The sequence below is a fragment of the Arthrobacter sp. B0316-1-20 genome (genome assembly GCF_059091865.1).
This window is the reverse complement of the sequence record NZ_JBNHHC010000022.1, coordinates 57183-113651: the sequence shown is the minus strand read 5'-3', so window position 1 is coordinate 113651 and position 56469 is coordinate 57183. Positions and strand designations below refer to the sequence as shown.

At 66.3% G+C, this 56469-nt stretch carries 54 protein-coding genes and 1 tRNA gene (2 of these 55 running past the window's edge); 24 read left to right on the top strand and 31 right to left on the bottom strand.

Going from position 1 to position 56469, the window contains the following annotated elements; translation table 11 throughout:
* The 3 genes from ahcY to AC5RW2_RS28085 form a co-directional block, all read right to left on the bottom strand.
* Nucleotides 1-711, bottom strand: partial view of an adenosylhomocysteinase gene (gene ahcY / locus AC5RW2_RS28095; protein ID WP_493951198.1) — the 5' portion only. 783 nt of this gene lie to the left of the window's left edge; the window shows 711 of its 1494 coding nt (coding positions 1-711); the start codon lies at nt 709-711; its stop codon lies off the left edge, out of view.
* A 10-nt stretch (nt 712-721) separates the two neighbouring features.
* Nucleotides 722-943 carry a Trm112 family protein gene (locus AC5RW2_RS28090; protein WP_493950788.1) on the bottom strand — a complete coding sequence of 74 codons (222 nt, stop codon included), beginning with the start codon at nt 941-943 and terminating at the stop codon, nt 722-724.
* 131 nt (nt 944-1074) lie between these two features.
* The gene (locus tag AC5RW2_RS28085) at nt 1075-1464 is read right to left on the bottom strand and encodes a DUF3499 domain-containing protein (RefSeq protein ID WP_493950789.1); all 390 of its coding nucleotides are present in this window, start codon (nt 1462-1464) and stop codon (nt 1075-1077) included.
* Between the two features lie 166 nt (nt 1465-1630).
* Between AC5RW2_RS28085 and AC5RW2_RS28080 the strand changes: the two genes are divergently transcribed.
* Nucleotides 1631-2116, top strand: a complete 486-nt coding sequence (locus AC5RW2_RS28080; RefSeq protein ID WP_493950790.1) for a metallopeptidase family protein — start codon at nt 1631-1633, stop codon at nt 2114-2116.
* Nucleotides 2117-2131: 15 nt separating this feature from the next.
* Here AC5RW2_RS28080 and AC5RW2_RS28075 read toward each other — a convergent pair whose 3' ends face one another.
* From AC5RW2_RS28075 to AC5RW2_RS28065, 3 genes are all read right to left on the bottom strand, one after another.
* Entirely contained in the window at nt 2132-4180 is a 2049-nt protein-coding gene (locus AC5RW2_RS28075) for a DUF5719 family protein (protein ID WP_493963410.1), read from the bottom strand.
* Entirely contained in the window at nt 4177-7518 is a 3342-nt protein-coding gene (locus AC5RW2_RS28070) for a glycosyltransferase family 2 protein (RefSeq protein ID WP_493963498.1), read from the bottom strand. Before AC5RW2_RS28070 ends, AC5RW2_RS28075 begins: the two co-directional genes overlap by 4 nt.
* A gap of 68 nt (nt 7519-7586) precedes the next feature.
* A complete protein-coding gene (locus AC5RW2_RS28065; protein ID WP_493963409.1) occupies nt 7587-8132 on the bottom strand; it encodes a WhiB family transcriptional regulator in 546 nt (181 codons plus the stop codon).
* Nucleotides 8133-8419: 287 nt separating this feature from the next.
* Between AC5RW2_RS28065 and AC5RW2_RS28060 the strand changes: the two genes are divergently transcribed.
* Nucleotides 8420-9112: a TIGR03089 family protein gene (locus AC5RW2_RS28060; protein WP_493950793.1), complete on the top strand. Its 693-nt coding sequence runs from the start codon at nt 8420-8422 to the stop codon at nt 9110-9112.
* A gap of 49 nt (nt 9113-9161) precedes the next feature.
* On the opposite strand, the gene AC5RW2_RS28055 is transcribed toward AC5RW2_RS28060, so the two are convergent.
* Nucleotides 9162-9734, bottom strand: coding sequence for a GtrA family protein (locus AC5RW2_RS28055; protein ID WP_493950794.1), 573 nt, complete (start codon nt 9732-9734; stop codon nt 9162-9164).
* 148 nt (nt 9735-9882) lie between these two features.
* Here AC5RW2_RS28055 and AC5RW2_RS28050 point away from each other — a divergent pair, with 148 nt between their 5' ends.
* From AC5RW2_RS28050 to AC5RW2_RS28030, 5 genes are all read left to right on the top strand, one after another.
* The gene (locus AC5RW2_RS28050; RefSeq protein ID WP_493963408.1) at nt 9883-11055 is read left to right on the top strand and encodes a 5-(carboxyamino)imidazole ribonucleotide synthase; all 1173 of its coding nucleotides are present in this window, start codon (nt 9883-9885) and stop codon (nt 11053-11055) included.
* Nucleotides 11052-11579, top strand: coding sequence for a 5-(carboxyamino)imidazole ribonucleotide mutase (gene purE, locus AC5RW2_RS28045; RefSeq protein WP_493950796.1), 528 nt, complete (start codon nt 11052-11054; stop codon nt 11577-11579). The genes AC5RW2_RS28050 and purE overlap by 4 nt, the downstream gene beginning before the upstream one ends.
* Before the next feature lie 51 nt (nt 11580-11630).
* Complete coding sequence (locus AC5RW2_RS28040; protein ID WP_493963407.1) at nt 11631-13166, top strand: LCP family protein; 1536 nt, start codon at nt 11631-11633, stop codon at nt 13164-13166.
* A gap of 118 nt (nt 13167-13284) precedes the next feature.
* The gene (gene manA, locus AC5RW2_RS28035; protein WP_493950798.1) at nt 13285-14562 is read left to right on the top strand and encodes a mannose-6-phosphate isomerase, class I; all 1278 of its coding nucleotides are present in this window, start codon (nt 13285-13287) and stop codon (nt 14560-14562) included.
* Nucleotides 14559-15596, top strand: a complete 1038-nt coding sequence (locus AC5RW2_RS28030) for a lipid II:glycine glycyltransferase FemX (protein WP_493963406.1) — start codon at nt 14559-14561, stop codon at nt 15594-15596. The genes manA and AC5RW2_RS28030 overlap by 4 nt, the downstream gene beginning before the upstream one ends.
* 95 nt (nt 15597-15691) lie before the next feature.
* Here AC5RW2_RS28030 and glpX read toward each other — a convergent pair whose 3' ends face one another.
* Nucleotides 15692-16681 carry a class II fructose-bisphosphatase gene (gene glpX / locus AC5RW2_RS28025; protein ID WP_493951200.1) on the bottom strand — a complete coding sequence of 330 codons (990 nt, stop codon included), beginning with the start codon at nt 16679-16681 and terminating at the stop codon, nt 15692-15694.
* 245 nt (nt 16682-16926) lie between these two features.
* Between glpX and AC5RW2_RS28020 the strand changes: the two genes are divergently transcribed.
* The 5 genes from AC5RW2_RS28020 to AC5RW2_RS28000 all read left to right on the top strand — a co-directional run bounded on the left by AC5RW2_RS28020 (nt 16927) and on the right by AC5RW2_RS28000 (nt 21620).
* Nucleotides 16927-17538, top strand: a complete 612-nt coding sequence (locus AC5RW2_RS28020; RefSeq protein ID WP_493963405.1) for a DUF4245 domain-containing protein — start codon at nt 16927-16929, stop codon at nt 17536-17538.
* Nucleotides 17539-17601: 63 nt separating this feature from the next.
* The gene (locus tag AC5RW2_RS28015; RefSeq protein WP_493950801.1) at nt 17602-18216 is read left to right on the top strand and encodes a carbonic anhydrase; all 615 of its coding nucleotides are present in this window, start codon (nt 17602-17604) and stop codon (nt 18214-18216) included.
* 104 nt (nt 18217-18320) lie between these two features.
* On the top strand, nt 18321-19748 hold the full coding sequence (locus AC5RW2_RS28010; RefSeq protein ID WP_493963404.1) for a class II fumarate hydratase: 1428 nt from the start codon (nt 18321-18323) through the stop codon (nt 19746-19748).
* 277 nt (nt 19749-20025) lie between these two features.
* Nucleotides 20026-21336 (top strand): S8 family serine peptidase, encoded by a 1311-nt coding sequence (locus AC5RW2_RS28005; RefSeq protein ID WP_493963403.1) that lies wholly within the window; start codon nt 20026-20028, stop codon nt 21334-21336.
* Between the two features lie 53 nt (nt 21337-21389).
* Nucleotides 21390-21620, top strand: coding sequence for a hypothetical protein (locus tag AC5RW2_RS28000; RefSeq protein WP_493950804.1), 231 nt, complete (start codon nt 21390-21392; stop codon nt 21618-21620).
* 2 nt (nt 21621-21622) lie between these two features.
* On the opposite strand, the gene AC5RW2_RS27995 is transcribed toward AC5RW2_RS28000, so the two are convergent.
* Entirely contained in the window at nt 21623-22093 is a 471-nt protein-coding gene (locus AC5RW2_RS27995) for an NUDIX hydrolase (protein WP_493950805.1), read from the bottom strand.
* A 17-nt stretch (nt 22094-22110) separates the two neighbouring features.
* A complete protein-coding gene (locus AC5RW2_RS27990) occupies nt 22111-22617 on the bottom strand; it encodes a prepilin peptidase (protein WP_493950806.1) in 507 nt (168 codons plus the stop codon).
* Between the two features lie 57 nt (nt 22618-22674).
* Between AC5RW2_RS27990 and AC5RW2_RS27985 the strand changes: the two genes are divergently transcribed.
* The 4 genes from AC5RW2_RS27985 (at nt 22675) to AC5RW2_RS27970 (ending at nt 26816) form a co-directional block, all read left to right on the top strand.
* Complete coding sequence (locus AC5RW2_RS27985) at nt 22675-23463, top strand: hypothetical protein (RefSeq protein WP_493950807.1); 789 nt, start codon at nt 22675-22677, stop codon at nt 23461-23463.
* Between the two features lie 313 nt (nt 23464-23776).
* Complete coding sequence (locus AC5RW2_RS27980) at nt 23777-24700, top strand: AfsR/SARP family transcriptional regulator (RefSeq protein ID WP_493963402.1); 924 nt, start codon at nt 23777-23779, stop codon at nt 24698-24700.
* Nucleotides 24701-24817: 117 nt separating this feature from the next.
* A complete protein-coding gene (locus tag AC5RW2_RS27975) occupies nt 24818-25474 on the top strand; it encodes a response regulator (RefSeq protein WP_493950809.1) in 657 nt (218 codons plus the stop codon).
* A 73-nt stretch (nt 25475-25547) separates the two neighbouring features.
* The gene (locus AC5RW2_RS27970) at nt 25548-26816 is read left to right on the top strand and encodes a sensor histidine kinase (RefSeq protein WP_494074784.1); all 1269 of its coding nucleotides are present in this window, start codon (nt 25548-25550) and stop codon (nt 26814-26816) included.
* 66 nt (nt 26817-26882) lie between these two features.
* Here the strand turns inward: AC5RW2_RS27970 and phoH2 are convergent, their stop codons facing one another.
* Nucleotides 26883-28280, bottom strand: coding sequence for an RNA 5'-3' helicase PhoH2 (gene phoH2, locus AC5RW2_RS27965; protein ID WP_493963400.1), 1398 nt, complete (start codon nt 28278-28280; stop codon nt 26883-26885).
* Nucleotides 28281-28547: 267 nt separating this feature from the next.
* Nucleotides 28548-29309 carry an isoprenyl transferase gene (locus tag AC5RW2_RS27960; RefSeq protein ID WP_493963399.1) on the bottom strand — a complete coding sequence of 254 codons (762 nt, stop codon included), beginning with the start codon at nt 29307-29309 and terminating at the stop codon, nt 28548-28550.
* A 123-nt stretch (nt 29310-29432) separates the two neighbouring features.
* Between AC5RW2_RS27960 and trhA the strand changes: the two genes are divergently transcribed.
* A complete protein-coding gene (gene trhA, locus AC5RW2_RS27955; protein ID WP_493963398.1) occupies nt 29433-30194 on the top strand; it encodes a PAQR family membrane homeostasis protein TrhA in 762 nt (253 codons plus the stop codon).
* A 28-nt stretch (nt 30195-30222) separates the two neighbouring features.
* Here the strand turns inward: trhA and AC5RW2_RS27950 are convergent, their stop codons facing one another.
* The 3 genes from AC5RW2_RS27950 to mca all read right to left on the bottom strand — a co-directional run bounded on the left by AC5RW2_RS27950 (nt 30223) and on the right by mca (nt 33732).
* Nucleotides 30223-32394, bottom strand: coding sequence for a thioredoxin domain-containing protein (locus AC5RW2_RS27950; RefSeq protein ID WP_493950814.1), 2172 nt, complete (start codon nt 32392-32394; stop codon nt 30223-30225).
* A gap of 2 nt (nt 32395-32396) precedes the next feature.
* Nucleotides 32397-32756 carry a hypothetical protein gene (locus AC5RW2_RS27945; protein WP_493950815.1) on the bottom strand — a complete coding sequence of 120 codons (360 nt, stop codon included), beginning with the start codon at nt 32754-32756 and terminating at the stop codon, nt 32397-32399.
* A gap of 61 nt (nt 32757-32817) precedes the next feature.
* Nucleotides 32818-33732, bottom strand: coding sequence for a mycothiol conjugate amidase Mca (gene mca, locus AC5RW2_RS27940; protein ID WP_493963397.1), 915 nt, complete (start codon nt 33730-33732; stop codon nt 32818-32820).
* A gap of 50 nt (nt 33733-33782) precedes the next feature.
* Between mca and AC5RW2_RS27935 the strand changes: the two genes are divergently transcribed.
* Together AC5RW2_RS27935 and greA are read left to right on the top strand one after the other, a co-directional pair.
* The gene (locus tag AC5RW2_RS27935) at nt 33783-34229 is read left to right on the top strand and encodes a DUF4307 domain-containing protein (protein ID WP_493963396.1); all 447 of its coding nucleotides are present in this window, start codon (nt 33783-33785) and stop codon (nt 34227-34229) included.
* Nucleotides 34230-34530: 301 nt separating this feature from the next.
* A complete protein-coding gene (gene greA / locus AC5RW2_RS27930) occupies nt 34531-35022 on the top strand; it encodes a transcription elongation factor GreA (RefSeq protein ID WP_493940244.1) in 492 nt (163 codons plus the stop codon).
* A gap of 105 nt (nt 35023-35127) precedes the next feature.
* Here the strand turns inward: greA and AC5RW2_RS27925 are convergent, their stop codons facing one another.
* The 5 genes from AC5RW2_RS27925 to AC5RW2_RS27905 form a co-directional block, all read right to left on the bottom strand.
* Complete coding sequence (locus tag AC5RW2_RS27925; protein ID WP_493963395.1) at nt 35128-35703, bottom strand: rhomboid family intramembrane serine protease; 576 nt, start codon at nt 35701-35703, stop codon at nt 35128-35130.
* 3 nt (nt 35704-35706) lie between these two features.
* Nucleotides 35707-36945, bottom strand: coding sequence for a threonine ammonia-lyase (ilvA, locus tag AC5RW2_RS27920; RefSeq protein ID WP_493963394.1), 1239 nt, complete (start codon nt 36943-36945; stop codon nt 35707-35709).
* The gene (locus AC5RW2_RS27915; RefSeq protein ID WP_493963393.1) at nt 36942-38219 is read right to left on the bottom strand and encodes an AI-2E family transporter; all 1278 of its coding nucleotides are present in this window, start codon (nt 38217-38219) and stop codon (nt 36942-36944) included. Before AC5RW2_RS27915 ends, ilvA begins: the two co-directional genes overlap by 4 nt.
* A 37-nt stretch (nt 38220-38256) precedes the next feature.
* Nucleotides 38257-39183 (bottom strand): aldose 1-epimerase family protein, encoded by a 927-nt coding sequence (locus tag AC5RW2_RS27910; RefSeq protein ID WP_493963392.1) that lies wholly within the window; start codon nt 39181-39183, stop codon nt 38257-38259.
* Nucleotides 39184-39259: 76 nt separating this feature from the next.
* Entirely contained in the window at nt 39260-40102 is an 843-nt protein-coding gene (locus AC5RW2_RS27905; protein WP_493950822.1) for a Bax inhibitor-1/YccA family protein, read from the bottom strand.
* A gap of 228 nt (nt 40103-40330) precedes the next feature.
* Here AC5RW2_RS27905 and AC5RW2_RS27900 point away from each other — a divergent pair, with 228 nt between their 5' ends.
* The 5 genes from AC5RW2_RS27900 to AC5RW2_RS27880 all read left to right on the top strand — a co-directional run bounded on the left by AC5RW2_RS27900 (nt 40331) and on the right by AC5RW2_RS27880 (nt 45023).
* Nucleotides 40331-40627: a GroES family chaperonin gene (locus tag AC5RW2_RS27900; protein ID WP_127512147.1), complete on the top strand. Its 297-nt coding sequence runs from the start codon at nt 40331-40333 to the stop codon at nt 40625-40627.
* A 256-nt stretch (nt 40628-40883) separates the two neighbouring features.
* Nucleotides 40884-42200 carry a branched-chain amino acid ABC transporter permease gene (locus tag AC5RW2_RS27895; RefSeq protein WP_494074783.1) on the top strand — a complete coding sequence of 439 codons (1317 nt, stop codon included), beginning with the start codon at nt 40884-40886 and terminating at the stop codon, nt 42198-42200.
* An 11-nt stretch (nt 42201-42211) separates the two neighbouring features.
* Complete coding sequence (locus AC5RW2_RS27890; RefSeq protein WP_493963390.1) at nt 42212-43192, top strand: branched-chain amino acid ABC transporter permease; 981 nt, start codon at nt 42212-42214, stop codon at nt 43190-43192.
* A gap of 68 nt (nt 43193-43260) precedes the next feature.
* Nucleotides 43261-44256 carry an ABC transporter ATP-binding protein gene (locus AC5RW2_RS27885; RefSeq protein WP_493963497.1) on the top strand — a complete coding sequence of 332 codons (996 nt, stop codon included), beginning with the start codon at nt 43261-43263 and terminating at the stop codon, nt 44254-44256.
* On the top strand, nt 44253-45023 hold the full coding sequence (locus AC5RW2_RS27880) for an ABC transporter ATP-binding protein (RefSeq protein WP_493950825.1): 771 nt from the start codon (nt 44253-44255) through the stop codon (nt 45021-45023). Before AC5RW2_RS27885 ends, AC5RW2_RS27880 begins: the two co-directional genes overlap by 4 nt.
* 246 nt (nt 45024-45269) lie before the next feature.
* Here the strand turns inward: AC5RW2_RS27880 and AC5RW2_RS27875 are convergent, their stop codons facing one another.
* The 11 genes from AC5RW2_RS27875 to AC5RW2_RS27825 form a co-directional block, all read right to left on the bottom strand.
* Nucleotides 45270-46661, bottom strand: coding sequence for an ABC transporter substrate-binding protein (locus AC5RW2_RS27875; protein WP_493963389.1), 1392 nt, complete (start codon nt 46659-46661; stop codon nt 45270-45272).
* A gap of 140 nt (nt 46662-46801) precedes the next feature.
* Nucleotides 46802-46877, bottom strand: a tRNA-Leu gene (locus AC5RW2_RS27870).
* 342 nt (nt 46878-47219) lie between these two features.
* Complete coding sequence (locus tag AC5RW2_RS27865; RefSeq protein WP_493963388.1) at nt 47220-48668, bottom strand: NAD(P)/FAD-dependent oxidoreductase; 1449 nt, start codon at nt 48666-48668, stop codon at nt 47220-47222.
* Between the two features lie 56 nt (nt 48669-48724).
* Nucleotides 48725-50158: a S8 family serine peptidase gene (locus tag AC5RW2_RS27860; RefSeq protein ID WP_493963387.1), complete on the bottom strand. Its 1434-nt coding sequence runs from the start codon at nt 50156-50158 to the stop codon at nt 48725-48727.
* A gap of 22 nt (nt 50159-50180) precedes the next feature.
* Nucleotides 50181-51152: a Ppx/GppA phosphatase family protein gene (locus tag AC5RW2_RS27855; RefSeq protein ID WP_493963386.1), complete on the bottom strand. Its 972-nt coding sequence runs from the start codon at nt 51150-51152 to the stop codon at nt 50181-50183.
* Nucleotides 51152-51856: a DUF501 domain-containing protein gene (locus AC5RW2_RS27850; RefSeq protein ID WP_493963385.1), complete on the bottom strand. Its 705-nt coding sequence runs from the start codon at nt 51854-51856 to the stop codon at nt 51152-51154. Before AC5RW2_RS27850 ends, AC5RW2_RS27855 begins: the two co-directional genes overlap by 1 nt.
* Nucleotides 51857-51930: 74 nt before the next feature.
* Nucleotides 51931-52692: an FtsB family cell division protein gene (locus AC5RW2_RS27845; RefSeq protein WP_493963384.1), complete on the bottom strand. Its 762-nt coding sequence runs from the start codon at nt 52690-52692 to the stop codon at nt 51931-51933.
* A gap of 86 nt (nt 52693-52778) precedes the next feature.
* A complete protein-coding gene (gene eno / locus AC5RW2_RS27840) occupies nt 52779-54059 on the bottom strand; it encodes a phosphopyruvate hydratase (RefSeq protein WP_493950832.1) in 1281 nt (426 codons plus the stop codon).
* A gap of 90 nt (nt 54060-54149) precedes the next feature.
* Nucleotides 54150-54878, bottom strand: a complete 729-nt coding sequence (locus AC5RW2_RS27835) for a MazG nucleotide pyrophosphohydrolase domain-containing protein (protein ID WP_493963383.1) — start codon at nt 54876-54878, stop codon at nt 54150-54152.
* A 55-nt stretch (nt 54879-54933) separates the two neighbouring features.
* Complete coding sequence (locus AC5RW2_RS27830; RefSeq protein WP_493951202.1) at nt 54934-56040, bottom strand: adenosine deaminase; 1107 nt, start codon at nt 56038-56040, stop codon at nt 54934-54936.
* Nucleotides 56041-56154: 114 nt separating this feature from the next.
* On the bottom strand, nt 56155-56469 hold the 3' end of the coding sequence (locus tag AC5RW2_RS27825) for a DedA family protein (protein WP_493963382.1). Its footprint extends 525 nt past the window's final position; 315 of the gene's 840 nt are visible here — the last part of the coding sequence; its start codon lies beyond the right edge, outside the window; the stop codon is at nt 56155-56157.

Sequence of the window (56469 nt, the reverse complement as noted above, 5' to 3'; positions counted from 1 at the left end):
CTTCGACTTGGTGACGGCATCATTGACATTGATGGCTGGGAACAGCAGCTGGCCCTGCTCCGCCAGTTGGTAGAGGCGGTGCACGCCGGTGGTGGTTTCTTCCGTGACGCCGCGGATGCCGGCGGCCACCCGGCTGAATTTTTGCGGGTCCTTGGCCAGCGAAGCGCGCAGCACGTCCAGGATGATGCTGTACTCGTGCGGGTCCTCTGCGGAGGCCGACGGCACCGCGCCTGCGGCCTCGAATTCTACTCCCTTGTGCAGCAGCAGCGTGGCATCGCCGCCGTCGTCCAAGATCATGTTTGGTCCCAGCTCGGGGTTTTCAGCGGCGCCGGGCCAGGTCAGGATCTGCTCGGCCGTCCACCAGTATTCTTCGAGCGTTTCGCCCTTCCACGCGAAGACCGGCACGCCCTGCGGGTCCTCCGGTGTGCCCCTGCCGACGACGACGGCGGCGGCGGCCTCGTCCTGGGTGGAGAAGATGTTGCAGGATGCCCAGCGGACCTCCGCGCCGAGTGCGGTCAGGGTTTCGATCAGCACCGCAGTCTGCACGGTCATATGCAGCGAACCGGCGATCCTGGCGCCGGCCAGGGGTTGGGTCGCGCCAAACTCCTCGCGCAGTGCCATCAGGCCCGGCATTTCGTGCTCCGCCAAACGGATCTGGTGCCGGCCGGCAGCCGCCAGCGAGAGGTCCTTGACCTTGTAATCAATCGTCACAGTCATGCTCCTAAGCGTTGTCGGCGGGGCCGTCGGGGGTGTAATCAGAGGCATCGGCGCCAGCGGCGGCCTGCGGCAACAGCACCGGGATGCCATCTTCAATCGGGTAGTGCAGCCGGTCGCCCGCGGCGGTGCGGCCGGTCGACACCAGCTCCCCGCCCTCCTGGACCAGGGATGAACCGGTCGCCGGGCAGCGCAGGACCGCCAGCAGTTCGGGTGTCAGATGTGCCATGCGAATGTTGTCCTTCGGTCTGGAAGCGGCTTCGGCTGCGCCGGCGTCCGGTGGACGGCGGGGCGGGGCCTCGCAGCGGACAGCGTGCGTGTTGAGTGGAATGCGGGCTGCCCGCTTCCCAGCGTATCGTTCTACGGTTGCCCGCGCAGAATGCGCAGATGCCCTCGCCGGGTGCCGGCAGCGCCAGCCGGCGGCTCCAGCGGCTCACGCTGCCCGCGCGGCTGCGGCAGCTCATCCGCGATCTCCGGAGTGCGGGCGGCTTCGCGGACGGCGTCGGCCAAGGCCAGCAAATCGTCAGGGTTGGGGGCCGGCGCCTGTGTGGGCAGCGCCAGCCGCATGACTTCCCAGCCGCGGGGAACCGTCAACCGCTCAGCGTGCTCGGCGCACAGATCGTAGCAGTGCGGCTCGGCGTAGGTTGCCAGCGGGCCCAGCACGGCGGTGGAATCTGCATACACGTACGTCAAAGTAGCGATGGCCGACCGCTGACAGGCCGAGCGTGAACATTGACGAATGGATCCCACGAGAAAGAATCCTACTCTGGGCCGCTCGGCTTCCGGGGCACCGGCGCGGACAGGGACGGAAAGATTAGGTCACAATCGGGCCTCTGCGGCCGCTGCCGCCGAGGTTGCCCCGGCCCTCCGCTGACAGCCAGTGCCGATTTCGCGCTGCCGGGCTTAAAGTCGGTATATGGAGAACGGACCATCACTGACTGTTTCGCTGGGCGGCGACGGCGGTGGCTGGCGCCGTCCGTTCATCGCACGACGCCGGAACCGCCGCGGCCGCGGGCTGCGCGGCGATCTGCTGCCGGCCCACCTGCCCGGCCATTTGACCCGGCCCGAGCAATTCGAGCAGTGGGTTTCCGAGTCTGCCGAGCGGCTGGAGTACTTCTGGGGCGAACGAATCGAAGCAGCCCACTTCGTGGTCGAGGACATCCCGCCGCATCTCGAGGAGCTCCTGGCGCGCGGGCAGGCCGCGCCGCTGGGCAGCTTCACACCGGCCGGTCCGGGCCGTCCGGCCGTGGTGACAGTGTTCCGGCACCCGGTGCAGATGGCGGCCCGGCTGCGGGCCGAACTGCCGGAGCTCATCCACGACGTGGTGGTGGAGCAGACTGCACAGTTGCTGAACATGGCGCCCGAAGCCGTGGACCCCGGGTACGGACGGACCCGCCCCTGACAAACGGTCCTTAGATCAGTACCCGATATTGACCGGTACAGCGTTCTGGGCCTGCGTGCCGGCTGGCACGGGCAGGACCGCAACGTCGGCTGAGTTGCCGTTGGTCAGCACTTGGGCACCGTAGACCGCTTCGCCCGACGCGCTGATCAACAACGCCGCAGGATCGGCGTCGTTGGCCTTGGGGTTATGCGTCACGGTGGTTCCGGCCGGAACATCTACCGTCTGCTTCTTTCCCAGCCGGCCTTCCAAATCCACCGGAGTGATTTCCAACTGGGCCGCGCCGGCCGGTGCGCTGAAAGCCATCCGGGAGCTGATTCCTCCTGGGACGACGGCCAGGTGGTTGCTGCCGAGCCGGCCGGTGGCGGGTGCCCAGCCGAAGTCTACTGGCGCACCTTCCCCGGTTGCCCTGCTGACGCGTGCGGCGGCAGCGATGGAGACATCGGCGCTGACTTCGACGGAATACGTGCCGGCCGGCAGGGACTCCAGCGGAACACTGGTAATGCTGCCGGCGGCCGCAGTGATGACGCCGCCGCCCGGGAGGCTGACCGGTCCGTCCGCGCCCAATACCCGCACTTCAAGGACGGCATCGGTCACGCCCGGTACCGCCACCTCCAAAGCCGGCGCAGCGTTCTGGTAGCCGTCCTGTGTGCGGATTTTCCGCGCGAGCTTGTCCTCCTGGACGGTGATCCCGGTGACCAGCTGGCGCGTCCCGGCCGGAGCCGAAGCCTGCAGCAGTTCGACGCCACCCGGCGTCAGCTGGCGCAGGACGCTCTGTTGGATGAATCCGGTCACCGGGCCGCCGGAGGACTGGACGCGCACGGCCAGCGACTCCTGGTTCGCGGCCAAGCCGGCCAGCACGATGGAGCGGGATTCTCCCGGTGCAACCAGCAGCCCCCGGGTGCCGGCAGCCTGGATCTGTCCTTCGCTGGACAGCAGTTCCAGGTTCACCGAGGACGGGGTTTCGGAACTGTTGTGCAGCTTCAGCACGGACGTGGCACCCACGGTGGTGGAGGCACCGAGCAACCAGAAATCGTTGGCCGGCGCCATGCAGTTGGCCGCTGCCAGGCCCCGCAAGTCGCCGTCGGAAGCCCGGTAGGTCATCGCGGCACCGGCCAGCGCGGTGGTCTCCCCCACCGGGTCGGCCCGCAGCACCGTGGGGGCGGACAGCTCCTGCCCGGGCACCACGGATGCAACCAGCTTGGTTTCACCGGAGGACTCCGCCGTCGGCTCGGCGATGCGCTTGAGCGGAGTGTCCTCGCCAAGTTCGGTCAGCTCGCTGCCGGGGACATTGCCGCTCAGGTCGCTGAGCACCAGGGCTCGAGCCCTGGTCTGGGCGGTGGTGGAGACGGGGCTGAATTGCGGATCGGTGGCTTCGGCGGCCGAATCCAACAGCCGCAGCGGCTCCGGGCAGACTGCGGTGTAGTCGCCGGCCGGGACGGCGGCGGAGACGGGTGGAAGCTCGGTGGCGGCACCCGGCCCGTTCGCCAGGCTGCCGGCAACTACCGCCGCGCCGGTCAGCAGCACTATCCCGGCTCCGGCGATGGTGCCCAGAGTCCGCCGCCCGCCGTCCGGCCGTGCGCCGGATCCGGCGCTACGGCCCGACCGCGCTTGCGGTTTGCCCGCGGCGGCATCACGTGCGCGGTCCCGCCGCGCGGCGCGCCGGGCAGCCTTGCGGTCAACCGGCTGCACGGCCTCGGCTGCGGCCGGTTGGGCTGGCTCGGCTGCGTCCGACTGGGCAGGCCCGGCTGCGGTCGGTTGGGGCGTCTCGGCTGTGGCCGACCGGGCTGGCCCGGCTGCGTCCGACTGAGCAGACCCGGCTGTGGTCGGTTGGGCTGGCTCGACTGCGGCCGGTTGAGCCGGCCCGGCTGCGGTCGGTTGAGCCGGCTCGGCCGCGCTTGAGTTGGCAGGCTCGGCTGCGCCCTCGGCGTCGGCCGGCCGGACAGCCTCGGCAGTTGCATCCTGATGCGGTGTCACGGCGCCATCGGCTGCTTCGGCAGCGGCTGCCGCCCCGGCCCCTGCATCTGTTGCCTCCGGCTGGTCGCCACGGCCACCCGTCTCGGTCATCGTTGCTGTCCTTTTCCGGCCAAGGCGGTGGCGCCGTCGTCCGGGTCTTCGAAAGCCGCACGTTGCAGTTCAGCAGTGCTGGCGTCGGCCCCGGTGGTCTTGATGTGGTCGACTCGGCGCGGCACGAACCGCCGGCGTGCCGGGATCGGGATGGCCAGCAGGACGGTCAGTCCGATGGCGATCACCTGCAGAATACCGATCCACGGCGACCACGGGCTGGCATAGCCAATCTTCACGGTCCCTGCCGCGGCGGGGACCTCAAAGGCCTGAGCCCAGCCGTCCTCCGACGGCTCCAGCCGCTGGCCGTTTAAGGTTGCCGTCCAGCCCGGATCCTTGCGCTCGGCCAAAATCAGCCGTCGTCCGGACTCGCCGGCGGGAATCTCGCCGCCCGCCGCGGTCCAGCCGGACGGCACCGTTTGAAGCAGCGTGTCGTTGGCATCGACCAAACGCGCCCGGGCCGTCAGCGCGCCAGCCTCTGTCCCGTCCTTGCCCGTCGTACCGACAACACGCCAGAGCCACCCTGCGTCGGTGCGTCCCACCGAGGTCAGCCCGGGGACGGCGTCAATGCGGCCGGCCAGCAGTTCAGCCGCCGTGTCGGATTCCTGCAGCACCACGAAGTCAACGCCAAGGCGTATTAGCGCGGGCCGCGGGTCCACACCGGTGCCCGCCACGATGACAGCCACCGTGTTGCGCAGCTCGGCGTCGGCATCGTCGTCGGCGCCGACAACAGCCTCGACCAGCGGACCGTTCAAGGACCGCGCCGCGTAGATGGTCGAGAGTTGGTCAAGGGTGGTTCCGCTGCCGTGCATCACTGCCGCTGTCACGGTGCCACCGGTCCCCGCGGTCAACACCAGCGCGCGCGCCTGCTCGGGCCCGGTTCCGCGATCGGCGGCGGTGGCCGGAAGCGTGCGGTCTGCCCCGGGCGCGATGGACATCTGCGTACCGAAGTCGGTCAGCGTACGGGCTTCGGTGGAGGCTGTGTAGCCGGTGAACTGGGGCACCAGCCAGTGCGCCAGGCCCACCACCGGGCCCAGGCCCAGGAGCACGACGGCGGCCACTGCCACGGTGCGCCGCAGGCCGGTCCGCGTCCGGTCCCACGAGTCCACAATCCGCTGCATCCGGTTTCCGGCGATCAACGCCGCGCCCAGCAGCAGGAACATCGCTACCGAGACAAAAGGACCCGTAAACGGTGTGATTACCGCGCCCGGCGCAACCGCGGTGGCCAGCAAGGACGAGCCATAGGAAGCCGCCAGCGACAGAAAAGCACCTAGCCAGAGCAGCCGTGCGCGGGCGGCTCCGGCGCCCCCGATCGCCCCGGCCACGGCCAGTGCGAGCATCGGCACGGCCGCCACGAGTGCATAGACCAGCGCCCACGGCCCGTGGGCCACATCTTCCAGCAGTCCGGCGCCGGCGAGTCCGTCCGCGGGGCCGAAGGCCAACGGGAAGCCCATCAGTTGCTGCCAGAGCGGGGCCGCGTTGAAAGCCAGCGGCAGGCCGGGATCGCTCACCAGCGCGCGCGGCTCGTTCAGCGCGGCGATGCCTATGGGCAGCGCGAGCGCCAGCGGCGGGACCAGCGACCACCAGACGGTCTTGGCCCGGCGGCCCAACGACAGCACCAGGACGAGAATGAGAACAACAGCTACCGGCAGCAACGCCGGTGCCGACGCTGTGATTCCGGCGAGGCAAAGGCCGGCTGCTGCCGCCGCGGTCCACGACGGGTTCCCGTTGATGCCTGGCTTGTGCACGGTCTCATGCGGCAGCAGCGGGCGGTTGGCGTCGACGCGCTGCACGGCCGAGCCGGTGGCGCGCAACAGGCCAAGCACGGCCCACGGGATCAGCAAATGGGCAATCAGCGCTCCCAGACGTCCGGTACCCAGAGCGACCTGGAACGCGGGCACGCTCGCCCAGAAAATGGCGGCCCAAAAGCGCAGGCCGCGCCGCTGCGTGAGGGCCCCGGCAGCAAACCAGGCCCCGGTAGCGGCGAGCGGCATGGCGAGCATGACCAAGGTCACGACGGCGGCAGAGCCGTTCCCCAAGCCCAGCAGAGCCAAGGCTGCCAGCACGTAGCCGAAGGGGTCGCCGTGCCCGGGCATCCCCGAACCGAGCGAGATCCACCAACTGGCCGCGTTGTGCCAGATCTCGGCGACGGTCGCCGAGACCGGCAACAGACCGCCGCCGACCAGCGCCGGTGCCCCGAAGAAGTCGAACATGCCCACCGCGGACACGATGGCCAGCACGACAGCGGCGACCACCAGTCCGGTACCGACCCAGGTCCGCGCGGGTGCCGCCAGCGCGGCAAAGTCATCCGAACCGCCGGTGGGCTGGTCGCTGCTGCCGGCGTCCGTGCCGGATCCGTCCCCCACCACGCCAGCGGCGAGTTCGGGGCGGAGGGACTCAGCGAGCGAACGTCTGTAGGCCCAGACCTCGCGCTGCGGCACCATCAGCGGGCGCACTATCCCCCGCGACGTCCTCCGGCTCCTGGCCGCCTGCCGCCGGGATGCAAAGTAGCCGACCGGGCGGAAGAGAGCCACGAGGGTGGCACCGAGCTGGCGCAGCCCGTGCATCGGGTCCTTGGCCACCACCGATGCCAAGAAGCTGTAGAGCCCGCCCAGCAAAGCGCCGATCCACAAGAATGGCACCTTCCACCACGCGGCATGCTTCAGCCGCAGATAGATTTGCGCCTTGCGGGCTGCCTTGGCGGTGGTGTGGTCACTGGCCCTGGTGGCATGGCGGACCGTCGCAGTCGGCACGACCACTACCCGGTGCCCGGCCAGCCGGTTCCGCCAGCACAGGTCCAGGTCATCGCCGGTCCCGGGCAGGGCTGAGTCGAACCCACCCAGTTGGTCGAAGACGTCGCGGCGCACCAGCATTCCGGCGGAGTTGACGGCGAAGAAGTCGCTGCGCCCGTTGTACTGGCCCTGGTCCAGCTCATCCAGGTCGATCATGGTCAGCCGTTCGCCCCAGCGGCTGACGGTCAAGCCGACGTCGACCAACCGGCGCGGGTTGTCCCAGTCCACCTGCTTGCAGCCGGCGATGGTAACCGACGGTGCCGTTTCAACGGCGAGCAGCAGTTCCTCCAGGGCATCCGGTGCCGGCGCGGAATCGTCGTGCAGGAGCCACAGCCACTCTTGCGCCGCAGGGCCTTCTCCGGCGTGCTTGGGCAGCTCGGCCAGCCCTACCCGGACCGCCGCACCGAATCCGGCGCGGCCGGAAGCCGAGGTGACCGGGGTCCCGGCGGGCAGATGGGTGCGCAGCAGGTCCGCGGACGCGTCGGACGATCCGGTGTCGACGCCAAGATAGACATCGGCCGGCCGCGTCTGCTGAGTCAGCGCGGCCAGGGTCTGCGGTAGGTACGAAGCGCCGTTGTGGGCAACTACAACGGCGGTGACGCGAACGTGCTGCTGAATTAGAGCGCTCTTTTCCGTAGCCGGCGGCGCTCGCGCTCCGACAGCCCTCCCCAGATGCCGAACCGCTCGTCATTGGCCAGCGCGTACTCCAGGCACTGCGAGCGCACCGTGCACGCCCCGCAGACCTTCTTGGCGTCGCGGGTAGAGCCGCCCTTCTCAGGGAAGAAGGCCTCCGGATCCGTCTGGGCGCAGAGGGCATCGGCCTGCCAGCCGAGTTCACCCTCATCCTCGTAGCCGGTCCCGAAGCCCGGTAATCCGATCCACAGCGGCTTCTGCGCGGGTTCGGCCTCCGGTTCCCGCAGCAGTCGCGGAGCGGTCAGCTCCAGCACGTCGGCTTCGGGCTCCTCCGCCAGTGCTTCGTGTGCCGCCAGGAACGCGGTAGCCGCGTCCTCCAGTGTCTGTTGGCTGGATTCGCGGAAGCGCTCTGCCGCCGCCGGATCAGCCGGATCCACATACCAATCTGCCGGTACGCCGCGCGTTCCCTGCGATGCCGAAGCCTGTGCCTCTAGCTCTCGCCGGTGCGCAATACGTTCTGCCTGCCCCATCAGCCCTCCCGGTGTTGCTGTACCAGCATGGTGCTAAGTTCGACTCCAGTGCTGGATCTCAGCGCCGAATACGAGACTGCTGTTACACGTTTAATAACCTAATTACACGGGTGTAATCCGGTCCAAGTCAAGTGCCGGCGGGAATCTTAGAGACAGACGGGCCCAAAACCGGGCACGCCACGCGAAGATCTTGCCGGCGTGACATACGCCACACCCCCGACGGCTAACGAAACCCCGGCCACCGCCGCACCGCGGCAGGTGTCCGCCATCCGCACCAAAGGAACACCGTGAACCCTACCGCCACCATCACCGACCTGCTAGCCCGGCTGCGCCCCGACTCCTCGCCCTGTTTGGTCTGGTACGGACCGGAGGGAGAACGCGTCGAGCTGTCCGGTCGCGTGATGGACAACTGGGTGGCCAAAACAGCCAACTTGCTGGTTGAGGAGCTGGACGCCGGCGAAGGAACAACCGTGGGCCTGCGGATGGAGCCGCACTGGCGGTCGCTGGTCTGGGCGCTGGCAGCATGGCAGGCCGGCGCTACCGTCCGGCTTGACGCGGCAGAACCTGCCCCCGACGTGCTGGTCTCAGCCGATCCCGATCAGTTGACCGGCGACAGCACGCACCAGGTGCTGGTGGCCCCGGGGGCACTTCAGCTGCGCTGGCCGGGAGAATTGCCGGAGGACGTCCTGGACTACGCGGCGGAAGTCCGGTCCTACGCTGACGCCTATCTGGGGTTGGATGCCTTGCCCGCTGACGGCTTGGCGTTGCAGTCCGACGACGGAGACCTCACCTTCGCCCAACTGCTCGGCCGGCCGGCGCCGGCCCGGGTCCTGCTGGTGCCGGCACAGACCGCCTGGCCCGAGGTGCTGCGCGAGGCTCTGGCGACATGGCAGGGCGGCGGCACCGTGGTCCTGGTGCATGCGGGCGTCGAAGTGACGCAGCGCTTGCTGGACAGCGAACGCGTCAGCGCGCAACTCTGAACGACCCGCTGGCCGCCTGGCTCCGACGCGTGCCAGCTCCTCCCGCCGCCTAGCTCCTGGTGGGGCCAGACGCCTGCGGCCCGTCAATTTCGGGCGTGTCCAACGGCCGCGTGGTCGCCACATGCTGGCCGTGGTGGCTTTCGAAGATTTCGTGGTCGTCGGCGAACTCCGGCTCGGCATCCAGTTCCACGTTGAACACCAGGAAGCGGTAGGCAAAAAACCGCATGACGGTAGCCAGGACCGTACCGAAGATGCCGGCGAACAGCAGCATGGTGGGTTCGGTGATTTCCAGCGGGTACCGGACAATCCACACGCAGCCTGCCGAAATAATCATGCCGATGACGTTGATCACGACGAAGAGCACGAGTTCACGCAGCGCGTTCGCTTGGCGGCGGTGGCGGAACGTCCAGTAGCGGTTGGCCACCCAGGAGAACAGCGTCGCCACGGAGGCGGAAACAAATCGCGCCTTCACCACGCTGTCGTCCATCGGCCCGTTGATCAGCCACCAATAGACGCCGTTATCCACGATGAAGGCGATCCCGCCGACCGTGCCGAACTTCGCTACTTCCCGCCAAAAAAGGGAAACTAGGCCGCTGATGCGCTCGGAAATGGTTCGATTCATGATCGAAGGAAAGGCCCTTTCGTTCTGACGCCGGAATCGTGCCGGCCAACGCATCATTGTATTGCCCCAGACTGGAGGTTACCTAGGACATCCCGGCGCGGGGGTAGGCAATGCAGTTCTGCCAGAGTGGGTTCGGTAACCTGACAAGGTGAGTTTTCCAGTAATCGGTGTAGTAGGCGGCGGCCAACTCGCCCGGATGATGGCCCCCTGTGCAGTGGAACTCGGCTTTGAACTGCATGTTCTGGCCGAAGCCGACGATGTCTCGGCGGTTTCCGCCGTCGCCAAGGCACCGGTCGGGGATTACCGCGACCTGCAGGCGCTGCGCGACTTCGCCCAGGGCCTGGACGTGCTGACGTTCGACCACGAGCACGTTCCCACTGAACACCTTCAGGCTCTGATTGCCGACGGCGTGAACGTGCAGCCGCATCCGGACGCCCTGATCCACGCGCAGGACAAGCTGGTCATGCGCGAGGTGGTGGATAAGCTGGGGCTGCCGAACCCGGTCTGGGCCTCCGTCTCCACCGTCGACGAGCTCGTGGCCTTCGCTGAGCAGACCGGCTGGCCGGTGGTACTCAAGACGCCACGGGGAGGCTACGACGGCAAGGGCGTGCGGATCATCCAAGATGGCTCCGCGGCCGCCGCCGCCGCCGACTGGTTCACCGGCGGCGCGCTGCTGGTCGAAGAGAAGGTCGACTTCAGCCGGGAGCTGTCGGCGCTGGTGGCCCGGACGCCCTCCGGCGAAGCCCGGGCCTGGCCGGTGGCCCACACCATCCAGGTGGACGGGGTCTGCGACGAAGTGATCGCCCCCGCCCAGGACCTGCCCGCAGAAGTCGCCGCAGCTGCCCAGCAGGCCGCCCTGCAGCTCGCCGACGAGCTCGGCGTGACCGGCGTCATGGCAGCCGAGTTGTTCGCCACGCCCGGCCGTGGCGCCGGTTTCGTGATCAACGAACTGGCCATGCGCCCCCACAACACCGGCCATTGGACCCAGGACGGCTCCGCCACCAGCCAGTTCGAACAGCATCTGCGCGCGGTCTTGGATTTGCCGCTGGGTGATACCTCGGTGCTCGGCGGCGTCGTCGTGATGAAGAACTATCTGGGCGGCGTTAATACGGATTTGTTCTCGGCCTACCCGCGCGCGCTGGCGGCCGAGCCCGCCGTCAAGGTCCATGGCTACGGCAAGTCGGTCCGCCCGGGCCGCAAGATCGGCCATGTTAACGTGGTGGGCCGGGACGCGTCCCAGGTGGAGGATTTGCGCCGGCGCGCAGACCGTGTCGCCTCGATCATCCGTGACGGTGTGGACCCTCAGGAAGGCAAGCCATGAGCCAAAAGCCGATAGTCGGCGTCGTAATGGGTTCGGATTCCGATTGGCCCGTGATGGAGGCCGCCGCGCAGGCGCTGGAAGAATTCGGCATCCCGTATGAGGCGGACGTCGTCTCCGCGCATCGGATGCCGGAAGACATGATCAGCTACGGCAGAGAAGCCCATACCCGGGGACTGCGCATCATCATCGCCGGCGCCGGCGGTGCCGCGCATCTGCCCGGCATGCTCGCCTCGGTGACTCCGCTTCCCGTGATCGGCGTGCCGGTGCCGTTGAAGTACTTGGACGGCATGGACTCCCTGCTTTCCATCGTGCAGATGCCCGCCGGCGTTCCGGTGGCAACCGTGTCCGTCGGCGGAGCCCGCAATGCGGGGCTGCTGGCCGTGCGCATGCTGGCTGCCGGCGGCGATGCGCTGGCCGAGCAACTGCAGCCTGCCCTGCTGGAGTTCGCCACCGGCCTGCGGCAGGCCGCCTATGACAAGGGAGCCGCCCTGCGCGAACGCGTCACCGGCTCGGGCGGGGCCTAGCCAGTGAGTCTCCAGCCGACCACCCGGCCGTCCGGCGCGTCGGCCCGCGGAATGACGGACCCAGTCCGCTATCCGCAGCACGCCTCGGCGCCCGTGCGGACCAAGCGCGCCTTCGTCCTGCTGCTGCTGACCCTGGTCATCCCCGGCAGTGCGCAATTGGTGGCCGGGGACCGAGCGCTGGGCCGGCGCGCGCTGGCGGTCACGCTCTTGGTCTGGGCAGCCATCCTGGCGGCAGGCATTGTGGCGCTGGTTGACTGGCCGCTGCTGGTGAATCTGGCCACCGGCCGCTGGAGCTCGCTGGTACTGGTCGTGGTGCTGGCAGCACTGGCACTGTTCTGGGCCTTTTTGTTCCTGAATACGTTGCGGATCATCAGGCCCAACCTGCTGGCCCCGGGAGCCAAGCCCGCGGTGGCGTTGGCACTGGCCGCGCTGATGGTGATCACCAGCGGCAGCCTGGGCTACGCCGCCTATCTGCTCAACGTAAGCCGCAATGCCTTCGGCAGCATTTTCGAGACCCGGCCGGCGTTCGACCCGGTCGACGGCCGCTACAACTTCTTGCTGATGGGCGGCGACGCCGGCGCGGGACGGGTCGGGCTGCGCCCGGACAGCATCCAGGTGGTCAGCGTGAACGCGGAGACCGGCCACACCGTCATGTTCGGGATTCCGCGCAACTTCCAAAACGCTCCGTTCCCGGCCGACTCTCCGATGCACGAGGTCTATCCGGAAGGCTTCAACTGCGGCGACGAGTGCATCATCAACGCCCTCTACGTGGACGTGGAGCAAAACCATGCCGACCGCTACCCGGACGCCAAGAATCCGGGAGCGGAAGCCATGAAGGACGCCGTCAGCGGCATTTTGGGCATCGAGATCCAGGCGTACGCCCTGGTGGACATGGGCGGCTTCGAGTCCCTGGTCGACGCGATGGGCGGCATCACCGTGGACGCCGGCGGCTGGGTGCCGATCTCCAACAGGACCATTCCGGGAACCAACCAGCATTACCCGCCCAAGGGCTGGATTGCCCCGGGCGTCCAGGAACTCGACGGCTACCACGCACTCTGGTACGCCCGCTCCCGCGAATTCGCCACCGACTACGACCGCGTCCAGCGGCAGCAGTGCGTCATGTCCGCCATGGTCAACCAGCTGGACCCGGCCACCGTGCTGACCCGTTTCCAGCAGTTGGCTGAAGCAGGCGAGCAGGTGGTGGAAACGGACATCCCCAGTTCCCAGTTGGGCAGCTTCGTCTCGCTGGCGCTGAAGGCCAAGGACCAGAAGACGGAGCGGCTGACCATTGGGCCGCCGGACTTCGGCACGGCGGCGGACAACTTCGTCACGTACCCGGACTTCTCCGTGATCCACCCGCGGGTTCAGAAGATGTTCACCCAGGAACAGGAGACTGAAAAGAAGGCCTCCAAGAACGACGGCGGCGGAGCCAAGAAGCCGAAGAAGTCCACACCGAAACCGGCGGAGACGCCGGCCGCGGCGGATCCTCAGATCACCGAGGAGTACCTCCAGCAGCTGGCCGAGATTGGCGATACCGCTACGATCGGTTCCCTGCTGGCCGACAACGGCAAGTGCTCGCTCCCCTGACTCGTTATTCCGGCGAGGCCGGGTGCTGCTGGACGGGATGGCCGGGCGGGCTGTCGGGCCCAACCAGGTTGTTCTGGCAGGATCATTTGTTACACGAGGACGAGGAAGAGGCTTCAAGATGTACCGGTTGACCAATGTATTGCGCCCCTACGCGTGGGGTTCGACGACGGCAATCGCCGAGCTGTTCGGCCGGGAACCGTCCGGAGGGCCGGAAGCCGAACTCTGGATCGGCGCGCATCCCGACTCTCCCTCCATGGTGCAGCTGGCCGGCGGTGACCAGCCGCTGGACGAGTTCATCAAGGAGAATCCGGGCGCCACCCTCGGTGAATCGGTGCTGGGCCTGTTTGGCGCCACCCTGCCGTTCCTGACCAAGGTCCTGGCCGCCGATTCGGCCCTCTCGCTCCAAGTGCACCCCACACTGGAACAGGCAAAGTCCGGATTCGCCGCGGAGAACTCCGCGGGCATCTCCTTCAACGACCCGCAGCGCAGCTACCGGGATGACAACCACAAGCCGGAAATGATTTTTGCGCTCAGTGACTTCCAGGCGCTGTGCGGTTTCCGTCCCCCGCGCGACGCTGCCCGGCTGCTGGCCGGTCTGCGGCCGAAGCTGGCGGAGGCCGGTGCCAGCCTTGACCTCCTGGACGAGGTACTGGAGCTGCTGGACTCCGGCGACGAGGAAGCGGCCCTGCGCGGCGCCTTCGTCGCGCTGCTCGACGGCGGCGATCGTTCCACCGGGCTGGCCACCGACACCGCCCGCGTGCTGGCGGCTGCACCTGCCGGAAGCCTGGGCAGCGAATACGCGGCGGCCGCCCGTCTGACGGAACTCTACCCCGGCGATCCAGGCGCCTTGATCTCGCTGCTGCTGAACCTGGTCACCCTCTCCCCCGGCCAGGCGCTGTGCCTGCCGGCCGGCAACATCCACGCCTACCTGCAGGGCCTGGGCGTGGAGGTCATGGCCACCTCGGACAACGTGCTGCGCGGCGGCCTGACGCCCAAGTACATCAATGTGCCGGAGCTGGTGAAGATCACCGACTTCCGCCCGATCACCCCGCCGTTCGTGGAACGCACCACCACCGATGCGGGCCAGGAACTGTACTGCCCGCCATTTGCCGAGTTCCAACTCCAGCGCATTGAATTGACCGACGGCGGCAGCCCCGTACCGCTGGCCCAGCATGGTCCCACCATCGTGCTGGCGGTCTCCGGGAGCGTGCTGCTGGACTCGCCGAAGTCCGACCTGACGATCAGCCGCGGCGAGGCCGCCTTCATTCCCGCTGCCGAACAGCCGGTGAACGTCCATCCGGCAGCCGGAACGGAAGCCGGTGCCGTGTTGTTCGCGGTCACCACTTCGGGCAGCACGCATGAATTCGACCAACAACGAACGGGAGTATCACTTTGACCGCTTCGATCCTGCAGTCCGAACCATGGGCCCGCTTCCAACGGAGCCTGGGCAAGGAGGTATTCGAGCGCAACGGAGACGGCTGGGCTTTCCTGGCCATGATGGAAAAGACGCCGCTGGGCCGGTTCCTGTATGTCCCGTACGGCCCCGCGGCGGCAGACCATGCGGCACTGGTCCGCGCCCTGGCGGCGCTGCGTTCCCTGGCTGCCGAGCAGAACGCCCACTACGTGCGGATCGAACCGGTGGGCACGGACCTCGGGCAGCGGCCGCAGGCGGCGTTGCAGTCACTGGGCCTGGTCAAGGCCCCGGTGGATGTCCAGCCGAAGCTCACCTGGATGCTGGATCTCACCCAGCCGGAAGAGGAGTTGTTGGCCGGCATGCGCAGCACCAGCCGGAACCTCTACCGGAACATCCACAAGAAGGGCGTCACCTTCGACGTCTCCTCCGACCCCGAAGACATCGACATCCTGCTGGGATTCCTGCACGACGTCTCCGAGCGCGCAGACTTCAAGGCCCAGTCCGATGACTACTTGCGGCAGGCTGCCCGCACCCTGGTGCCGGCCGGCGCGGCCAAAATCTTCACCGCCCGCTTGGACGGGAAGCCGATCGCGGCAGCGCTGTCCTACGACACGGACTCGACCCGGGTCTACGCCCACGCCGCCGCTGACGATGCCCACCGCAAACTCAATGCCGGGATTCCACTGGTCGTCACCATGATGATGGATGCCCGCGCGGCCGGCATCGACCGCTTCGACATGTGGGGCGTCAGTCCCGAAGACGAGCCCGACCATCAATGGGCCGGGTTCTCGCGGTTCAAGCGTTCATTCGGCGGCTACGAGGTCAGCTACCCGGGCAGCTGGGACCTGCCGGTCAACCAGCTCATGTACCGGGCCTATCTGCTCACCCGGCGGGCCCGCGAGGCAGCCGGACCCCTCACGCACAAGGCGCGGACCGCCGTCGTCCCCGCGGCGCACAAGGCGCGCACCGCCGTCGTGCCGGCCCTTCGAAAGCTGCGAGGCAAGCTCCCCCGCTGACCCGGCACGGGCTGTCCCGCCGGGCAGGGGGCCGGAACAGCCCGCAAAAAACCCCGCACCAGCTTGGCCGGTGCGGGGTTTTGCTATGCCTGCGGCTAGAGCTTCCGCTCGAAGCGGTCCCACTTGTATTCCTGATGCTCGCCCTCGACGATGCGGATGGTGCCGGACTTGGAGCGCATCACGATCGACTGCGTCAGGACCTTGTGGTTCTTGTAGCGGACGCCGCGCAGCAGGTCGCCGTCGGTGATGCCGGTGGCCACGAAGAAGCAGTTGTCGCTGGTGACCAGGTCATCGGTGGTCAGCACCCGGTCCAGGTCGTGGCCGGCGTCGATGGCCTTCTGCTTTTCCTCGTCGCTGGTCGGCCAGAGCCGGCCCTGGATCACGCCGCCCAGGGACTTGATGGCGCAGGCGGTGATGATGCCCTCGGGAGTGCCGCCGATGCCCATCAGGACGTCGACGTCGGTGCCCTCACGGGCGGCCGCGATGCCGCCGGCCACGTCGCCGTCCATGATGAACTTGGTGCGCGCACCTGCGGCGCGGATCTCCTCGACATACGGCTTGTGCCGGTCGCGGTCCAGGATCATCACGTTGATCTGGTTGACCTTCTTGTTCTTGGCCTTGGCGATCAGGTGCAGGTTCTGCTTGATGGGCAGCCGCAGGTCCACCAGGTCCGCTGCTTCGGGCCCGGTGACCAGCTTCTCCATGTAAAACACGGCCGAAGGGTCGAACATGGTCCCGCGCTCGGAGACGGCCAGCACGGAGAGCGCGTTGTTGATGCCCAGCGCCGTCAGCCGGGTGCCGTCAATCGGGTCCACCGCGACGTCGCACTCGGCCCCGGTGCCGTCGCCGACCTTTTCGCCGTTGTACAGCATCGGGGCCTCGTCCTTTTCGCCCTCGCCGATAACGACCACCCCGTTGAAGCTGACGGTGGATAGGAACGCGCGCATGGCGTCCACGGCCGCGCCGTCGGCGGCGTTCTTGTCCCCGTAGCCGACCCAGTGGCCGCCGGCGATCGCCGCGGCTTCGGTGACGCGCACCAGTTCCAGTGCCAGGTTGCGGTCCGGCTCGTTGTCGCCGACGCGCATCGACGGCGGGAAGTTGGAAAAGGGATCAGCCTGGGCTTCGTGGGACACTTCGACCTCATCTTCGAGTAGCTCTTCAGACAACACCGGCTGCGGTGCCGTGATGGATGCATCTGCGCTGCGGACATCTTCCATTGCTTTCGATCATAGTCGCCAGCACCCGGGGATACAGCGCGTCCGGGTCAGCATCCGCCCTAGGGACGGCTGTCAGTGTGCGCGGGGGAGGCGGTATCTGAGATCATGGAACGGTGAGTGAAGTGCGTCCCGAGGAATCGACCCCATCGGCTGGATCGGCTGAATTGCCCGCCAAGCCTGTCCTGACGGCCAAGCAGGCTAACCGGGCGAAAGCACCGGTAGTCGGCATGTTGCTGGCCGTGGGTCTCACGCTTGCCGTGCTGCTGCCGGTGATGTTCCTGAACCCGGGCAGCAAGCCCGATGTCTACAAACGGGATATTGACGTCCCCGGCGTCGCGCTCCAGGCCGAATCCACCGCGGGCTACCTGCCGCTCGCCGTGGATCTTCCGGAGGGCTGGACCTCCAACTACGCCCGGTGGAACACCGGGGGCGCGGCCCGGGTACCGGCCTGGGAAGTCGGCTACCTCACGCCCGGCCAGCAGTACATCGGGCTGGTCCAGACCGACAAGGCGAATCCCACCTGGATTGGCCAGGCAACCGGGAACGCGCCGGTGACCGGCGACCGCAAGGCCGGGGCCAGCTGGGAACTGCGCGATGCCGGCCAAGGCGAGCGCAGCCTGGTGCTGGAGCACGGCGATTTCACCGTCATCCTCAGCGGCACGGCGGAACTGGACGAATTCGACGTGCTGGCCACCGCCGTCGTGAATGAACTGGACCGCAAGTAACCTACGTCCGCCAAAGCGTCGCGAATGCGCGGTTAGGGCCGCTGAAAGCAGTAAGGTTGCTTCGTGCCCACCTCACTGACTCCCGCCCAGGCCTGGCAAAAACTTCTCGACGGCAATGCACGCTTTGTTGCAGGCGAGTCGGTCCACCCCAATCAGGACGCCGCCCGGCGCAGTTCGTTGGTCAACGAACAGAATCCTTTTGCCATCATCTTTGGTTGTTCCGACTCACGCCTCGCGGCAGAAATCATCTTCGACCTGGGCCTGGGCGATGCCTTCGTAGTCCGCACCGCCGGACACGTTCTCGGCGACGCGGTGATCGGCTCGCTGGAATACGGCGTGGACGTGCTCAACGTCCCGCTGATCGTCATCCTGGGCCACGACAGCTGCGGCGCGGTGACCGCCGCTAAAGACACGATTGACACCGGTATGATGCCGCGCGGCGGCCTGCGCGACCTGGTGGAGCGGATTTCTCCGTCGGTCCTGGCTGCCCGGCGCGCCGGACTCGACGACCTCAACGACATGGTGATCGAAAACGTGCGCCAATCCTCCGAACGTCTGCTGGACAGCTCGCGCGCCATTTCGGAGGCCGTCGACGCCGGACGCACTGCCGTCGTCGGAGTTGCCTACCGGCTGGCGGACGGCCGCGCCGAGTTGGTCGCAGGACACGGCGCGCTCTAGCCCCAACGGCGGCCGGTTGCACGGGCAGCAGGCCGCCGTCGCACCGCCGGCTGCGCCGCAACACGATTCGGAACCGGTGCCGCGGCGGGCCTAAGCTTGGAGCCATGACTTCTGCTGATTCTGCTGAATACCGCATCGAACACGACACCATGGGTGAGGTCCGGGTTCCGGTCAACGCCCTCTACCGTGCGCAGACCCAGCGCGCCGTCGAGAACTTCCCGATCTCCGGCAAGACTCTCGAGCGCGCCCACATCGAGGCCCTGGCCCGGGTCAAGAAGGCTTGCGCCACCGCCAACGCCGAACTGGGCGTGCTGGACGGCGAGCTGGCCAAGGCCATCGCCGCTGCCGCCGATCAGGTAGCCACGGGCCAGTACGACGGCGACTTCCCGATCGACGTCTTCCAGACCGGATCCGGCACCTCCTCGAACATGAACACCAACGAGGTCCTGGCCGAACTGGCCACCCGCGCCCTGAAGGACGCCGGCAGCGACAAGACGGTCCACCCGAACGACCACGTCAACGCCTCGCAGTCCTCCAACGATGTCTTCCCGACCTCGGTGCACGTGGCCGCCACCTCGGCGCTGATCAACGATCTGATCCCGGCGCTGGACTACCTGGCCGCTTCGCTGGAGCGCAAGGCCGAGGAGTTCAAGGACGTGGTGAAGTCCGGCCGCACCCACCTGATGGATGCCACCCCGGTCACCCTGGGCCAGGAGTTCGGCGGCTACGCCGCACAGGTTCGCTACGGCATCGAACGCATTGAAGCCTCGCTGCCGCGCGTGGCCGAGGTCCCGCTGGGCGGCACCGCCGTTGGCACCGGCATCAACACTCCGGCCGGCTTCCCGCAGCGCGTGATTGAGCTGCTGGCGGCCGACACCGGGCTGCCGCTGACCGAGGCCCGCAACCACTTCGAGGCGCAGGCCAACCGCGACGGCCTGATCGAGGCCTCCGGCCAGCTGCGGAACATCGCCTACGCGTTCATGAAGATCAACAATGACCTGCGCTGGATGGGCTCGGGCCCCAACACCGGCCTGGGCGAGATCGCCATCCCGGATCTGCAGCCGGGATCCTCGATCATGCCGGGCAAGGTCAATCCGGTCATCTGCGAGGCCACCATCATGGTTGCTGCCCAGGTTGTGGGCAATGACACCACCATCGCCTTGTCCTCCACCAACGGCGCCTTCGAGCTGAACGTGGGCATTCCGGTGATGGCCGCCAACCTGCTGGAGTCCATCCGCCTGCTGACCAACACGTCCCGCGTCATGGCTGACAAGATGATCGACGGGCTGACCGCCAACGTGGAGCGTGCCCGCTTCCTGGCCGAAGCCTCCCCCTCGATTGTGACCCCGCTGAACAAGTACATCGGCTACGAAAACGCCGCCAAGATCGCCAAGCACTCGGTCAAGGAAGGCCTGACCGTGCGCGAGTCCGTCGTGGCCCTTGGCTTCCTGGAGCGCGGCGAATTGACCGAAGAGCAGTTGGATTCTGCCTTGGATGTGCTGTCCATGACCGTCCCGCCGCAGGCGAAGTAGTACCCCGCCGCACCCGCGTATCCGAGGGCGCTCCGGCTTGTGCCGGGGCGCCCTCTGGGCTTCTCGAGTCCGTTCCGCCCGACGTTTTTGGGGCCTCCGAAACCGCCCATGCAGCTATTTGGGCCCTGACGAAGCTGAAACGATTGAAAACAGCTTGTGGACGCCGCGGCCCGTATTAGGATAAGCGCACACGTGCCCCTGGGCACCCGGTGGAGGCCGGATACGACCGCTGTCTGGGCCGTCTGGGGACATGCCGAGAACTGTGCAGGAGGTCTCCATGATTGGCGATTCGCAGGCCCCGTCCCTGAGGACGGCCGACTACCCACTGCCGGAACAACCGAAAACCACTGGACGCTATATCGTCGTCTTCGCCGACCGCTCCGATGATTGTGCCGGGATCCTGGCCGAGGCAGCAGGGCTGACCCATGTGGCGGACAGCCGCGACTTCGGCACCCGCGGGGTTGATCCGGACACGGCCTCCGGCGCGGAGGCAACCCTCTTCGCGAGTCTGGGCATCGCCGTCGTCGATGCCGCCCCAGACCAAATCGGTGCGCTCCAAGTGAGCTCCGCGGACAAACACCGGGTCCTTTCGGTCTCGCCCGAACTCATCCACGATGTGCTGGGGGCGGCCGACGACTATGTGGCGGGCTACCGCGACGGTGTGGCAGACCTGGCCGGACGCCTCGCAGCGGGCCCGCTTACCGGGCGAGACGCAGGGACCACGCCCGCCGATTTCGCCGACAACAACAACTTCACCTGGGGGTTGCAGGCAACCCGGGCCGTCTCATCTCCCTATTCGGGACAAGGCGTGCGGGTCGCCGTGCTGGATACCGGCGTCGATGGCTCGCATCCGGATTTTGCCGGCCGCGGCATTACCAGCTCTTCCTTCGTCACCGGCGAGCCGCCCCAGGACGGGCACGGACACGGCACGCACTGCATCGGGATCGCCTGCGGGCCGAAAGTTCCCGGTACCGGTCCCCGCTACGGTGTGGCTCATGAAGCGGAAATCTTTGCCGGAAAAGTGCTGAGCAACGCCGGTTCCGGCACCGATGCAGGCATCTTGGCTGGGATCGATTGGGCCGTGGGAAACAATTGCGCGGTGATTTCCTTGTCACTGGGCGCCGATGTAGCACAGATCCACCCGCCCTACACAGCCGCCGGAAGCCGGGCGCTGGAACAAGGATCCCTGATCGTTGCCGCAGCAGGCAATAATGCGGACCGGCGGAAAGGCGAATTCGGATTCGTGGGGTCCCCGGCCAACAGCCCGTTCATCATGGCAGTGGCGGCCCTGGACCAGGCCCTCGACCCCGCGTTCTTTTCAGCCCGCAGCCTTCCGCTGCGCGGAGGGCAGGTGGACTGTGCCGGTCCCGGTGTCCATGTGTACTCCTCGTGGCCCATGCCGAAGCGCTACAACACCATCAGCGGAACCAGCATGGCGACGCCGCACGCTGCCGGCGTCGCAGCCTTGTGGGCGCAGTCAACCGGCCGGCGAGGTCTGGAACTTTGGGCCACCCTGGTCCAGGAAGCCGAGCGCTTGCCCCTGCTTTCGGTCGATGTCGCCGCAGGGCTGGTGCTTGCCCCTCAGTAACCCCTTCCCAACCCCTTCCCCTGACCGGTCGCCGGAGACATATCATGGGAGGTATGCAGATCACCGTCACGGTGCGCCAGGACTACCTCTCCGATACCGGTCGGATTGCCGAGCAGTTGACGGCCGGCGGCATGCACGTGGAGAACGTGCTCTCCACCTTGGGCATGATCACCGGGTCACTTCCGGAGGGACAGCGCGCTTCCCTTGCCGGGATCGAGGGCGTCGAATCCGTCGACGAAGACCGGCAAGTGGTCCTGCCGCCACCCGACTCGGACGTCCAATAGTTTCAGCGGACAAACTCCGGGACGCCCGTTGCCCTCAGCGCTGCCTGCAGTCTGGCCCGGTGGTAGTCGGTCAGCTCCGGAAGCTCATCCAGTCCAAACCAGCCGACCTCGGCCGACTCGTCGTCGTTCACCCGGGCGTTGCCGCTGACGTAACGACACCGGAAATTCAGCGTCAGGAACTGGGCCTGATCACCGTTGACGAACTCCATCGGACCGCCGGCATGCACCTCGGCCAACTGTTCAACTTCGGCCACCACGCCTGTCTCCTCCAAAACCTCGCGCACGACGCCCACGGCAGGCTGCTCGCCGGGATCGAGAATCCCGGTAATCAGCGTCCAGCGCCCGTTGTCCGCGCGGCGGCCCAGCAGCACCCGGTTTCGGTCATCCAGCACCACTGCGGTGACCCCAGGGAGCCAGAGCAGGTCGTGGCCAATCTTCTCGCGCAGCCGCAGGATGAAATCGGGGGTTGGCATCATCCAAGCCTACGTCGCTAGGTCGGCATCAGCAGCGCCACCCACGTTCCCGCCACCATGAACGGCCCGAACGGGATGTGGCTGCTCAGGGTGCCGCGCCGCAGCAGCACCAGCAGAAGTCCGTACGCTCCGCCCAGCAGGAATGAGGCAAACGTCCCCCACAGCAGGTGTTCGAAGCCCAAATACCCGAGATACATTCCCAGCACACCGGCCAGCTTCACGTCGCCGAATCCCATGCCCGCCGGATAGGCGAACCTGACCGCGAAGTAGAAGGCCCAGAGCAACGCGCCACCGGCCAGCACGCGCCAGAAGACACCGCCATCGTGGCCGGCTAGCGAGGCTGCGAGCAGCAGCACCGAGGAGACGGCATAGGCCGGAAACACAATGCGGTTCGGCAACCGGTGCGTGCGCAGATCGATCCAGCTCAACCCGGTTCCGACGACCAGCAGATACCCGCCGGCGGCCAGCAGCATCCAGAATGCCAGCGTATGGTCGGGCCACAGCAGCACCAATTCCTCGACCATGGACCCAACCTACTGCACGCCGGGCCGGAGGCGTGACCCGGCGGCTACACTGTGGATATGAACGGCGGGAGCGTGCTGAGACCCGGCGACGCGGCCGGCAATGCGGAAATCTTCAGGTGCCTATGCCGGTCCTCTCCGTGGAAGTGGAACTCGCTGCGGTTTGAACTGCGCGCCGTCAATCCAGGTGCTCAGGAGGGGGATCCGTCTGCCGGCATGCTGCGTGCCTGGACCCGCCGCCCGGGCGCCCTCCGGGTTGAGTCGGGCGACGGCCAACTGCTCTACAGCACTACGGGCATCAACGACTCGCGCGACGGTTTCTACGTCAGCGCGACACGCAAGTCGTGGCTGCTGCCGCCGCACCTGGTCACGCCAGTGTTCAATGGCATTGATCTGGTTCGCCGCCGGCCCGAGGCCGCTTATGGGGAACCGATCTTCGGCAACGGACGCTGGTCGGCAATGCTGGATCCGGTTGAGCTGGCCGGCAGCGCTCCGGTGGCGTATGAAGCTCCCTTCGCCAACCCGGTTGAGATCCATGAACTAAGCGAGGCTGAACACGGGGGCCGCCATATGCTGGAGGCCATTGTTTCGCCCAACCTCACGTATCGACCGTACGACGCCGACCATCCGCTGCTTCTGGAAGGCCGCACTCGAGTGCGGATCGACTGGCGGACTGGTGTTTGCGCATCCGCCGTCGCCCTGGACGGGCCGCAGCAAGGACGCGGGCATTCGCTGACCATCCTTGGTGTGGATGAGTACATGCTTGACGACCTGTTCCTGGAGGTCAGCATGAACCTCACCGATGTGCGCGAGCACATTCCCTGGCCCGTCCGGCCCTACCCCGCCTGAGCGCGTGCCCCTGGCTGGACCGGGCCCTGGCTTTGGGGGGACGAGGGCCAGGGCCCGGCCGCGTGCCCCGGCCGATCTGCGGCTGCCGCGCAGGCTTGGCCTGCGCTGCACCGCAAGCCTCAGGGGCACGATTACAGAATCGCGGCGAGTCCTTGGGAAAACCCGGTGCTGTGCAGCCACCCCTCAAATTGGGGGTGGGGACTCCCCCACTAGGGGCTGTCCCGCCAAGACGCTGCCAGCACACGATGGTTGTGCACTCATTGGGGGGTGCATCCTACGAGGGGGAATCGTGGAGCAATTGGGTGGACGGGCCATGCCCGTTTCGGTTCAAATGATCGGAAATTTACGCATCTCGCGCGGAAATACCGTACTGACGGCTGAGAAGCTGGGCGGACCAAAACCGCGCCAAGTACTGGAAATCCTGCTGTTGAATGTCGGCTCGCCGATGTCCAAAGACCGATTGGTGGACATGTTGTGGGGCGGTCGGGCACCAGGCGAAGCCTTGGCTACCTTGGAAAGCTACGTCAGCATTCTGCGCCGCAATCTGCAGCCTGGCTGCGCCAAGTCCGGGCCGTTGCGCACCGCCAATGGCGGTTACATGATCGACCGGGAGTTGGTCGACGTCGATTTATACCGGTTCCGACAACTGCTCCGGGCCGCCGAATTTGCCGCTCCGGCCAACGCGTATCCGTTGTTGACCGATGCGCTCTCGCTTGCTTCCGGGCCGTTGCTCGGCGACGAGCTGACTCCGGAGTGGGCGGAGGAAGCCCGCGCCGCGCACGCAGAGATGGTGCTGCACGCGCAACTGTTGGCGGCGGAGGCAGCGTTGACTTTGCGTCGGCCCGACGAGGCTGTTCTCTGGGCCCAGCGCTGCGTTGCCGCCGCTCCGCTCAACGAGGCGGCCTGGGCAGCCCTGATTATCGGGCTGGAACAATGCGACCGCCACGCCGACGGGCTGCAGGCCTACGATCGGTGCCGGCGCCTGTTCAATGACGAACTCGGCTGTTCCCCGGGTCCTGCCCTGCAGGAGGTGTACGGCCGACTGCTGCACGCCACGGCCGAGTCCGGCCTATCGGAGGTGCTGGCTGCACTGCTGGTGCTCAACGAACGGCTGGCGCCAGCGGCCACCCGCACGCAGATGGCGCATCGGATGGCTTCCGTTCCGGTCGAATCGCACTATGTGGCAGCCGGTGACATCGTCAAAACCTTCCTGACCAAGGCGCTTATGACCAGCTGATCCCCACGAGGCCTGTGAGGGGCATGGACTGAAAAGTATGTACAACCTTTCACAGTCCATGCATACTCATAGTGGGGTCAAGTCCTTCGTGTCTTGAGTTGGGGAAAAATGAGCTCTTTGGGGATTGAGCATGAACTCCGCGTTGCCGTGGTTGACGATCACACTACCTTCGCGGAGCTGTTGTCTGATGCGCTGGGCAGGGAGCCGGACCTGATCAATGTCGGCAAAGCCGCCGGCGTCGACGAAGCCGTTGCCCTGTGCCGGCGGTCCAGGCCCGACGTGGTGGTCATGGACTACCACCTGCCCGACGGCGATGGGCTGGACGCCGCCGAACAGATCCTGGCAGCCGCCCCGGATACGCGGATCATCCTGCTGACCGGCAACCCGTCGCCCGATGTGCTCGCCCGGGCCGCTGGATCGGGCTTGTGCGGATTCCTGCCCAAGGATGGGTCGCTATCCACCCTGCTGGAGACCGTCCGGCACGCCAAGAGCGGCAGCATGGTGGTCTATCCCGCCATCCTCAGCCAGAACCGTCGCCCGCAGGCTGCCCGAACACCGGGTTCCCCGGCTCTCACCGTACGTGAGCGCCAAGTGCTGGCCCTGATGGCCGCCGGCTACGATGTTCGCACCAATTCACGGACGCTGGGCATCTCCCAGCACACCTGCCGTGGCTATGTGAAGTCGATCCTCGCCAAGCTCGGTGCCCATTCGCAGCTGGAAGCCGTCGCCACGGCGCAACGGCTGGAACTGCTGGGCGCCGGCCATGAGCGCTGACCTGGCCACCCGGATCCGGCGCAGGGTTCTCCCCGACGCTCGGACGGAAGGCAACGGGCGGAGAGGTTCTGAAATGCAGGCGGCCTTGCGGCGCTTCGCACTGTCCGGGCTGGCGGCATTGATCATTGTTGCGGTTCCCGTGGTGGTGGTCGCCCGTTCCCTGGCCGTGGACCAAGCGCTGGCACACGTTGCCGAGCGCACCAAGCTGATAGTTGAGCATGAATTTGCGCCGGTCGTGACCGAAGCGATGCTGGCCGGTGATGCCGCTGCCGTGGCCAAGCTGGACAACGAGGTTGACCCGCTGATCCGCGACGGCCACGTCTTTCGGTTGAAAATTTGGGATGCCGACGGGACTATCCTCTACTCGGATGTTGATGCGCTGGTCGGACAGCAGTTCGATTTTCCGGCCAGCCTCGCGGCCCAGCTGCAGGGCGGGGCTCCTGTCTCCGTGTTGGGAACCCCGGGACGGGAGGACAACATCTTTGAGCTGGACCACGGTGAATTCGTCGAAGTCTACGTGCAGGCGGCAGGGGCCAACGGCAGCCAGTATATCTTCGAGTTGTACTACCCGCCGGATGAGATTAACCGCATGGAGGACGAAATGCTGGGCATCCTGCCCGTCGTCCTGGTAGCGCTGGCGCTGCTGCAACTGCTCCAACTGGCTCCGGCGATCCGATTGGCCCGCCGCCTGCAAAAAGATGGTGAAGACCGCCGGCGGTTGCTCCAGCAGTCGATCACCGCATCGGACCATGAACGCCAGAGGTTGGCCCGCGCCCTGCATGACGATGTCATCCAAGATCTGGCCGCCTTGTCCTACAGCTTGGAATCGCGCGAACAGCAGCGGGCAAGGCCGGACCACGACTTCCAGGCACTGGCGAAGCACATTGTCCAGGGCAGCATCGCCACGTTGCGCCGGATCACCGTGGCACTGTATCCGCCCGACCTCTCGGCCGTGGGGCTGCCGGTCGCGCTGGATGGATTGGGCGATCTGGTCCGCAAACGCGGGGCGGACTGGCAGCTGGAAATCGATGACTCCGCCCCGGCGGCCATCGTCCAACCTGCCCTGCTCTACCGCGTTGCACGGGAGGCAGTCACCAACGCCGCCAAACATGCCCGGGCCCGGCTGGTCCGGGTATCGCTGACGGACTGCGGCGACTCAGTGCTTTTGGAAATTGTCGACGACGGCGACGGCTTCAGTCCGGCCGATCCGCAGCGGGACGGCCACCTCGGCCTGCGTATCCTGCGCGATACCGTACACGATGCTGGCGGCACCCTGCATATCGAATCCGCCCCGGGTGCCGGAACCCGCGTTGCCGTCAATCTTCCGTTCGTCGTCGCCTAAGTGCCGGACGCACAAAGAAGCGGGCCGCTATGCGGCAGCCCGCTTCCCCGCATTGAAAAAGGCTGCCTAGATCTCCGCACCCTCCAACAACTCGGTCACCAGTGCTGCGATGGGCGAGCGCTCGGACCGGGTCAGCGTCACATGGCCAAAGAGCGGATGGCCCTTGAGCGTCTCCACAACTGCCGCGATACCGTCGTGCCGGCCCACCCGCAAATTGTCCCGCTGCGCCACATCATGGGTCAGGACGATCTTGGAGTTCTGGCCGATCCGGCTCATCACCGTGAGCAGGACGTTCTTCTCCAGCGACTGCGCCTCGTCCACGATCACGAAGGAGTCGTGTAGCGAGCGGCCGCGGATATGGGTCAGCGGCAGCACCTCCAGCATGCCGCGGTCCATGACTTCCTCGACCACCTCGGTGGAGACCAGCGCGCCGAGCGTGTCGAACACCGCCTGCGCCCACGGATTCATCTTTTCCGATTCGGAACCCGGCAGGTACCCCAGCTCCTGGCCGCCGACTGCATACAGCGGCCGGAACACCACGACCTTGCGATGCTCACGCCGCTCCAGCACCGCTTCCAGTCCGGCGCAAAGCGCCAACGCTGATTTTCCGGTTCCGGCCCGGCCGCCGAGTGAGACGATCCCCACCTCCGGGTCCATCAGCAGGTCAATCGCCAGCCGTTGCTCTGCGGAACGTCCGTGCAGGCCGAACACATCGCGGTCGCCCTTGACCAGCCGTACCTGTTTGTCTGCGCCGACCCGGCCGAGCGCGGAACCGCGGCTGGAGAGCAGCACCAGGCCGGTATTGGCGGGCATCTCGGCTGCCACCGGAATGAAAACCGGCTCATGGCCGTACAGCGTGTTGACCTCGTCGTCGGCCACATCCAGCTCGGCCACGCCGGTCCAGCCCGAATCCTTGACCAGCTCGTTGCGGTACTCATCGGCTTGGAGTCCCATCGCGGACGCCTTCACCCGCATCGGCAGGTCTTTGGAGACAACGGTGACGTTACAGCCCTCGTCGGCAAGGTTTTTGGCCACCGCCAGGATGCGGCTGTCGTTGTCGCCGCCGCGGAACCCGGCGGGCAGCACATCGGGTGAGATGTGGTTGAGTTCCACCCGCAGCGTGCCGCCCTCCGCGCCCAGCGGGATGGCGTGGTTCAGGCCGCCGTGCTGCACGCGCAGGTCGTCCAGCAGCCGCAGTGCCTGGCGGGCAAAGTAGCCCAACTCCGGATCGTGCCGCTTGCCCTCCAACTCGGTGATCACCACCACCGGCAGGATCACTTCGTGCTCGGCGAACCGCAGCAGTGCTCGCGGATCGGAAAGCAGCACGGAGGTGTCCAGGACATAAGACGCACGTGCTGTTTCCGGTTCCCCGGCGGAAACAGCACGACCGGCCGAGGTGGCAGCTGCGGGCTGCTTCCCGGGTCCGGTCGTGGCGGTGAGACTCTGGTTCTTGGTGGCGGTCATGCTGCTCCCGTCCGGAGCGCGGCGGCTCCGACTTTTCGGTTGCGGGGCGCGGACGGTAGGGCCACCAGGCCGGACCCGGCCTCCCCCGATGCAGCTGTCGCTCTGCGCATCAAACTGGTGGCCTCCCGATCAATCTGCGGAGTGCTGACTGATGCTTCCAAATTACGCTGTTGTAATTCGCCAGCACAAGAGCCGGGACAAAGGCGTTTCAGCAAATTTTGGATGAACCAACGACGCCGATGCGCCCGTTGCTCCGTGCGGCCCGCCTCAGGCGCCGAAGCGGCGCTGCCGGCTCGCATAATCGCGCAACGCCCGCAGGAAGTCGAGGCGCCGGAAGTCCGGCCACAACGCTTCGCAAAAGTAATACTCGCTATAGGCGCTCTGCCACATCAGGAAGCCGGAGAGCCGCTGTTCCCCGGAGGTCCTGATCACCAGGTCCGGGTCCGGTTGACCACTGGTATAGAGGTATTGGGAAATATCGTCAACGGTCAGTGTCCCGGCTACCTCCGCCAGGCTCTTGCCGTCGGCCTCAGCGTGGCGCAGCAGGCCCTTGACCGCGTCGACAATTTCCCGGCGGCCGCCGTAGCCCACCGCCACATTGACATGGACCCCCTCCACGCCAGCGGTCTGTACCCCCAAGCTGCGGAGCTTGGCCGCGAGGTCGGCCGGTAGGGTTTCCAGCGCACCCACCGGATGGACGCGCACGTTCTTGCCCTCGCCCAACCGGTCCAAGGTGTTGCCGATGACACCCAGCAACTCTCGCAGTTCGTCTTCGGACCGGCCCATGTTGTCCGTGGACAGCATGTAGAGCGTCACCACTTTGATGCCCAGGTCCCCGCACCAGCCGAGGAATTCGAGAATCTTGTCCGCCCCGGCCTGGTGCCCTTCCCTGGTCGGTGCTCCGGCCAGTTTCGCCCAGCGCCTGTTGCCGTCCACCACCACGCCAATGTGGCCGGGGATGCGGCCGGGGACCAGCGAACGCTGCAGACGGCGCTCATAGAGGCGGTAGAGGACGCCGGGAAGAGACACAGCACTCTGCCTTCCTGATCGCCCATTCACGACTTTGAATTCTATCCTCCCGGCCGGCCGGTCCCGTACACGCCTCTTGCTACCGACGAGTAACAAGCGATGCGCTGCCGCTAGAATATCGGCATGAGTGAACACCGTGCTGCTGCCCGGCCGCCAGGGTACCGGCGCGAAAATGACGGTTCGACAGCACGGACAGAGCCCACCGACGGACCGGTTGAACGGGCCGTGGAACAGGTCGCAGACGCTTTCAATATCAAGCCGAAGTTCCGCGGCTGGCTGCATGCGGGGGCCACTCCCCTGGCCTTGGCCGCCGGAATGGTCCTCGTGGCCCTTGCGCCCACCGCCGCCGCTAAATGGACCTGCGCAGTCTACGCCGTGACCGGGCTGCTCCTCTTCGGCGTCAGTGCCGTCTACCACCGCGGCAACTGGAGCCCGCCAGTCAAGCTGCTGCTCAAGCGCCTGGACCATACCAACATCATGCTGGTCATTGCCGGCACCTACACGCCGCTGGCCTGGGCGCTGCTGGAACCGTCGAAGGCCACGCTGCTGCTTTGGCTGATCTGGGCCGGCGCCATCGCCGGCGTCGGGTTCCGGGTGCTCTGGCCGCACGCCCCGCGGTGGCTCTACGTCCCGATCTACTGCGCGCTAGGACTAGCGGCGTTGTTCTACTTGCCCGACTTCTTCGCTGCCAGCGTCCCCGCTGCGGTACTGATCTGCGCGGGCGGCGCCTTCTATATTGCCGGCGCAATCGTTTACGGGACCAAGCGGCCGAACTTCTCGGCTGCATGGTTCGGTTTTCACGAGGTGTTCCACGCCTTCACCGTGGTGGCCTTTGCCTGCCACTACATCGCCATTATGATCGCGGTGCTTGGCACCACCGGCTGAGACCCGCGCCGGCGGGGCGTTTCCCGCTTTAGTTCCCAGCCGCGCCCAGCTCCGTCAGCAGAGCGGGGACCGTTGCCACCGGGCGGCGGCATACCATCCCGCGGCAGACATAGGCCAGCGCACCGTCCGCCGGGGCCGGCTTGCCCGCCAGCAGCGGTGCCGCATCTTCCTGTGTGGCGTCCGCCGCGCGACGGGCGACAACGATGCCCGGGCTACCGCTTGCGCGTGCCGCGGCAATCAGCGCCGCGGCTGCTCCCGGGTTCCCGGTAACCGCCAGTTCGACCGGCCCGGCCACGAGTGCCTGCGCAGCCGCCAGACCCCACCCGGCGGCCCGTGGCGCACGGGCGGCAATCCGGCCCAGATAACCGAGCAACCGGCCCGCCAAGTCGCGGTGCCGCACGGAACCGCTGTAGGCCGCATACGTGGCCAGCACACCGGCGAAGAGGCTGGTGCCGCTGGGCGTGGCGCTCTCCAGCGGGTCAGCCGGCGGAACGGCACCGGCGGCAGCAGCAACCTGTGCGGCCGGGACAGCCTGGTCACTGAGCGTTCCATGCCGGAGGAATACCGCCTCCGCCCGCAGCACCAGCCGTTCTGCGGCACGGTACCAGCGGCTGTCACCGGTGGCCGCGTACAGCGCGAACAATCCCTCCGCACCGCCGGCGTAGTCCTCCAGCAACCCCTCGAAGCGTTGGGCTGAACCGTCGTGCGACACGCGGGCCAGCCGGCCGCTGCCATCAAGATGCACGGACAGCAGGTAGTCGGCCGCAGCCACGGCCGCCGCGGTGAGCTCGGCCCGGCCCAACAGTTCTCCTGCTTCGGCCAGCCCGGCCACGGCCAGCCCGTTCCAGCCGGCCACAACCTTTTCGTCGCGTGCCGGCTGCGCCCGCTGCTGCCGGGCCGCAAGCAGTACCGGACGCAGCGCCGCCCAGCGTTGCTGTTCGTCGGGTTCCAACGTCCGGCCAGGGTGCAGCGTCGACCCGGTGGCAGTGACGTTCCCTCGCTCTCCCACGCTCATCACGGACGCCACCCAGGCGCCGTCGTCGGCTCCGAGCACCTCGCGCAGCTCCTCGGGCGACCACAGGTAAGTGGCACCTTCGTGGTGGACGCCATCGACGACGGTGTCCGCGTCCAACGAGGAAGCGATGCCGCCGTGGGACAACTGCAGCCGGTCCACCAACCACTCTGCGGTCCCCGCCGCGATTTCGCAGCCCAGATCCCGCTCCGCCCCCGCCGGCGACTGGACGGCCCATTGAGCGTAGACGCGCAGCAACTGGACGTTGTCGTAGAGCATTTTCTCGAAGTGCGGCACCGACCACCGCCGGTCCACCGTGTAACGGGCAAAGCCGCCCTCGAGCTGGTCGTACAACGCGGACCCGGCCATCGCCGTCAAGGTGCGGGCGGACAGCCCGGCGGCCTGCTGCGCTGAGTCGGACCGGGATGCCCCGGCATGCCGGAGCAGAAAGTGCAGCACGGCTGACGGCGGGAATTTCGGCGCGCCGCCAAAACCACCGAAGACTGTGTCCTCCTGGCCCGACAACACCTCGACGGCTTCTTCGAGGACAGCTTCGGAGTCGGTCTCCCCGGCTTCGCCGGACGGCACGTGCACCGGTCCCGGCTCAACCGCAGGACTGCCGGACGGCAGCGGTAGCCCACCGCCAGGCACCACCGAGAGGTCACCGAGAAGCCCGCGGTTCGCTTCCCCGGCCTGCGCCAACGCCTGCGCCACCGACACGGCGGTGGTCTCGACGGCCCCGCGGCGCTGCTCCCAGGCCTCATGTACCGCTTGAAGCACCTGGCGGAACGACGGCTGGCCCGGCAGCGGCCGCGGCGGAAAGTACGTGCCTGCGTAAAAGGCCCTGCCGTCCGGCAGCGTGAACACGCTCATCGGCCAGCCGCCCTGCCCGGTCATGAGCTGCGTGGCTGCCATGTAGATGCTGTCCACATCCGGACGCTCTTCCCGGTCCACCTTGACCGGGATGAAGTGTTCGTTCAAGTACTCCGCGGTGGCCTGGTCCTCGAAGGATTCGCCTGCCATCACATGGCACCAATGGCACGCGGCATAGCCCACCGAAACATAAACAGGCACGTCGCGCAGACGTGCCTGTTCGAAGGCCTGGTCGCCGAACGGCCACCAGTCCACGGGGTTTCCGGCGTGCTGGCGCAGGTAGGCCGAGGCCTCAGTGCGCAGTCGGCCGGCCATGGTCAGTCGCCGCGGTCCGGGCGGCCCGAGCCGCCACCGGGTTCGTTCGTTCTGCCGGTCGCCGGCGCTTCGCCCTCGACGTCGTGATCCGTTCCGCCGCCCGCAGAGCCTGCCTGTCCGGACGAGCCGGGACCGGTTTCCTGTGCACCGGCGTTAACGTTTTCTTCCAGTTGCGAGCGGTAGCGGACCCGCCGGATGCGACGGGTCATGTCCCAGATGAGGACGATCACCACGGCCGCCAGAGCAAAGGTAAAGAAGAAGCCCCATGGCCCGGGCGAAACCTGGTCGGCGTCGAGTCCGGGCCGGAGGGTGGGCTCGCCGGCACCGGCGGCGACGGCGGCAAGGATCTGGATCAGGGGCAAATTCAGTCTCTTTCTGGCTGCGTCCGGGACGCGAGGCTCCGGCGCTGGTTGGCTGCAGGCTCTATCTTATGCCCGCGAAGAAATCCGTTTCGGGCACGCTGGTCTCCACCCGGGCGTGGATCAGCGAGAAGTCCTCCCACGGCCAGACGGTCCGCTGCATCTCCTCGGACACGGCGAAGAAGAATCCGGCGGGCTCCACCTGGGTCCGGTGCGAGAGCAGCGCGCGGTCACGGTGGCGGAAAAAGTCGCCGCAGTCGATCTGCGTGGTGGTTCGATGGTTGGGCATCGGCGGCTGGTGGCCTTCGGCGTCTGCCTCGAGCCACGCAGCGATCCGCGCGGCGTAGGGCGACTGCAGCCCTGCTTCCTCCAAGGCAAAGTGGAGTGCTCGGAACCGCTCCGGATTGAAAGCGCGATCGTAGTAGAGCTTCAGCGGCTCCCAGGCGCTGCCCGCCTCCGGATAACGCTCGGGGTCGCCGGCGGCGTGGTACGCCTCCACCGCCACCTTGTGCGCCATGATGTGGTCGGGGTGCGGGTAGCCGCCGTTCTCGTCGTAACTGATCACCACATGAGGCCGGAACTCGCGCACCAGTTTGACCAGCGGAGCGGCGGCCCGTTCCAGCGGGAGCGTGGCGAAGCTGCCGAACGGAAGCGGTGGCAGCGGGTCCCCCTCCGGTAAGCCGGAATCTGCGAACCCCAACCAGCGATGCTGGATACCCAGCTCGTCCGCGGCCTGAGCCATCTCCAGCCGCCGGATCCCGGCAAGGTCCCGGTGCGCTTGGGGATCCGTGGCCGCCTCGGCATTGAGAATGTCTCCGCGTTCACCGCCCGTGCAGGTAGCTACCATCACCTGGACGCCCTCGGCGGCGTAGCGCGCCATGGACGCCGCGCCCTTGCTGGATTCGTCGTCGGGATGGGCATGGACCGCCAGCAGGCGCAGTCCGTCACTCTGCGCTGGCTGGGCTGCATCGAAGCTCACGTGGCTGCTCCTGGGAAATCTGGCGTGGGCGGGAGGATAAACTTGAGGGCGTGAGCACCGCAGGCCCCCGTACTCCTCAGACTTCCTCCAGCTTAACTGTTTCCAACCGTTACGGCACACCGCGGCGGCCGCTGTCCCGCCGCGCCAAACTTGCGCTTGCTGGAGGCGCCCTCGGGGTCGCCGTTGTCAGCGCGGGCTTTTTCGCCCTGGGCCAGAGCGGACCACAGATTGAGAGCAAGGACGTTGGCTTTGCCGTGGCCGACGCAGGACACATGACGGTGGATTTCCAACTCACCAAGGACCCGGGGGTCACCGTCCAGTGTGCCGTCAAGGCCTTGAACGACAATTACGCCGTCGTTGGCTGGAAGGTCGCAACGATCGGTCCCGCCGATGAAGCCACCGAGGGGACCACAGTGCAACGGGTCCAGCTCCGGACCGAGTCCATGGCCGTCTCCGGCGGTGTGGACAGTTGCTGGGCCGAGGACGCCAACAGCTGACGCAGCGGTCGCCGCGGGACTGCGCCCATCAGGTCCACCAGACGGGCCGCACCTTCCCCAGAACCGAGGGAAAACATCCTTTGCATCCTAGTTATTGGGAAAACCGGCGGCGGCTGACTACAATTGAGCAAATACATTCCACCCCGCCTAGCTGGTGAACTGGGACATCCCAGAACGAAATGGTTCACCAACACGGCGGGGTCTTTGCATCAAGTGGCCGCCGGCATGGCGGCCTTTTGTGCAAAGTGCCACCGTGCCGGAACCGCGTCCAGCGGTTTCGGCAGCAACTAAGGAGAACTACGTGTCCACTTCCAGCGCACCTGTCGCCTGGCTCACTCAGGAAGCCTACGACCGCCTGAAGGCTGAACTGGATCACCTTTCAGGCCCCGGCCGGGCAGAGATCGTTGACCGCATTGAACAGGCCCGCTCCGAAGGGGACCTCAAGGAGAACGGTGGCTACCATGCCGCCAAGGAAGAGCAGGGCAAGGCCGAAGCCCGCATCCGCCAGCTCACTGATCTGCTGCGGAACGCCCACGTGGGTGAAGCGCCGGCAGACGACGGCGTCGTCGAGCCAGGCATGGTCATCGAGGCAAAAATCGCCGGCGACGCGGAGCGTTTCCTGCTGGGCAGCCGTGAAGTTGCCGGGGAATCAGACCTGGACGTGTACAGCGAGAAGTCCCCGCTCGGCGCGGCCATCCACGGCCTGCGGGTGGGAGAATCCACAACGTATGCTGCCCCGAACGGCAAGCAGATCTCGGTGGAAATCATCTCGGCCACGCCTTACACCGGCTGATCACGCACAGCGCTTATGGCGAAGGCGGGTTCCTGCGGGAACCCGCCTTCGTCGTATTTGGTGCGCTGGCCCGCGGCCTGCAATCCGCGGTGGCAGCCGGGGCGGTCAGCCGACGTAAGGCCTGCGTCTGCGCAGCAGCACGGCGGCGACCACTCCGCCGGCTGCCCCGAAAAGGTGCGCCTGCCAGGAAATGCCGGGCATCGCCGTCGGCAGCACGCCCCACAGTACCGAGCCGTAGAAAGCGAAGATGACCGCTGCCAGCAGGATCTGCCGCCAGCTGTGGTTGTAGAAGCCGCGGACCAGCAGGTAGGCCAGCAGCCCGAAGACTACGCCCGAGGCGCCGATCGTTAGTCCGGCACCCATCAGCCAGACCCCTATCCCCGAGGCCAGCCAACTGCACGCGAGCACCACCAGGAACCGCCGGATTCCTTCCAGCAGCGTCAGGAACGCAAGTACCAGCAGCGGGAGCGTGTTGCTCAACAAGTGGCCGGTATCTGCATGCAGCAGCGGGGCGAACAGGACACCGTCGAGCCCGTCAACCTGCCGGGGGTCAATCCCCAGCAGCAGGCTGAAGTAGCCGCCGGCAGCCACGTTGGCCAGGAAGACCACCCAGAGCAGCACCGCAAACACCCCAGCTCCGGCCAGAGCTTGGGCTGGGCGCAGGGCACGGCTGCCGGGCATGGGTCAGTGGACGACGACGGGCTGGAAGCCCTCGGCGCGGAGGCTGCCGAGCACCTGTTCGCAGTGCTCGTGCCCCTTGGTCTCGATGTCGATGGTGATGGCAACGTCACCCATGCTGATGGAGCCGCCGATCCTTGTGTGGTCCACACGGGTGACGTTGGCGTCCGATTCCGCGATGATCCGCGAAATCTGGGCCAGTGAACCGGGCCGGTCATCGAGCATGATCCGCACGGACATGAAACGGCCGGAGGCATACAGACCTCGCTGGATGACCTTCAGCATCAGCATGGGATCGATATTTCCACCGGAAAGGATGACCGCCGTGGTTCCGGGATTCGGGATGACGCCTTCCATCAGCGCGGCCACGCCGACGGCGCCGGCCGGTTCGACCACCAGCTTGGACCGTTCGATCAAGAAGATCAGTGCGCGGGCCAGGGCGTCTTCGCTGACGGTGACCACGTCGTCGACCAGTTCCCTGATGATCGAAAAGGGCAGCTGGCCGGGGCGGCCCACGGCGATGCCGTCGGCCATGGTAGACACCCTCTGCAGCGGCACCAGCGCGTCGGCGGCCAGCGACGGCGGATAGGCTGCCGCATTTTCTGCCTGCACCCCGATGACCTTGATTTCCCGGCCCAGCTCCTTGGCCCTAGCCTTGACCGCGGTGGCCACTCCGGCCAGCAGCCCGCCGCCGCCGACGCCCATGACGATGGTGTCGACGTTGGGAACTTGTTCCAAGATCTCCAATCCGAGTGTGCCCTGGCCGGCGATAATCTCCGGGCTGTCGAAAGGGTGAACGAACACGGCGCCGGATTCCTCCGCGAAGCGTTTGGCTTCGGCGAGTGCTTCATCCACGTTGTGGCCGTGCAGGACCACTTCCGCGCCATGGCCTCGGGTGGCTGCCAGCTTGGGCAGGGCTACTCCCATCGGCATGAAAATCCGCGCCTTGATTCCCAGCCGGGCCGCAGCCACCGCCACGCCCTGGGCGTGGTTTCCGGCGGAGGCGGCAACGACACCGCGTGCCTTCTCCTCGTCTGTCAGCCCGGCCATGCGCACATAGGCGCCGCGGACCTTGAAGGAACCGGCGCGCTGCAAATTCTCACATTTAAAGAAGACATCGGAACCGACCATCCGGCCCAGCGCGCGGGATTGTTCGATCGGCGTCTTGGCGATGACCCCATCGAGGATCTTCCGTGCTGCCTGGACGTCATCAAGCGTGACGGGTAGTTGGGTGGTGGCTGTCACTTGTCGGACTCTTTTCTGCGCAGCTGGACGCGGCGTCGGCGGACGGATTCCTGTTCTAAGGCCTCGGGCGGGTTGCCTGGACCGGCCGAAGCCAGCGCCGGTTCAGGCGCCATGTAGGGCTCTTCCACGGGAGGAGGCGCCCCCAGTGCCTGGTCTGTTTCCCACCCCCGGGCGGCGATGTACCTGACGACGGAGTTGAGGATCGCAAGCAAAGGCACGGCAAACAGTGCGCCGGCGATTCCGGCGACCATCGAGCCGCCGGCCACGGCAAGCACAACTGCCAGCGGATGCAGCGACACGGCTTTACCCATGACCAGTGGCTGCAGCACATGCCCCTCAAGCTGCTGCACGCCAAGCACAATGGCGAGCATGATGAGTGCGTTGACCCAGCCGTTGGCCACCAGTGCCAGGAGCACGGCGACAAACCCGGTCACCAGCGCGCCGATGATCGGGATAAACGAGCCAAGGAAGACCAGCACGCCGAGCGGCAGCGCCAGCGGCACACCGATAATGGCCGCGCCGGCACCAATACCGACCGCGTCGACAAAGGCAACGAACATTTGGACCCGGATATACTGCACCATCGATGTCCAGCCCTTGCGGCCTGCACCGTTGCCGGCCGCCCGGGCCTTCTTGGGCAACAGGCCCACCACGAAACGCCAGATCCGGTCGCCGTCGTGAAGGAAGAAGATCAGCGCGAAGATGGTCAGCAGCAGACCGGTGAACAGGTGCCCGGCGGTGGACCCCACGCTGAGGGCGCTGGAAAAGATCGCGCTGCTGTTGCTCTGCAGTTGCTGCAAGCCTTCGTTCAGGTAGGAGTTGAGTTGTTCGTTGGTCAGGCGGAGCGGCCCGTCGGTCAGCCAGCCTTGGACCTGGCCGATTCCTTGCAGCACCTGGTCCCACAGTTCGCTGAAACCGATGTAGAGCTGGCGGCCGACCAGGGAGAGAGCGCCGCCGATCAACCCGAGGAAACCGAGAATGGTGATGGCCACGGCCAGGCTCTTGGGCACCTTGGCCTTGCGCAGGAACCGGACCACGGGCGAAATCAGGGCGGCGATCAGGGCCGCGACCATCAGCGGGATGATGAGCAGCGAGACGAAGCTGAGCAGCCAGACCAAGAGTCCGCCGACAACCAGGATCAGGCCTACCCGCCAGGCCCACGCCGCGCTGATTCGCAGCGCATAGGGCACGTCCTCGCGGACGTGGTGCCGGTTGTCGGTGCCCGCCGATCGTCCCGCCGGCAGCGGACGGTTTTCGGGGAATGGCCGGTTCATAAAGCCAATAGTTTCATATTGTCACCCAGACATGTGTTCAGTGAAGCCGCGCCGTAATCCCCCAGCTGCCGCCGAACGAACCGCCGGGTTGCAGCCATGTCAGCCCGGTGCCGGAATTGAAGCTATCCGCCGGCGCCGTCATCGGTTCTACCGCCACCGCGCACGCCCGGCCCGGATACTTTGAGGTGACAAAGACATGCACGTACTGGAATGCTTCAGCCTGCCACAGCCCGACCATCGACCCGTTATCCGAAGACAAGGTGCTCACCACGCGGCCGTCGGGCCCGGCGAACAGTCCGGTGTAGGCCCGGTCCATCGCCAGATCCGCCACCCGGGCGCCTTGGCGGAGATCGGTATGCTCGTCGACCGGAGCTTCTGCCGTTGGAATCTTGGTCTGCGGATCCGCCGGAAAGAACCGTGCGGCGGGCACGGTCAACGTCAGCCGGTCGGCAGGTTCGTCTCCCAACCGCAGGAAAGGATGGGCGCCCAGCGCCACCGGTGCCGCCGCACCGGACAGGTTCAGCAGCTGCTGCCGCACGGTCAGATCGCCGGCATCGTCCAAGGAGTACTCTCCAAGATGACTGAGCCGGAAGGGATATCCATGCTGCGGGAAGATCTCTGCCCGCAGCACCACCATGGACTCGCTGCGTTCAATAAGCCGGTAGCCGGTATTGCGGAGCAGCCCATGGATGGCGTGACCGCGGGCCGGCTCCGTGATGTCCAGTTGCTGGACGGTGCCGTCAAGAGTCCAGCGGCCTTCGGCCACCCGATTGGGCCACGGCGCTAGCAGGATGCCGCAGGCCGAGGGCGGGATCCGATCGTCGTCGTAGGTCTCGGTCAGCTGCACACCGTGCTTTTCGAACAGCCGCAGGCTGCCGGCGAGCTCGGCAATCACGGCCCGGGATCCGGCACGCCGTAGTTCAAACTGTTCTCCGCTGGCTGCTGCGGTGCGCTCGCGCGTCATAAGTTACACCGTACCGGGTGACGCTTAAACAACCGACCCCGGCGCTAGGCCGGGGTCGGTTGGAAGATCAGCAGAATTATTCGTCGCCGCGCAGGATGGCGAGCAGGCGCAGGATCTCCACGTACAGCCAAATCAAGGTCACGGTCAGGCCGAAGGCCGCCGTCCAGGAGTACTTGCGGTCCACGCCCTGCTTGACGCCTTGCTCGATCGAGGTGAAGTCGACGATCAGCGAGAAGGCAGCCAAGCCGATGGCGAGCAAACCGATGAGGACACCCAGCGGGATGCCAATGCCCATGATGTTGATCTCATAGCCGCGCATGCCCCACTGGTTATCCAGCACGCCGAACCACATCAGGCCCAGGTTCACCAGCGAGAAGAGTGCGTAGCCCATCAGCGCGATCATGAAGAAGCGCATCGCCTTCGGGGTGGCACGGACCTTGCCGCTCTTGAACAGGGCCAAGGTGACGGCGAAGACGCACACGGTGCCGAGCACGGCCTGCGGGGCGACACCCGGGTACATTCCGTCGATGACCATGGACAGCCCGCCGACGAACAAACCTTCGGCAGCGGCATAGGCGAGGATCAGCCCCTTGGACGGTTCCTTCTTGAAGGCGTTGACCAGGCCAAGAACCAGCCCGACAATCATGCCCGGGATCATCAGGATCGGGAACATCCAGCCAATGGCACCGCCTACGACCACCAGGGACAGGCAAGCGAGTGTCTTGAAGATGACGTCGTCGTACGTCATCCGGCCGGTCTGGGCCGGGCCGGCAGACGGCTGGTTGTACAGGTCCTGCAGTTGCTGGCTGGTCAGCTGTGTCTGTCCGGCCAGTGCGGTTGAACCGGCTGCGGCAGATCCAGCTGGTGAACCGCGGAACACCTTCGGGTTGTTGAAAACCGGATTTCCTCCGATTGCCATCTTGTTGTCCTCCATCGTCAGGGGGGCGAGCTATTGATTACACTACCAATGCCAACGATCGGCACGGCGGAAAATTCCACAACGTGCCGAGGAAGTCTTCCGTGCCCAGCCCTGAGGCAGGATGCGGCGGCTCCGGGCGAAGCCCGCCGCGGGTAGAATGCTGCGGTGACTTCCCGCAGTCCTTCCAACAAGCCCCGCTCCTCCGCTCCGGACAAACTGCCCCTACGGATGCTCCATGACCGCATTCTGGTGGCCCCGGACCAGGACAGCAGCGAGCGCCGTTCATCCTCCGGAATTGTCATTCCCGCCACCGCAGTGATGGGCAAGCGCCTGGCGTGGGCCGAGGTAGTAGCAGCGGGCCCGCAGGTTCGCCAAGTTGCAGTCGGCGACCGGGTGCTCTTCGATCCTGAAGACCGTGCGGAAGTCGAGGTCAATGCGGCCGACTACACCCTCCTCCGCGAACGCGACATCCACGCGGTATCCCAGCCAGAGGAAGCCGACAGCAGCACCGGTCTCTACCTGTAGCGCCCCTCCGGCAGTTGCTGTCTGTGGCGCTGCTACCTTCCCTGTAGCCAGCCTGTTCTTTGGTGCCCCAACGATTTACCTTCGCTTAACAAGTGCTTCACAGTTGTTACCTGATCGCGATAGAACGTGCCACCCGCCCACCTGTGGCGCAGGTAACATAAACGACACGTCAGTGATTCTTGTCACAGGCGCTGTCAGTGTCCGCCGGTGAAACGGCGGACCACCCCACACTGTGGAGGTTCATATTTTGATAGCGATGCCGAAGCTTGTTCGGCCATTGGGGACGCTACTCGCCTTAATGGCGATCACCATGGGGATCCTGCTGTCCGCTCCCCCCTCACTGGCTTCGACCACCTCACCAGAGGCAACACCTGCGACGTCGGCGCCTGCGGAACCGTCCCGCTACAGGATCAGCGGTGTCTTGCGAAACACCGACGGTCCGGTCGCCGGAGTGAAGATCACGGCGACAGGGGAAGGGTTCAGCGGCGAGGCGACCACGGGAGAAAACGGTACCTGGTCTATTGGAGTTCCGGTTCAGGGAAAGTACCAAGTCGAGGTGGACGTCTCCACCCTCCCGGAGGGAGTGAACCTTGCCAAGGGCACGCCCAATCCGCGCGAAGTCAACTTGACCAACACGTCTAATGCCGCCGCCGTCTTCCCGCTGGGCGAGGGAATTGTGGTGCAGAGCGCCAGTTTCGGCGAGATTTTCGTCGAACGGCTGATTGCAGGCTTGAGCTTCGGTCTGCTGCTGGCCTTGGCATCGGTGGGTTTGTCGCTGATCTACGGCACTACCGGCCTGACCAACTTCGCCCATGGCGAGATGGTCACGCTCGGGGCCGTCCTGATGTTCGGATTCGCTGTGGCAGGCTTTCCCATCTGGTTGGCGATGCTGCTGGGTGTCGTCTTGGGCGGGGCCTTTGGCTGGGTTCAGGATGGTGGGCTCTGGAAGCCGCTGCGGCGCCGGGGTACCGCGCTGATCCCCATGATGATCATCAGCATCGGATTGGCGCTGGCCGCGCGCTACACGATCTTGTTCTTTTTCGGTGGCGCCACTCAACAGCTTCCCGGGGCCAGCAGCCCCATCTTGGAGCTTGGCGTCATCTCCATCAGCCGCAACACGCTGCTCTCGCTGATTATCAGTCTGGTGGTGATCGTCCTGATCGCCATGCTGCTGCTCAAGACCCGTCTGGGCAAGGCAACCCGAGCCGTTGCCGACAACCCCGCGCTTGCCGCCGCCTCCGGCATCGACGTTGACCGAGTCATCAGGATTGTCTGGACAGTGGGCGGCGTGCTGGCTGCCCTCGGCGGCATTCTGTGGGCCTACTACCGCCCCGGGGTCACCTTCAATATGGGTCAGCAAATCCTGCTGCTCGTCTTTGCCGGCGTCATTTTGGGCGGATTGGGCACCGTGTTCGGGGCCCTGGTTGGTTCGGTCCTCGTCGGACTGTTCGTCGAATTGTCGACGCTCTGGCTCGTAGCAGACCTGAAGTACGTCGGCGCCCTGCTGATCATGATCGTCGTCCTGCTGTTCCGGCCACAGGGAATCCTGGGCCGTCGAGAGCGTGTGGGTTAGGAGGCAACACCATGGATTTCCTCAATATATTGACCAACGCACTCGGCGAGATTGTCAGCCCGACAACGGCCGCCTACGCCCTGGCTTCCCTGGGCCTGGCAGTCCATTTTGGCTTTACCGGACTGCTGAACTTCGGGCAAGCCGGTTTCATGGCCATCGGCGCCTACGGCTTCGCCATACCGACCCTGCTGTGGGATGTCCCGTTCGTGGTCGGCGTCTTGATAGCGGTCGTCGGATCGGTGCTCTTTGCATTGCTCTTGGGCATCCCTACCCTGCGATTGCGTGCCGATTATCTGGCCATTGTCACGATCGCCGCCGCCGAGATCATCCGCTATGTGGTCACCACCAACGAACTGACCGAAATCACCGGTTCGGCCAACGGGTTGGCCGCGTTTGAAGGCGGGTTCTACGCTATGAACCCGTTCCCAGTGGGCATCTACAACTTCGGTCTGACGAGCATGAACGAGCGGGACCTCTGGATCCGGGTGGTTGCCTGGACCTTGGTTGCCCTCTGCTGCCTGCTGGTGTTCCTGCTGATGCGTAGCCCCTGGGGCCGGATCTTGAAAGGCATCCGCGAAGACGAGAACGCAGTGCGCTCCTTGGGCAAAAACGTGTACTCATACAAGATGCAGTCGCTGATTTTCGGCGGCCTGCTGGGAACCTTTGCGGGGATGATCTTCACGCTCCCCCGTGGAGCTGTCCAGCCTGCCAACTACCAGACGGAACTGACGTTCTTCCTCTGGACGTGCTTGCTGCTGGGCGGCATGGCCACTGTCCTCGGCCCCGTCGTCGGCGCCATGATCTTTTGGGTAGTGCTCTCGCTGACCCAGGGGCTGCTCTACGGAGCCATCGAGGCGGGCTACATCACCTTCCTCACCACCACCCAGGCCGGTCAGCTGCGTTACATCCTGGTCGGTGTCGCGTTGATGCTGTTGATGATCTTCAGGCCCCAAGGGGTGCTGGGCAACAAGAAAGAGCTGGTATTCGCATGAGCGAACAAGACGGCATCGCGGCAGGCGCCGGCACCGCCCCGAACCAGGAACCCGTGCAGAACGATTACATGACCGACACGCGCCCCATCGCTGCCGACAATCCGGGTCCCGGCTGCCGCAAGCGCGATCCTATCCTCGTGGCCAAGGACGTCACGCGCCAGTTCGGCGGTGTCAACGCCGTGGACGTGGAGTATCTGGAGATCCCTCGGCACCAAATTACGGCGCTGATCGGGCCAAACGGCGCCGGCAAGACCACTCTGTTCAACCTGCTCACCGGATTCGACATCCCGCAGACCGGTGAGTGGTCGTTCGAAGGCCACTCACTGGCAGGCGTGCCATCCTATAAAGTGGCCCGGATGGGTATGGTCCGCACGTTCCAGCTGACCAAGGTCATGGGCAAGCTAACCGTCATCGAAAACATGCGCCTGGGGGCCACGGAGCAGTCCGGCGAGAACCTGTTCAAGGCCCTTTTCAAGAAAATTTGGGGACCCAGGGAAAGTGAAATCACCGAGCAGGCAGAGGATCTGCTGGTGAAATTCAAGCTGGACGCCAAACGCGACGACTACGCAGCGTCGCTCTCGGGTGGCCAGCGCAAACTGCTGGAAATGGCGCGGGCGCTGATGGTCCGGCCCAAGCTGGTCATGCTGGACGAGCCGATGGCCGGTGTGAACCCGGCCCTGACCCAGTCTCTGCTGGAGCATGTCAGGAACCTCAAGGCCGAGGGAATGACCGTGCTGTTCGTCGAACACGACATGCATATGGTCCGCCACATTGCGGATTGGGTGGTGGTCATGGCCGAAGGCCGGATCGTGGCAGAAGGCCCGCCCGGCGTCGTCATGAAGGACCCCGCCGTGATTGACGCCTATTTGGGCGCCCACCACGACGTCGACCTTGGCGACGCGGAAGGGGTCGAAGCGCTCGCGGAGGAACTCGCCCAAGATGCGGAGTCGGTCGTGGGCACGGCTGACGAGGGCGTCCTCGGCAGCCACATCAGCGAGCACGATTCGAGCACGGATGAGGCCCCCGAAGCCGACCAAGACCCGAACAGGAAGGACCAGGCATGAACGCGCACCGGGCAGAGACAAGCCCGACCACTGTGGGGGCGGGGGAACAGGTGGTCGTCGTGCGGGATTTGGTGGCCGGTTACCTGCCCGGCGTCAACATCCTCAACGGCTGCAGCATCGAAGCCCGCCAAGGCGAATTGATCGGCATCATCGGTCCGAACGGCGCCGGCAAGTCAACACTGCTTAAGGCAATGTTCGGTTTGGTCAAGGTGCATTCCGGCACGGTTGTGGTCCGCGGTCAGGACCTGACGGGGCTGAAAGCCAATAAGCTGGTCAGCCGCGGCATCGGGTTCGTTCCGCAGACCAACAACGTCTTTTCCGCGCTGACCATTGAAGAAAACATGGAAATGGGCATGTTCCAGCGCCCTAAGGACTTCAAGGAGCGCTTCGACTTTGTCGCCGGCATCTTCCCCGACCTGGCCAAGCGCCGCGCACAGCGGGCCGGCTCGCTCTCCGGTGGCGAACGCCAGATGGTGGCCATGGGGCGGGCGCTGATGATGAACCCGGCGGTGTTGCTTTTGGACGAGCCCTCGGCCGGCCTCTCCCCGGTGAAGCAGGACGAGACGTTCCTGCGGGTGCACGAGATCAACCGGGCGGGTGTCTCGGTGATCATGGTGGAACAGAACGCACGCCGCTGCCTGCAGATCTGCGACCGTGGCTACGTCCTGGACCAGGGCAAGGACGCATACACCGGCACCGGCCGCGAACTGCTCAAGGATCCAAAGGTCATCCAGCTCTATCTCGGCACCCTGGCGGACACTGCCTGAGCATCTCCAACCGGCCACGGACGACGACGGCGCCTGCCCTCCACGGGGCGGGCGCCGCCGTCGTTGGCCCGATCGATGTGCCTACGTTGGTCGGTCCTTCTGCAGTGTTGGAGCGACCGCGCGGCGCCGCTTCCGCGTCCTGATGTGGCTTCCATAGGCTGCTGATGTGGCGGCCGTAGGCCCGCGCGACAGAGGGCCCCAACCGGCGGCTGGAACCCTCTGCGTGTGCGGGTGGTGCGGAACGGCCTACAGCTTGCCGAACTCCTCAAGCTTCGGCTTCGGTACGTTGGTCTTGTCGTACTGGTAGATACCGATGTAGGCCTCGGTCGGGTCACCGTTCTTGTCGAAGGTAATCGGTCCGGAGATGCCGTCGTAATCGATGTCCTTGCCGTCGCGCAGCAGCGTCACGCAACCGGCGAAGTCGTAGCACTTCTCACCGTCCGCGGACACAGCCTGCATCTCCTTGGCGATGTCCGTGCCCTTGGTGCTGCCGGCTGCCTCGGCGGCCAGCGCCACGAGGTTCACCGCATCGTAGGACTCGCCTGCGTAGGAGTAGGAGTTGAGCTTGTCGTCGACCGTCGCCAGTTGCGCCTGGAATTCATCCTTGGCGAAGGTGCCGGGAATCGTACCCTGTGCCCCGGCCATGGCGCCCGCGTCAAGCTCCTTGCTCAGGTCCGAGGTGTTGCCGTCCACCAAGAACATCTGGTCGGGCTTGACGCCCTTGGACAGCAGCAACGGTGCAATCGACTTGATCTGGTCGAAGGTAATCAGCGCGTAGGCGTCGGGCTTGGCGTTGACCACGGCATCGACCTGCGAGCTGAACTGCGAATCGCCCTCGTTGAACATCTCGGTTGCCACAACCTGGCCGCCGGCACCTTCGAAGGCCTGCTTGACGTTGTCCGCCAAACCGGTTCCGTAGGCATCGTTCAGCACGATCATGCCGAGCGTCTGGGCGCCGCAGGTCACCATGTAGCTGCCGAGCGTGCGTCCCTGCAGGACATCGGAAGGAGCAGTCCGCCAGTACAGGCCCTTGTCATCCCAGGTGGTGAAGTCCGGCGACGTATTCGCCGGTGAAATCTGTAGAACGCCCGCGCCGGTGATCTGGTTGATCACGGTGAAGGAAACACCCGAGGACGCCGCTCCCACAATCGCATTGACCTTTTCACTGAGCAGGTCGGTCACCGACTGCGTTGCAATGTCGGTGGTGGTGTCGCCGGAGTCGCGCTGCACGGTCTCCACGTCTTTGCCAAGCACGCCGCCGGCTTCGTTGATCTTGTCCACGGCCAGCTTGACGCCTGCGATTTCCGGCGGGCCCAGGAAGGCCAGAGTTCCGGTTGTCGGCAGCAGCGTTCCGATTTTCAGCGGCGTATCAGTGGAGCCCTTGGACTTGGGGACGTCCGCCGGGTTTCCGGTTGAACCGCTCGTGGGCCCCCCGTCCTCTCCGGGTCCGGGACATGTCAGGCCCGATGCCCCCGCCGGCGCCGATGCCCCTCCCCCTCCAGTCTCCGACGGCGCGGAAGACCCTCCGCCGCAGGCCGAGGCAAACAAAGCGATCCCCAATCCGAGCGCGGCTAGCTTCCCCGCCCGCGCGGAGTTGCCGCCGGTGCCGAAAAGCACTGCGTTACGTGTGGCAGTCATGTATGTTTTCCCCTCGATCGAAAGGTTTGTGAACCTTTGATGCGATTACCAGGTATTCCTGATTACTGAGAAAACTAGTCGAAATTGTTGTTGAAAATAAGCGTTTTCGATTACATCCTTGTAACGCTCGTCACACTATTTGGTACCCCCGGTGGGACTCGAACCCACACTGGACCGATTTTAAGTCGGTTGTCTCTGCCATTGGACTACGGGGGCCGGACGTTTCTGCACCTATCTAGGGTACTGGATAGCCTAGTGTCGCCCTACAGGCGGCCGAAAGGTTCAGCGTAAGTAAAAGTACCCGCTGGCGGGAGGGCTGTCAGCAGAAGCGCCATGAAGTGATCGCCCCATGCTGGATCCGGCGCCACCGCGATGGGCCCCAGCCGCAACGCCAGCGTACCGGCAAGGCAACCGCGCGTACTGATGACCCTGATCGGCGACGGTCCGCTGGCTGTTCTGTCCTGAGCAGCACCAAAACATTCCATGCCGCAACTGCAGGCATAAAGCAGCAGGCCCGGCTACCGCGGTGCGGTGGCCGGGCCTGCTGCCTGCTTGTGGTTAGCGGCCGGTGGAAGCGAGTTCCTTCTCCGACCCGGTGCCTTCGCCATCTGCTGCCGGCTTGGGAGCGGCGGCGGCCTGCGGGCGAGGCTGCGGTGAAGCGGCCTCACGGAACTGGCGGTACGGCGTCTGCAGATCAGCGAGGCGCGTGGTGTCGCGGCCCAGGAAAATGGTCCAGAACCAATTCGAGATCACGCGGATCTTGCGCTCCACAGTCGGCATGGCCAGTCCGTGGTAGCCGCGGTGGGCCATCCATGCCGGCCAGCCCTTGAGCTTGATGCCCATGATCTTGGCGACGCCCTTGTTGAGGCCGAAGCCGGCGACGGCGCCCAGATTCTTGTGCTTGTACTGCTTGACGCTGCCCACGCCCCAGCGGGCCGCGTAGAGGTTTTTGGCAAGCCGCTTGGCCTGGCGAATGGCATGCTGGGCATTCGGTACGCAGAAGCCGCCCACCCCGCCGCCAGTCAGATCCGGCACGGCTGCGACGTCGCCAGCGGTCCAGGCGCCGTCAATCGGGCCGTTCTCGTCGACGATCCGGAGGGTGGCATCGGCCTTGATCCGGCCGCGTTCGTCCTGCGGGAAGCCAAAGCTGCGCGCCACCGGATTCGCCTGCACGCCGGCGGTCCACAGCAGGGTGTCGGTCTCGAAGGTTTCGGCCGGGGTCTTGTCCGGCATGTTGATCAGTTCCAGCACGCCGCCCTCTGCCTTGGCCAGGGAGGTATTGAGCATGACCTCAATGCCGCGTGAGCGCATGTGCTCGACGACCCATTTGGCCTGCTCTTCGGTAACCTCGGGCATGATCCGGCCCATCGCCTCGACCAGCACGAAACGCAGGTCCTCCTGGCGCAGCCGTCCGTTCTTCCTGACGGCAGCGCGGGCCAGATCCTCGATTTCGGTCATGGCCTCAATGCCGGCGAACCCACCGCCGACGCCAACAAACGTCAGTGCCCGGGTCCGTTCCGCCCCAGCCGGCAGCTGGGAGGCGGTCTCTATCCGCTCGAGCACCTTGTTCCGCAGTTCCACGGCTTCTTCGATGGTCTTCAGGCCAATGCCGACTTCGGCCAGCCCCGGGATCGGGAAGGTCCGGGTGATGGCACCGGCGGCAATAACGACGTCGCGGTAGTCCAACTCGAAAGCCTCGCCCGCCGCGGGGGTGATCACTGCCTTCTTGGCGGCATGGTCGATGGAGGTGACCCTGCCGGTGATCAGTTCGGTGTCCTTCAGGTGCTGGCGGTGGTTAACCACGGCATGCCGGGCTTCGATGCTGCCGGAGGCCACTTCGGGCAGGAACGGCTGGTAGGTCATGTAGGGCAGCGGATCCACCAAGGTGACGATGCCGCCGTGCTGCTTAACCTTTTTTTGGAGCTTCAGCGCGACGTAGAGACCAACGTAGCCGCCGCCGACCACAAGGACGCGCGGGCGATCGGACAGAGCAGGAGTGAGTGCCATGGCTCAAGTGTAGCGCCTTTTGTGAAAGTTTTCACGAAGTAGCTAAGAGGGCACAATCAGCGCTTGATCGGCTTCTGGTTCCCGTCCCGAATCGGCGGAATGAAGCCGGTGTCCGCGTCCTCGACGGCCTGTGTTCCGCGCGCGGCCCGGCGGGCCCGGACGGTCTGGACTACGCCCAGACCCAGGACACCGGCGATCAGCGCGCCGAACGAGAAGACGAGGATGGCCGGCAGTACCGAGTCCTCGGTGCGCGGAGGAACGGCCACCGGGGTGGTCGGTTCCGGAATCTCCGGCGCCGCCGCCTTGGACTGCACCGGAGAGTGCGATTCCGGCGCAGCAACTTGGCCGCGGCGGTGCACGGTGATCCATTGGGCAATCGATCCGAGCGGGTTCGCCGCTACCTCGGGAACTTCGGCATTCAGCGCCGCTTCAGCGTTCAGTATGCCGTAGCCGTAGATCGGGTCATGCCCGGGCACGCCGGAGTCCTTGGCCGTGCTGATGATGCGGTTGATGACCTGCGCCGCGCTCATGTTCGGGTACTTGGAGCGGATCAGCGCCGCCACGCCGGATACCAGCGGGGTGGCGCCGGACGTACCGGACCAGTCGGCGTAGAGGCCGCCGGGCAGTCCTCCCACCAGGTCTTCGGCTGGCGCCGCAACGCCGATGACGATGCTCTGTGCCGAGGCATCCTGGCTGGCTTCGCCGTCGCGGTTCAGTCCGGCCACAGTCAGCACGCCGGGAATGGTGGCGGGAGCACCCGACTGTTCGGTTCCGCCCGAGCGGTTTCCGGCGGCGGCAACCACAACGACGTCGTGCTGTTCGGCGTACAGGAAAGCGGCGTCCCAGCTCTCCGGCCAGGAGGTGCTGGAACTGGTCAGCGACATGTTGATGACCTGTGCGCCGTTGTCCACCGCCCAGCGGACCGCCGCGGGGATCTGCTCGTCAACACCGACACCGGAAGGATTTGGCGTTCCGAGCCAGGTGGAGGCGGTCAGGATCTGCGCTTTGGGAGCCACCCCGATCACGCCATCGGTGCCGGCACCAATCCCCTTGTCCTTGGGCTTGGACTCTTTGTCCTTCTTCTTGTCCTTCTTGTCGTCCTTTTTGTCTTCGTCCGGGGCATGGCCGCGCCCGGCCAGCAGGGTGGCCACCAAGGTGCCGTGCTCGGGGGTTTGTCCGATGCCGCGCTGGCCGTCGGCATCACCCGAACCGGAGGCGTCCGTGCCGCCCACCACGACCCCCCTGAGGTCCGGGTGAGTGCCGTCAACGCCGCTGTCGATCACCGCGACTTTCACGCCTTCACCCTGCGATTCGTTCCAAGCGGCGCGAATCCCGTAAGAGTCCAGCCAGTATTCCTTGTCCCGGGTGGAATCGGCGTGGGCGGGTCCCGCCAGCATCAGCGAGGCGAGCACCGCAATCGCCGAGCCCAGCGACATGGCCTTCGCGGCGGACGAGCGCCTGCTGGGCCGTTCACTTTCGCGGTGGCGCATGGGTGTCCCTTCGGTAAGCAGTCTAGGTCCCTGGGGCTCGGTGGATGGGCGGCGGGGTAGCGGCGCTCAGGGCGATTCCATCAAGAATATCGTGTTCGCTGGCCGTGGCGCCGTCCACGCGTCCAGCAGTCAGTGCCTTCAGCCGCCGAGACACGGTGCGCCAGATGAGCGCTCCGGCGCCGATGACGTCCACCCGGCCGGGATGCATATACGGCAGCGCTGCTCGCTGTTGCCGCGTCATCTCCAGCAACGACGTGCAGGCAGCATCCAATCGGTCCCCGTCCAAGCGTGCCCCGTGGATTGCGTCGGAACGGTATTGGTCCAATTGCAAAGCGTGCGCGGTGACGGTGGTGACGGACCCGGCCACTCCTACCAAGCGGTCGACGTCGGCCAGCGGGACCTCGTCCAGCACGCGGGTCAGATGCTGCTCGGCGTCGGCAACGGCTTCGGCAATCTCCGCCGCACTGGGCGGGTCCGAGCGCAGGTACCGCTCGGTGAAACGGACGCAGCCCATATCCGTGCTGAGCGCGGCCAGCACCCCGTCGGCGCTGCCCAGCACGAACTCCGTGCTGCCGCCGCCGAGGTCGACCACCAGTACCTTTTCGCCCGGCGTCGGCGCCAGGACACTGGCGGCACCGGCGAAGGACAGCTCGGCCTCCTCGCGGCCGCTGATCACCTCCGGTTCCACGCCGAGGCGGTCGCGGATGCCGTCAACAAAAACCTGCCGGTTGGCAGCGTCGCGCGTGGCAGAGGTGGCCACAAAACGCAGGCCTTCGACGCCCTCGCGGCGCAGTTGCACGGCGTATTCTTCTGCTGCGGCGAACGTCCGCTCCAGCGCTTCCGGAGCCAGCGCCCCGGTAGCGTCGACCCCCTGTCCCAGCCGCACGATTTTCATCTCCCGGACCACATCCCTCAGCCCCCGACCGTCCTGAACGTCGGCAATCAGCAGGCGGATTGAGTTAGTCCCGCAATCGATGGCTCCGACACGTGCCACTAGGACTCCGCTCCTCCGGCTGCGCCGGGCGTTTGAGGTTCGACGGCGCCGCCGCCGTCGGAGGATTCCTGGCCGCCGGAGCGCCTGGCCTTTTTCGCGGCCAGCTCCTCGGCCGGCAGGCCTTGGGTCCGGGTGTGCCGGCTCAGATCGCGGGCGGGCGCGGCACCTTCGACGTCCCAGGCCCCGGCGCAATAGCAGCGGTCGGCCGTCCACCACTCGGCGATGCCCTCAAGCGCTTCGTCGCCCAGCGGATTCACGCCCGGGCCCGCGGCCAGCGAATGGCCCACCAGGACGTGCAGACACTTGACCCTGCTGGGCATTCCGCCGGCCGAGACACCCGCGATCTCGGGCACCTCCCCGATCCCGGCCCTGCGGCCCACCTCATTGCGCGCAGCCAGGTACTCCTCATGGGCCCGCCGGTACGCTGCGGCCAGTCCAGGATCGCTCTCCAGCCGCGCAGTCATTTCCGCCATCACCCCGGCCGCTTCCAGCCGGGACACGGCGGCGGTGATGACCGGGTGTGTCAGGTAGTACGTGGTGGGGAACGGGATGCCGTTGCCCAACCGCGGTGCGGTCGTGGCGACCAGCGGGTTTCCGCAGACGCAGCGTGCGCCGATTTCCACGACATCGCGTACCGGCCTGCCGAGCTGGCGGCTCAACGTATCGAGGTCTTCGGGGGTGGGTGTGCGCTGAGCGGCGTTCATGGCTCAGTCCTTCCTGGCGCTGCGGTTCATCGGGCAGCAAGCCGTGTGATCCGGCAGCCGCGGCTGCCGGGCGGTTAGTCTTCGGCGGGTGCGTCCGTGGCGGCCCGGGTCATCGAATTCCACAGTGCGTCGACCCACGGCAAGTCCTCGGGCGCCGTCGCGGATGAGTGTTCGTCCGACTCTCCCAGTCCTTCCGCGCCGGTGACCATATACCGCTTCTCCCCCGGCATTACATAGAATATGCGATCCCGCGCCTGTTGCTTGATGTAGGCCGGGTCGTCCCAGCGGGCCAGTTCCTTGGTCAACTGCTCATGGGAGTCCTTTTTGGCGGCGATGTCTGCCTGCAGGGCAGCCAGTTCTGCCCGCTGCTCAATGAAAACCCGCACTGACGGCGCCAGCAGCACCGTGATGGAGACCAAGACCACCGCCAGCGCCAGCAGTCGGCCGGAGAATGCCTTGGCCGGGACCGGGACGGCATCCGCAGGCACTTCGCGGTCCGGCTCCCGCAGTTCCCGGCGCGCGGCCGGCTCGTCCGGCTGCCTGATTCCCTCGGACAGCTGCCGCCGTTCGGCGGCACGGGCTTCCGACGGGGCCGGCTTGGGCTTTGACGGTGGTTTGGGTTTCCGGCGGTGTCCTGCCTCCGGTGTGCCCGGCGGGCCGGCCTCGGGCCGGGCCACGGCAGCCGGCGCCGCTCGGCCGAAGTCGGCCCGAATGACTTTTCCTGTTTCCGGTTCCCGGCGGTCGGCGCCCTTGCCCTCCCCCTGGCCGCTGCCCTGCGCAGGCCCGCCGCCGGCCGGGCGGCCGGCCCGCGGCATGTTGGGGCGTCGGGTGGACATTGGGCTCCTCACCGTGGTTGTCGTGCGGGGCCGGCGTCGTCTGACGGCCGGGCCCCGCTTAAGACATTACCGAGGGTTGGGCCGAACTACGCCGTGAAACGCGGGAAAGCGCTGCGACCGGCGTAGCGTGCCGCGTCGTCGAGTTCTTCTTCGATCCGCAGCAGCTGGTTGTACTTCGCCACCCGCTCCGAACGGGCCGGGGCGCCGGTCTTGATCTGGCCCGCGTTGGTGGCCACGGCGATGTCGGCGATGGTGGTGTCCTCGGTTTCGCCGGAGCGGTGCGAGGTGATGGTGGTGTAGCCGTTGCGCTGGGCCAGGGCCACGGCCTCCAGCGTTTCGGTCAGCGACCCGATCTGGTTGACCTTGACCAGCAGCGAGTTGGCGGTCTTGGCGTCAATGCCCTGCTGCAGGCGCTCCGGGTTGGTGACGAACAGGTCGTCACCCACCAGTTGCACCTTGTCGCCGAGCTCGGCGGTCAAGGCTGCCCAGCCGTCCCAGTCGGATTCGTCCAGCGGATCCTCGATGGAGACCAGCGGGAAGTCGGCCACCAGCTGGCCGTAGTAGGCGCTCATTTCAGCCGCCGTCAGCGACTTGCCCTCGAACTGGTAGGCGCCGTCCTGGTAGAACTCCGAGGACGCCACGTCCAGGGCCAGGGCGATGTCCGTGCCCGGCGTGTAGCCGGCGCGGGTGATCGCTTCGGTGATCAGGTCCAGGGCGGCCCGGTTGCTGGGCAGGTTCGGAGCGAATCCGCCCTCGTCGCCCAGCCCCGTGGAGAGGCCCTTCTCCTTCAGCACGGCTTTCAGGCTGTGGTAGACCTCCACGCCCCAGCGCAGACCCTCGGAGAACGTCGCGGCGCCCAGCGGCACCACCATGAACTCCTGGATGTCGACGTCGGAGTCGGCGTGCGACCCTCCGTTGAGGATGTTCATCAGCGGCACCGGCAGCACGTGGGCGTTCGGTCCGCCCAGGTACTTGTACAGCGGAAGGTTGGCGGATTCGGCGGCTGCCGAGGCCACGGCCAGCGAGACACCCAGAATGGAGTTGGCGCCCAGATCGGACTTGTTGGACGTGCCGTCCAGGTCCAGCATGGTCTGGTCGATCAGCCGCTGGTCGGTGGCGTCGAGGCCCACCAGCGCCGGCTGGATGGTGTCCAGGACGGCGGCCACGGCCTGGCTGACGCCTTTGCCCAGGTAGCGGCCCTTCTCGCCGTCACGGCGTTCGACGGCCTCGAAAGCACCGGTGGAGGCGCCGGACGGAACTGCGGCGCGGCCCATCGAGCCGTCGGACAGCAGCACCTCAACTTCAACGGTGGGGTTGCCGCGGGAATCAAGGATTTCACGCGCGTGGATGGCATCGATCAGCGCCATGGAGTAGCTCCTGTTCGTTGGAACGAAAGATGGAATGTCTGCAGGCAAGGCAACAGCCGGCCGCAAGGTCCGGCTTAAGACTAATCGAGATCAGCCTGTGGGGTTTTCTTCCGTTACGCGCTGCTGGAATCGCCGGACGGCGGCCCGGAGTGCCTGTTCTGGGTCAACACCGGCTGCCGCGGCGCGGCGGACGACGGCGAACAGCGCCTCGCCCACCTCAGCTTCGGTCAGGTCCGGCTCGTCTTCAAAGCTCCGGCTGCCGTGCGCGGCGTCGAGCCGGCCGCCCCCGACAGGCTCAGCCGGTTCCGCGGAACCGGCCCGGCCCGCCCGGTCCAGGGACTTCGCCGCCAGGGTCAGCGCCGGCAGCGACGTCGGAAGGCCGTCAAACGGCGTGGTCCGCTCCGGCCTCTCTGCGGCCTTCACGTCGTCGTAGCTGGCCACGATCTCGGCGATGGTGTCCGGAAACGTCTCCTGCAGGGACCCGTCCGGCCGGAAAACGTGCCGGTTCCGCCGGACGAGCTTGGCTGTCAGTGCAGCGGCCACGGCGTCGAAATCAAAATGTCCGCGTTCTTCCTGCAGCCGGGCATGCAGCAGCACCTGGAACAGCACGTCGGCCAGTTCGCCCCTGAGCTCGGCCACGTCGGCCTGGCCGGTGTGGCCTGTTTCAATCGCCTCGGCCAGCTCGTGGGCCTCCTCGACCAGGTACTCGACGAGCGATTCATGCGTCAGCGCGGCGGTCCACAGGCAGTGTTCGCGCAGCTGCGCCACGACCTCAAGCAGCCGGGGAACCGCCCAACCAGGGCCGGGCTCCGCCGTCATGCTTTCCCAGCGCCGTCCCGCTGCTGGTGACTGACCGGCGTGCGGCATGGTGCGGTCAGTCCAGCTGGCTGCGGAAGCCCTCGCCGATGTACTCGACGAGCGCCTCGCGCTCTTCCAGCGGCAGGAAGGCGGCTTCCGCGGCGTTGAGCGTGATCTCCAACAGGTCGTCCAGATCGTAGTCGAAGGTTTCCACCAGCAACTCGTACTCATCCGAGAGCGTGACCCCGCTCATCAGCCGGTTGTCCGTGTTGATCGTGACCTTGAACCCGGTCTGGTAGAGCAAGTCGAACGGGTGGGCTTCAATGCCGTCGCCGAAAACGGCGATGGCGCCGGTCTGGAGGTTGGACGACGGGCTGCACTCCAGCGGGATGCCGCGGTCGCGGACCCACGCGGCGACCCGGCCCAGAGTGACCATCCCGACCTCGTCGCCGTCCTCCTCGTCCGGGCCGAAGTCCACCTGGATGTCTTCGGCGATCCGCACGCCGTGGCCCAGCCGCAGCGCCCGGCCGCTGACCAGTGCATCCGCGATGCTGTCCACGCCGGCCGCCTCGCCCGCATGGACAGTGACCGGGAACTGGTGTTCGGCCAAGTAGGTGAAGGCGTCCTTGAATCGCGAGGCCGGGAAGCCGTCCTCAGCGCCGGCAATATCGAATCCGACCGCGCCGCGGTCCCGGTGACGGACGGCAAGTTCAGCGATCTCCTGTGCGCGGTCGGCGTGCCGCATCGCAGTAATCAACTGGCCAACCTGGATGGGCCGGCCGCTGGCCTCGACGGCGTCCACGCCCGCGTCCAGCCCGGCTTGGACGGCTTCAACAGCTTCGTCCAAGGTCAGGCCCTTGGCGAGGTGCTGCTCCGGTGCCCAGCGGACCTCTCCGTAGACCACGCCGTCGTCGGCCAGGTCTTCCACGAACTCCTGTGCCACGCGGAAGAGGCCTTCTTTGGTCTGCATGACGGCGACCGTGTGATCGAAGGTTTCCAGGTAGCGGACCAGCGAGCCGGAGTCTGCCGACTCCCGGAACCACTCGCCCAGTGCCACCGGGTCGGTGGAGGGCAGTTCATGACCCACGGCGGCGGCCAATTCGATGATCGTGGCCGGACGCAGGCCGCCGTCCAGGTGGTCGTGCAGTGATACCTTCGGCAGGCTGCGGATGTCGATGTCCATGTCGGCTGCGGTGTCTTCGGAGTAATCAGGCTCAGTCACACGCACCACCTTACGCGAGCACGTCGCCTGCCAGAACCGGTACGGCTGCTGCCGGCCGGTTCGTTCGTCCAGTGTTTATTCGTCCAGTGCGGCCGTGGAGCGGTTGCGCGAGGACACCGCCACGGGCGCATGCGGCTCGAAACGCACCGTGCGCGAACCTGTTTCCGGCGGTTGGTCGCCTGGGTGGCGCCGGTGGACTGATGCGCCGGAACTCCCTGCTGTGCCGTAGCCAGAGGTGGCCTGCTGCCCGGCTCCCGCCGACGCGGAACTGCTGGGCGCGGCGGGAACGGCCGCACGCAACCTCGCGGCGTGGCGGCGGCTGAGCAGCTTCATACCGTGGTCCATCACCAGGCCCAGCAGCAGCGCCAGTACGATGGCCAGGCCCGCGGC

Bases quoted from the DNA above. Each gene is read 5' to 3' on its own strand.
- AC5RW2_RS28090 (WP_493950788.1), bottom strand. From the start codon at position 943: ATGGCACATCTGACACCCGAACTGCTGGCGGTCCTGCGCTGCCCGGCG.
- AC5RW2_RS28080 (WP_493950790.1), top strand. From the start codon at position 1,631: ATGGAGAACGGACCATCACTGACTGTTTCGCTGGGCGGCGACGGCGGT.
- AC5RW2_RS28075 (WP_493963410.1), bottom strand. From the start codon at position 4,180: ATGACCGAGACGGGTGGCCGTGGCGACCAGCCGGAGGCAACAGATGCA.
- AC5RW2_RS28065 (WP_493963409.1), bottom strand. From the start codon at position 8,132: ATGGGGCAGGCAGAACGTATTGCGCACCGGCGAGAGCTAGAGGCACAG.
- AC5RW2_RS28055 (WP_493950794.1), bottom strand. From the start codon at position 9,734: ATGAATCGAACCATTTCCGAGCGCATCAGCGGCCTAGTTTCCCTTTTT.
- purE (WP_493950796.1), top strand. From the start codon at position 11,052: ATGAGCCAAAAGCCGATAGTCGGCGTCGTAATGGGTTCGGATTCCGAT.
- AC5RW2_RS28040 (WP_493963407.1), top strand. From the start codon at position 11,631: ATGACGGACCCAGTCCGCTATCCGCAGCACGCCTCGGCGCCCGTGCGG.
- manA (WP_493950798.1), top strand. From the start codon at position 13,285: ATGTACCGGTTGACCAATGTATTGCGCCCCTACGCGTGGGGTTCGACG.
- glpX (WP_493951200.1), bottom strand. From the start codon at position 16,681: ATGCGCGTCGGCGACAACGAGCCGGACCGCAACCTGGCACTGGAACTG.
- AC5RW2_RS28010 (WP_493963404.1), top strand. From the start codon at position 18,321: ATGACTTCTGCTGATTCTGCTGAATACCGCATCGAACACGACACCATG.
- AC5RW2_RS28005 (WP_493963403.1), top strand. From the start codon at position 20,026: ATGATTGGCGATTCGCAGGCCCCGTCCCTGAGGACGGCCGACTACCCA.
- AC5RW2_RS28000 (WP_493950804.1), top strand. From the start codon at position 21,390: ATGCAGATCACCGTCACGGTGCGCCAGGACTACCTCTCCGATACCGGT.
- AC5RW2_RS27995 (WP_493950805.1), bottom strand. From the start codon at position 22,093: ATGCCAACCCCCGATTTCATCCTGCGGCTGCGCGAGAAGATTGGCCAC.
- AC5RW2_RS27990 (WP_493950806.1), bottom strand. From the start codon at position 22,617: ATGGTCGAGGAATTGGTGCTGCTGTGGCCCGACCATACGCTGGCATTC.
- AC5RW2_RS27985 (WP_493950807.1), top strand. From the start codon at position 22,675: ATGAACGGCGGGAGCGTGCTGAGACCCGGCGACGCGGCCGGCAATGCG.
- AC5RW2_RS27980 (WP_493963402.1), top strand. From the start codon at position 23,777: ATGCCCGTTTCGGTTCAAATGATCGGAAATTTACGCATCTCGCGCGGA.
- AC5RW2_RS27970 (WP_494074784.1), top strand. From the start codon at position 25,548: ATGCAGGCGGCCTTGCGGCGCTTCGCACTGTCCGGGCTGGCGGCATTG.
- phoH2 (WP_493963400.1), bottom strand. From the start codon at position 28,280: ATGACCGCCACCAAGAACCAGAGTCTCACCGCCACGACCGGACCCGGG.
- trhA (WP_493963398.1), top strand. From the start codon at position 29,433: ATGAGTGAACACCGTGCTGCTGCCCGGCCGCCAGGGTACCGGCGCGAA.
- AC5RW2_RS27950 (WP_493950814.1), bottom strand. From the start codon at position 32,394: ATGGCCGGCCGACTGCGCACTGAGGCCTCGGCCTACCTGCGCCAGCAC.
- AC5RW2_RS27925 (WP_493963395.1), bottom strand. From the start codon at position 35,703: ATGCCCGGCAGCCGTGCCCTGCGCCCAGCCCAAGCTCTGGCCGGAGCT.
- AC5RW2_RS27915 (WP_493963393.1), bottom strand. From the start codon at position 38,219: ATGAACCGGCCATTCCCCGAAAACCGTCCGCTGCCGGCGGGACGATCG.
- AC5RW2_RS27910 (WP_493963392.1), bottom strand. From the start codon at position 39,183: ATGACGCGCGAGCGCACCGCAGCAGCCAGCGGAGAACAGTTTGAACTA.
- AC5RW2_RS27905 (WP_493950822.1), bottom strand. From the start codon at position 40,102: ATGGCAATCGGAGGAAATCCGGTTTTCAACAACCCGAAGGTGTTCCGC.
- AC5RW2_RS27900 (WP_127512147.1), top strand. From the start codon at position 40,331: ATGCTCCATGACCGCATTCTGGTGGCCCCGGACCAGGACAGCAGCGAG.
- AC5RW2_RS27895 (WP_494074783.1), top strand. From the start codon at position 40,884: ATGCCGAAGCTTGTTCGGCCATTGGGGACGCTACTCGCCTTAATGGCG.
- AC5RW2_RS27890 (WP_493963390.1), top strand. From the start codon at position 42,212: ATGGATTTCCTCAATATATTGACCAACGCACTCGGCGAGATTGTCAGC.
- AC5RW2_RS27885 (WP_493963497.1), top strand. From the start codon at position 43,261: ATGACCGACACGCGCCCCATCGCTGCCGACAATCCGGGTCCCGGCTGC.
- AC5RW2_RS27880 (WP_493950825.1), top strand. From the start codon at position 44,253: ATGAACGCGCACCGGGCAGAGACAAGCCCGACCACTGTGGGGGCGGGG.
- AC5RW2_RS27875 (WP_493963389.1), bottom strand. From the start codon at position 46,661: ATGACTGCCACACGTAACGCAGTGCTTTTCGGCACCGGCGGCAACTCC.
- AC5RW2_RS27865 (WP_493963388.1), bottom strand. From the start codon at position 48,668: ATGGCACTCACTCCTGCTCTGTCCGATCGCCCGCGCGTCCTTGTGGTC.
- AC5RW2_RS27860 (WP_493963387.1), bottom strand. From the start codon at position 50,158: ATGCGCCACCGCGAAAGTGAACGGCCCAGCAGGCGCTCGTCCGCCGCG.
- AC5RW2_RS27850 (WP_493963385.1), bottom strand. From the start codon at position 51,856: ATGAACGCCGCTCAGCGCACACCCACCCCCGAAGACCTCGATACGTTG.
- AC5RW2_RS27845 (WP_493963384.1), bottom strand. From the start codon at position 52,692: ATGTCCACCCGACGCCCCAACATGCCGCGGGCCGGCCGCCCGGCCGGC.
- eno (WP_493950832.1), bottom strand. From the start codon at position 54,059: ATGGCGCTGATCGATGCCATCCACGCGCGTGAAATCCTTGATTCCCGC.
- AC5RW2_RS27835 (WP_493963383.1), bottom strand. From the start codon at position 54,878: ATGACGGCGGAGCCCGGCCCTGGTTGGGCGGTTCCCCGGCTGCTTGAG.
- AC5RW2_RS27830 (WP_493951202.1), bottom strand. From the start codon at position 56,040: ATGGACATCGACATCCGCAGCCTGCCGAAGGTATCACTGCACGACCAC.